This window comes from Stenotrophomonas sp. P5_A9 (assembly GCF_056400525.1).
On the sequence record NZ_JBFULC010000011.1, the window covers coordinates 1 to 57,671 of the forward strand.

General features: G+C 68.5%; 39 protein-coding genes (1 of these 39 running past the window's edge). 11 read left to right on the forward strand and 28 right to left on the reverse strand.

The genetic code is table 11. The annotated features are described in order from the left end of the window. Nucleotides 1–261: 261 nt before the first annotated feature. Complete coding sequence (gene rpmG / locus AC1DR7_RS05195; RefSeq protein WP_172407465.1) at nucleotides 262–429, reverse strand: 50S ribosomal protein L33; 168 nt, start codon at nucleotides 427–429, stop codon at nucleotides 262–264. Between the two features lie 10 nt (nucleotides 430–439). Continuing rightward, nucleotides 440–676 carry a 50S ribosomal protein L28 gene (gene rpmB / locus AC1DR7_RS05200; protein ID WP_005411638.1) on the reverse strand — a complete coding sequence of 79 codons (237 nt, stop codon included), beginning with the start codon at nucleotides 674–676 and terminating at the stop codon, nucleotides 440–442. A gap of 284 nt (nucleotides 677–960) precedes the next feature. Between rpmB and AC1DR7_RS05205 the strand changes: the two genes are divergently transcribed. Further along, nucleotides 961–2,193, forward strand: a complete 1,233-nt coding sequence (locus AC1DR7_RS05205; protein WP_457318188.1) for a glycosyltransferase — start codon at nucleotides 961–963, stop codon at nucleotides 2,191–2,193. Between the two features lie 161 nt (nucleotides 2,194–2,354). Beyond that, nucleotides 2,355–2,507: a PIN domain-containing protein gene (locus tag AC1DR7_RS05210; RefSeq protein ID WP_256776289.1), complete on the forward strand. Its 153-nt coding sequence runs from the start codon at nucleotides 2,355–2,357 to the stop codon at nucleotides 2,505–2,507. Nucleotides 2,508–2,932: 425 nt separating this feature from the next. Here the strand turns inward: AC1DR7_RS05210 and AC1DR7_RS05215 are convergent, their stop codons facing one another. The 14 genes from AC1DR7_RS05215 to AC1DR7_RS05280 form a co-directional block, all read right to left on the reverse strand. Further along, nucleotides 2,933–6,109, reverse strand: coding sequence for an efflux RND transporter permease subunit (locus AC1DR7_RS05215; RefSeq protein ID WP_478051146.1), 3,177 nt, complete (start codon nucleotides 6,107–6,109; stop codon nucleotides 2,933–2,935). Nucleotides 6,110–6,147: 38 nt separating this feature from the next. Continuing rightward, nucleotides 6,148–7,128, reverse strand: coding sequence for an efflux RND transporter periplasmic adaptor subunit (locus tag AC1DR7_RS05220; RefSeq protein WP_457318186.1), 981 nt, complete (start codon nucleotides 7,126–7,128; stop codon nucleotides 6,148–6,150). Continuing rightward, entirely contained in the window at nucleotides 7,125–8,417 is a 1,293-nt protein-coding gene (locus AC1DR7_RS05225; RefSeq protein WP_457318185.1) for a TolC family protein, read from the reverse strand. The genes AC1DR7_RS05220 and AC1DR7_RS05225 overlap by 4 nt, the downstream gene beginning before the upstream one ends. A 57-nt stretch (nucleotides 8,418–8,474) precedes the next feature. Then, on the reverse strand, nucleotides 8,475–8,843 hold the full coding sequence (locus AC1DR7_RS05230) for a DUF2946 family protein (RefSeq protein WP_457318184.1): 369 nt from the start codon (nucleotides 8,841–8,843) through the stop codon (nucleotides 8,475–8,477). Nucleotides 8,844–8,943: 100 nt separating this feature from the next. Continuing rightward, entirely contained in the window at nucleotides 8,944–10,728 is a 1,785-nt protein-coding gene (locus AC1DR7_RS05235) for a DUF885 domain-containing protein (RefSeq protein ID WP_457318183.1), read from the reverse strand. A 132-nt stretch (nucleotides 10,729–10,860) separates the two neighbouring features. Further along, nucleotides 10,861–11,202 (reverse strand): lipid-A-disaccharide synthase N-terminal domain-containing protein, encoded by a 342-nt coding sequence (locus AC1DR7_RS05240; protein ID WP_256776297.1) that lies wholly within the window; start codon nucleotides 11,200–11,202, stop codon nucleotides 10,861–10,863. Next, on the reverse strand, nucleotides 11,202–11,924 hold the full coding sequence (locus AC1DR7_RS05245; protein WP_457318182.1) for a glycosyltransferase family 2 protein: 723 nt from the start codon (nucleotides 11,922–11,924) through the stop codon (nucleotides 11,202–11,204). The genes AC1DR7_RS05240 and AC1DR7_RS05245 overlap by 1 nt, the downstream gene beginning before the upstream one ends. Nucleotides 11,925–12,011: 87 nt before the next feature. Continuing rightward, nucleotides 12,012–12,977, reverse strand: a complete 966-nt coding sequence (locus AC1DR7_RS05250) for an NAD-dependent epimerase/dehydratase family protein (protein WP_478052772.1) — start codon at nucleotides 12,975–12,977, stop codon at nucleotides 12,012–12,014. Between the two features lie 50 nt (nucleotides 12,978–13,027). After that, complete coding sequence (locus tag AC1DR7_RS05255; protein WP_256776300.1) at nucleotides 13,028–13,753, reverse strand: suppressor of fused domain protein; 726 nt, start codon at nucleotides 13,751–13,753, stop codon at nucleotides 13,028–13,030. 41 nt (nucleotides 13,754–13,794) lie between these two features. Next, nucleotides 13,795–14,103, reverse strand: a complete 309-nt coding sequence (locus tag AC1DR7_RS05260; RefSeq protein WP_457320500.1) for a helix-hairpin-helix domain-containing protein — start codon at nucleotides 14,101–14,103, stop codon at nucleotides 13,795–13,797. A 35-nt stretch (nucleotides 14,104–14,138) separates the two neighbouring features. Further along, the gene (locus AC1DR7_RS05265; RefSeq protein WP_256776302.1) at nucleotides 14,139–15,062 is read right to left on the reverse strand and encodes a ParB/RepB/Spo0J family partition protein; all 924 of its coding nucleotides are present in this window, start codon (nucleotides 15,060–15,062) and stop codon (nucleotides 14,139–14,141) included. Beyond that, nucleotides 15,062–15,859: a ParA family protein gene (locus tag AC1DR7_RS05270; RefSeq protein WP_256776303.1), complete on the reverse strand. Its 798-nt coding sequence runs from the start codon at nucleotides 15,857–15,859 to the stop codon at nucleotides 15,062–15,064. The genes AC1DR7_RS05265 and AC1DR7_RS05270 overlap by 1 nt, the downstream gene beginning before the upstream one ends. A 210-nt stretch (nucleotides 15,860–16,069) precedes the next feature. Next, entirely contained in the window at nucleotides 16,070–16,708 is a 639-nt protein-coding gene (rsmG, locus tag AC1DR7_RS05275; protein WP_256776304.1) for a 16S rRNA (guanine(527)-N(7))-methyltransferase RsmG, read from the reverse strand. Nucleotides 16,709–16,976: 268 nt separating this feature from the next. Further along, nucleotides 16,977–17,576 (reverse strand): 4'-phosphopantetheinyl transferase family protein, encoded by a 600-nt coding sequence (locus AC1DR7_RS05280; RefSeq protein ID WP_256776305.1) that lies wholly within the window; start codon nucleotides 17,574–17,576, stop codon nucleotides 16,977–16,979. A gap of 90 nt (nucleotides 17,577–17,666) precedes the next feature. On the opposite strand from AC1DR7_RS05280, the gene AC1DR7_RS05285 reads away from it, so the two are divergent. Continuing rightward, nucleotides 17,667–17,918 (forward strand): GlsB/YeaQ/YmgE family stress response membrane protein, encoded by a 252-nt coding sequence (locus tag AC1DR7_RS05285; RefSeq protein WP_256776306.1) that lies wholly within the window; start codon nucleotides 17,667–17,669, stop codon nucleotides 17,916–17,918. Nucleotides 17,919–17,973: 55 nt separating this feature from the next. Here the strand turns inward: AC1DR7_RS05285 and xth are convergent, their stop codons facing one another. Next, nucleotides 17,974–18,741, reverse strand: a complete 768-nt coding sequence (xth, locus tag AC1DR7_RS05290; protein WP_478076413.1) for an exodeoxyribonuclease III — start codon at nucleotides 18,739–18,741, stop codon at nucleotides 17,974–17,976. A 128-nt stretch (nucleotides 18,742–18,869) separates the two neighbouring features. Between xth and AC1DR7_RS05295 the strand changes: the two genes are divergently transcribed. Then, on the forward strand, nucleotides 18,870–19,205 hold the full coding sequence (locus AC1DR7_RS05295) for a hypothetical protein (RefSeq protein ID WP_457320956.1): 336 nt from the start codon (nucleotides 18,870–18,872) through the stop codon (nucleotides 19,203–19,205). A gap of 192 nt (nucleotides 19,206–19,397) precedes the next feature. Here the strand turns inward: AC1DR7_RS05295 and AC1DR7_RS05300 are convergent, their stop codons facing one another. The 3 genes from AC1DR7_RS05300 to AC1DR7_RS05310 form a co-directional block, all read right to left on the reverse strand. Next, a complete protein-coding gene (locus AC1DR7_RS05300; RefSeq protein WP_457320958.1) occupies nucleotides 19,398–20,813 on the reverse strand; it encodes a coniferyl aldehyde dehydrogenase in 1,416 nt (471 codons plus the stop codon). Between the two features lie 281 nt (nucleotides 20,814–21,094). Then, nucleotides 21,095–22,750: an MFS transporter gene (locus AC1DR7_RS05305; RefSeq protein WP_457317801.1), complete on the reverse strand. Its 1,656-nt coding sequence runs from the start codon at nucleotides 22,748–22,750 to the stop codon at nucleotides 21,095–21,097. A gap of 99 nt (nucleotides 22,751–22,849) precedes the next feature. Then, nucleotides 22,850–24,277, reverse strand: coding sequence for a DcaP family trimeric outer membrane transporter (locus AC1DR7_RS05310; RefSeq protein WP_256776317.1), 1,428 nt, complete (start codon nucleotides 24,275–24,277; stop codon nucleotides 22,850–22,852). A 437-nt stretch (nucleotides 24,278–24,714) separates the two neighbouring features. Here AC1DR7_RS05310 and acs point away from each other — a divergent pair, with 437 nt between their 5' ends. The 3 genes from acs to mntP all read left to right on the forward strand — a co-directional run bounded on the left by acs (nucleotide 24,715) and on the right by mntP (nucleotide 28,562). Beyond that, on the forward strand, nucleotides 24,715–26,658 hold the full coding sequence (gene acs / locus AC1DR7_RS05315; protein ID WP_256776318.1) for an acetate--CoA ligase: 1,944 nt from the start codon (nucleotides 24,715–24,717) through the stop codon (nucleotides 26,656–26,658). A 198-nt stretch (nucleotides 26,659–26,856) separates the two neighbouring features. Then, the gene (locus tag AC1DR7_RS05320; RefSeq protein WP_256776319.1) at nucleotides 26,857–27,522 is read left to right on the forward strand and encodes a response regulator transcription factor; all 666 of its coding nucleotides are present in this window, start codon (nucleotides 26,857–26,859) and stop codon (nucleotides 27,520–27,522) included. Nucleotides 27,523–27,977: 455 nt separating this feature from the next. After that, nucleotides 27,978–28,562 carry a manganese efflux pump MntP gene (gene mntP / locus AC1DR7_RS05325; protein ID WP_256776320.1) on the forward strand — a complete coding sequence of 195 codons (585 nt, stop codon included), beginning with the start codon at nucleotides 27,978–27,980 and terminating at the stop codon, nucleotides 28,560–28,562. A gap of 24 nt (nucleotides 28,563–28,586) precedes the next feature. Here mntP and AC1DR7_RS05330 read toward each other — a convergent pair whose 3' ends face one another. Then, nucleotides 28,587–32,036: a hybrid sensor histidine kinase/response regulator gene (locus tag AC1DR7_RS05330; protein ID WP_457317803.1), complete on the reverse strand. Its 3,450-nt coding sequence runs from the start codon at nucleotides 32,034–32,036 to the stop codon at nucleotides 28,587–28,589. A 68-nt stretch (nucleotides 32,037–32,104) separates the two neighbouring features. Next, nucleotides 32,105–33,439, reverse strand: a complete 1,335-nt coding sequence (locus tag AC1DR7_RS05335) for a sensor histidine kinase (protein WP_457317804.1) — start codon at nucleotides 33,437–33,439, stop codon at nucleotides 32,105–32,107. 180 nt (nucleotides 33,440–33,619) lie between these two features. Here AC1DR7_RS05335 and AC1DR7_RS05340 point away from each other — a divergent pair, with 180 nt between their 5' ends. Next, a complete protein-coding gene (locus AC1DR7_RS05340; RefSeq protein WP_457317805.1) occupies nucleotides 33,620–35,551 on the forward strand; it encodes a GGDEF domain-containing protein in 1,932 nt (643 codons plus the stop codon). A 12-nt stretch (nucleotides 35,552–35,563) separates the two neighbouring features. Here AC1DR7_RS05340 and AC1DR7_RS05345 read toward each other — a convergent pair whose 3' ends face one another. From AC1DR7_RS05345 to AC1DR7_RS05365, 5 genes are all read right to left on the reverse strand, one after another. After that, nucleotides 35,564–36,574, reverse strand: a complete 1,011-nt coding sequence (locus AC1DR7_RS05345; protein WP_457317806.1) for an OmpA family protein — start codon at nucleotides 36,572–36,574, stop codon at nucleotides 35,564–35,566. A gap of 10 nt (nucleotides 36,575–36,584) precedes the next feature. Then, a complete protein-coding gene (locus AC1DR7_RS05350) occupies nucleotides 36,585–39,941 on the reverse strand; it encodes a hypothetical protein (RefSeq protein WP_478050904.1) in 3,357 nt (1,118 codons plus the stop codon). Then, the gene (locus tag AC1DR7_RS05355) at nucleotides 39,938–47,824 is read right to left on the reverse strand and encodes an SdrD B-like domain-containing protein (protein WP_478050905.1); all 7,887 of its coding nucleotides are present in this window, start codon (nucleotides 47,822–47,824) and stop codon (nucleotides 39,938–39,940) included. The genes AC1DR7_RS05350 and AC1DR7_RS05355 overlap by 4 nt, the downstream gene beginning before the upstream one ends. 208 nt (nucleotides 47,825–48,032) lie before the next feature. Next, on the reverse strand, nucleotides 48,033–48,779 hold the full coding sequence (locus AC1DR7_RS05360; RefSeq protein WP_457317809.1) for a response regulator transcription factor: 747 nt from the start codon (nucleotides 48,777–48,779) through the stop codon (nucleotides 48,033–48,035). A gap of 78 nt (nucleotides 48,780–48,857) precedes the next feature. Next, entirely contained in the window at nucleotides 48,858–51,005 is a 2,148-nt protein-coding gene (locus AC1DR7_RS05365) for a S46 family peptidase (protein ID WP_457317810.1), read from the reverse strand. A gap of 126 nt (nucleotides 51,006–51,131) precedes the next feature. On the opposite strand from AC1DR7_RS05365, the gene AC1DR7_RS05370 reads away from it, so the two are divergent. From AC1DR7_RS05370 to AC1DR7_RS05380, 3 genes are all read left to right on the forward strand, one after another. Then, the gene (locus tag AC1DR7_RS05370; protein ID WP_457317811.1) at nucleotides 51,132–52,820 is read left to right on the forward strand and encodes an Hsp70 family protein; all 1,689 of its coding nucleotides are present in this window, start codon (nucleotides 51,132–51,134) and stop codon (nucleotides 52,818–52,820) included. Next, the gene (locus AC1DR7_RS05375) at nucleotides 52,817–54,385 is read left to right on the forward strand and encodes a hypothetical protein (RefSeq protein WP_478050906.1); all 1,569 of its coding nucleotides are present in this window, start codon (nucleotides 52,817–52,819) and stop codon (nucleotides 54,383–54,385) included. Before AC1DR7_RS05370 ends, AC1DR7_RS05375 begins: the two co-directional genes overlap by 4 nt. Nucleotides 54,386–54,455: 70 nt before the next feature. After that, a complete protein-coding gene (locus tag AC1DR7_RS05380) occupies nucleotides 54,456–55,730 on the forward strand; it encodes a hypothetical protein (RefSeq protein WP_457317813.1) in 1,275 nt (424 codons plus the stop codon). A gap of 168 nt (nucleotides 55,731–55,898) precedes the next feature. Here the strand turns inward: AC1DR7_RS05380 and AC1DR7_RS05385 are convergent, their stop codons facing one another. After that, a protein-coding gene (locus AC1DR7_RS05385; protein ID WP_457317814.1) for a translocation/assembly module TamB domain-containing protein crosses the window boundary here: on the reverse strand, nucleotides 55,899–57,671 show its end. Its footprint extends 2,073 nt past the window's final position; 1,773 of the gene's 3,846 nt are visible here — the last part of the coding sequence; its start codon lies off the right edge, out of view; the stop codon is at nucleotides 55,899–55,901.

Genomic DNA, 57,671 nt, shown 5'->3' on the forward strand with positions numbered 1-57,671 from the left:
TGGTCGGTGGGTCGGGCGCTGGTCGGTGGGTCGGGCGCTGGGCCCCCATGCCCTTGGAGGCGAAATAAAGGAGGAGGCCGCATCGCGGCCGGGGGACATTCGCCGGAAAGGGCATGGGGGCCCAGCGCCCGGCCCACCGACGACCGCGCATGAAAAGGTTCGCAGCGCGCTTGGTTTTCACCACGCAGACGAGAGAAGAACCAAAAAAAAACCCGCCACGAGGGCGGGTCTTTTTCGGGGAAGCTCAAGCATCCTTGCGGATTACTTGATCTTGCCTTCCTTGTACAGGACGTGCTTGCGCACGACCGGATCGTACTTCAGGAATTCCATCTTCCCGGGGGTGTTCTTCTTGTTCTTGTCCGTCGTGTAGAAGTGGCCAGTGTTGGCCGTCGAAATCAGACGGATCTTGTCGCGCTTGCCTGCCATGATTATTTACTCCTCAGACCTTTTCGCCGCGCGCACGCAGCTCAGCCAGAACGGAATCGATACCGTTCTTGTCGATGGTGCGCAGGGCATGCGCGGAAACACGAAGCTTGACCCAGCGGTTTTCGCTGGCAACCCAGAAGCGGCGCTCGTGCAGGTTGGGCAGGAAACGACGACGGGTCTTGTTGTTGGCGTGCGAGACGTTGTTACCCGTCTGCACTCGCTTGCCGGAAACTTGGCATACGCGGGACATTGCGCACCTCGATGAAAGTAATTGTCAGCCCATAGCCCGGGCGACGGCGGCCTCGGCGGTTTCCCGCCACACGTCATGAGAATCAAAGGGTTACGCTGTCGAGGGCAGGCCGGATGACGTGTTCCCGGCCACCGATCCAAAGGTTTCTGGACACAGCGAGCCGCGCATTATGCCGCAGCCCAAGGGCCTGCGCAAGTTGTCCACAGGGCGCGCCCGGCCCGCCTGTTCGCGCCGCCGCTGCACCGGGGCGGCAATACTGGCCCTCCCCCACCCGGACCCCACCCATGCGGCTGCTCGCCCTGACCTATGGCACCGAAGGCGACACCCGCCCCCTGGTGATGCTGTGCCATGGCCTGATCGCCGCCGGCCACGAAGTGCTGCTGCTGGCCGAAGGCGACACCCTCGGCAGCGCGCGCGACCTGGGGGTGCCGCACGCGGCGTTGGAAGGGGACATCCATGACGAGGTGGTGGCGCTGGTATCGCGCGGCAACGACACCCTGGCCGCCTCGCGCGGGCTGGCACGGATGGCCCGCCAGCACGTGCCGGCGTGGATGCGCCAGGCCGACGCGGCGGCCGCCGGCTGCGATGCGGTGCTGACCGGCGGGCTCGCCGCGTTCGTGGGCATGTCCGTGGCCGAACGCCACGGCCTGCCGGTGATCGGCACCGGCATGATCCCGCTCACCCCCACGCGCGCGTTCCTGTCCCCGTTCCTGCCACGGCTACGCCTGCCCGGCGCGCTCAACCGGCTCAGCTACACGCTGGTCAACCAGGCGGTCTGGCGGACGTTCCGCGGGCCGATCAACCGCGCCCGACGCGCGCTGGGCATGCCGCCGCGACGCACGCTCTGGCGCGACCTGCCGATGCTGTACGGCATCTCGCCCAGCCTGCTGCCGCCGCCCGCGGACTGGCCCGCCGACCACCGCATCTGCGGGCAATGGCGCGCCCCGGACCTGGCCTGGCAACCGCCGGCGGACCTGCAGGCCTTCCTCGACGCCGGACCGGCGCCGGTGTACCTCGGCTTTGGCAGCATGACCGGCTTCGACCGCGACCATGTGCTGCCCGCCCTGCTGCAGGCGCTGGCACCGCGCCGGGTGCTGCTGTTTCCCGGCTGGGCCGGAGTGCCCAGCGGCACTCTGCCGCCGCAGGTGTTCGTGGTCGGCCCCACCCCGCACGAGGCTCTGTTCCCGCGCTGTGCGCTGGTGATCCACCACGGCGGCAGCGGCACCACGCACTCGGCCTGCCGCGCCGGCGTGCCCTCGCTGGTGATGCCGTTCGCCGCCGACCAGTTCTTCTGGGCGGATCGGTTGCAGCAGTTGGGGGTAGCACCGGCAGCGTTGTCGCCGAAGCGGCTGGATCACGACACCCTGGCAAATGCGATTGGTTTCGTCGAACGCGCCGGGACCCGTGAGCGGGCGGCTGCACTTGGCAGGGGGATGGAAAGCGAAAACGGCGTGGCCAACGCAGTCGATCTGATCGACCGGCAGTTGGTGGGAATACCGACTCGACAACAAGGTTGAACTGCCATGAAAGAGTGTGACCCGGTCATTTGACCTCCCCGGCAGGGGCTGCCGTAATGGATGCACGCCCCCGCCCTCGCCGTCGTCATTCAGTTGGCTAAACGGCTTGGGACGAAAAAACCGCCGCAAGGCGGTTTTTTCATGCCCGAAGGAACGTGTGCATGATCAACGCAACCGCCGTCTACATGGATGGCTACAACTTCTACTACGGCCGTATCCGGGGAACGCGCTATAAGTGGATCGACAGGGTGGCGCTGTTCCACCGCTTGCTCCACGAACAGGATCCTGAGTCCCAGGTGACGTTGGTCAGGTAGTTCAGCGCGTTCTGCCTGGCCCGGTTCTCGACGCATGGCAATGCATCGACCATCGCCCAGGACTGCTTCCTGCGCGGGCACGAGGCCCGACATGGCGCCCGCTTCCAGAAAACGATGGGGGACACACAAGCGATGTGGAACCCATGCTTCGTGCGATCAAAGCAGATTTTCCCCACATCCGGCTTGGAGTGATTACGCCACGACGTCCTCCAGAGGACGGCGCGGTCTCCCACCGGAACATGATGTCATCACTATCGGCGAAGGCGCACTGGGCGCGGAGCCACATTCGCGACGAGGAACTGGCAGCATGCCAGCTGCCAGATCGCATCCAGACCGGGAAAAAGCCCATCGACAAGCCGTCGCATTGGTGACGCCGCCTTTGGCGTCGGCATGGCGGCACGCGGCAAGGCGTGCCGCCGTTCGATTCAGGCCGGTCCAGCCTCTTCCTTCCGATGCAACCACCGGTACAACACCGGCAGCACCAGCAACGTCAGCAACGTGGACGACACGATGCCGCCGATCACCACCGTGGCCAACGGACGCTGCACCTCCGAGCCGGCGCCGACGTTGAAGGCCATCGGCACGAAGCCCAGCGAGGCCACCAGTGCGGTCATCAGCACCGGACGCAGGCGGCCGAGCGCGCCGTCGCGCACTGCGTCGGCCAGCGGCAATCCGCTATCGCGCAGGCTGCGCACGAAGCTGATCATCACCAGGCCGTTGAGCACCGCCACGCCGGAGAGCGCGATGAAACCGACGCCCGCGGAGATCGACAGCGGGATCCCGCGTGCGGCCAGTGCAAGCACGCCGCCGGTCAGTGCCAGCGGTACGCCGCTGAACACGATCGCGGCATCCTTGACCGAACCAAAGGCCCAGAACAGCAGCGCGAAGATGATGATCAGGGTCAGCGGCACCACGATTGCCAGGCGTTGGCTGGCCGAGATCAGCTGCTCGAAACTGCCGCCGTATTCGATCCAGTAGCCGTTGGGCACCTGCACGTCGCGGCCGATGGTCTGCTGCAGCTCGGTGACGAAACCGCCCAGGTCTCGGTCGCGCACGTTGGCGGTGACCACGATGCGACGCTTGCCGTTCTCGCGGTTGATCTGGTTCGGCCCTTCGCTGTTGCCCAGCGTGGCCAGCTCGCGCAACGGGACGGTACGCGCACTGCCGCTGCTCCAGCTGCCGCTGCGGCTGGATTCGTCGGCGTCGCCGGCCAGCGCGGTCTCCAGCGATACCGGCAGGTCGGCCAGCGCGGCCGGGTCCTGGCGTAACGCTTCGGGCAGGCGCACGACGATGTCGAAGCGACGGTCGCCTTCGAACAACTGTCCCGCCACTTGGCCACCGACGGCAGTGGCCACGGTCGACTGCACCTGGCCCGGGTTGAGCCCGTAGCCGGCCAGCGCGGCCCGGTTGGGGGTGACGGTGAGCAGCGGCAGGCCGCTGGTTTCCTCCAGCCGCACATCGGCCGCACCGGGCACCTTGCCCGCCACCGCCGCAATGCGCTGGCCCACCGCCAGCAGCGTGTCCAGGTCATCGCCGAACAGCATCACCGCCACGTCCGCCCGCACACCGGAGATCAGCTCGTTGGTACGCATCTGGATGGGCTGGGTGAACTCGTAGTTGTTGCCCGGCAACTGCTCCACGGCTTCTTCCAGTTCGCCCAGCAATGCCGCGCGCGACTTGCGCGGGTCCGGCCAGTCCTTGCGCGGTTTCATCATGATGAAGGTATCGGCCACCGACGGCGGCATCGGGTCGGAGGCTACCTCGGGCGTGCCGATCTTGGAGAACACCTTGTCCACTTCGGCGAACTGCATCAGCCGGTTTTCGATCTGCTTCTGCATCTGGATCGACTGGGTCAGGCTGGTGCCGGGGATGCGCATGGCGTGCATGGCGACATCGCCCTCATCCAGGTTGGGCACGAATTCGCTGCCCAGCCGGGTGGCCAGCAGGCCGCAGCCCACCACCAGCACCAGTGCACCGGCCACCATCCAGCGGCCGCGACGCAGCGAGAACGCCAGCAGCGGTTCATAGCGCCGGCGCACCCAAGCCATCACGCGGTTTTCCTTCTCCTGCACGTGCCCGCCGAGGAACAGCGCGATCGCCGCCGGGACGAAGGTCAGCGCCAGCACCATCGCACCGGTCAGTGCCAGCACCACGGTGATCGCCATGGGATGGAACATTTTTCCTTCCACGCCGGACAACGCGAAGATCGGCAGGTACACCGCGGTGATGATGCCCAGGCCGAACAGACTGGGACGGATCACCTCGGCAGTGGCGCTGGCGGTTTCGGCGAAACGTTCGGCGCGGGTCATGTCACGGCCGAGGGCGTGCTGGCGTTCGCCGAAGCGACGCAGGCAGTTCTCGATGATGATCACCGCGCCATCGACGATCAGGCCGAAGTCGAGCGCGCCCAGGCTCATCAGGTTGGCCGACACGCCGCCGCGGGCCATGCCGGTCAACGTGAACAGCATCGCCAGCGGAATCACCGCCGCGGTGATCAGCGCGGCGCGGAAATTGCCGAGCAGCAGGAACAGCACCACGATCACCAGCAGCGCACCTTCGACCAGGTTCCTGGCCACGGTCTCGATGGTGCGGTCCACCAGCGCGGTGCGGTCGTAGCTGGCGGTGACGGTGACGCCCGCGGGCAGGCTCGCCTGCGCCTGCTGCAGCCGCGCCGCCGCGGCCTGGGCGACATCGCGGCTGTTGGCGCCGATCAGCATCACCACCGTGCCCATCACCACCTCGTGGCCGTTCTGGGTGGCCGCACCGCTGCGCAGTTCCGGCCCATCCTTGACCTCGGCCACATCATGCACGTGGATCGGCACGCCTTCGCGACGGGCCAGCACGATGTTGCCGATCTCCTCCAGGTTGGCCACCTGGCCGGGAATGCGCACCAGGAACTGCTGGCCGTTGCGCTCGATGTAGCCGGCGCCGACGTTCTGGTTGTTGGCTTCCACCGCCTGCGCGACGTCTTCCAGGGTGAAGCCGAGCGCACGCAGCCGCGCCGGGTCCGGGGTGATATGCACCTGGCGCTGGAAGCCGCCGATCGTGTTGACCTCGGTAACACCGGGCACATTGCGCAGCTGCGGCCGGATCACCCAGTCCTGCAGGGTGCGCAGGTCGGTGGCGGTGTACGGCGTGCCATCGGGCTTGCGTGCCTTTGGATCGGCGTCGATGGTGTACATGAAGATCTCGCCCAGGCCGGTGGAGATCGGGCCCAGCTGCGGGTCCAGGCCGTCGGGAATCTGCGATTTCACCTGCTGCAGGCGTTCGGCCACCTGCTGGCGGGCGAAGTAGATGTCGGTACCGTCCTCGAACACCACGGTGACCTGCGACAGCCCGTAACGCGACAGCGACCGCGCCTGCTCCATGCGCGGCAGCCCGGCCATGACCGTTTCCACCGGGTAGGTGATGCGTTGTTCGGTCTCCAGCGGCGAGTAGCCGGGCGCGGCGGTGTTGATCTGCACCTGGACGTTGGTGATGTCCGGGGTGGCGTCGATGGGCAGCGTGGTGAAGCTCCAGATGCCGACCGCGACCAGCACGGCGGTGAGGGTCATCATCAACCAGCGATGGGCGATGGAGGCGCCGATGATGCGTTCAAGCATGGGAGCGTCCTCCGCGGTGCGACGCGCGCGGCACGCGATCAATGCTCATGCGATGCCCCCGCCTTGCCGATGTCGGCCTTGACCACGTAGCTCTGTTCGACCACGACGTCTTCGCCCGTCTTCAGCCCATCGGTCACTTCGACCTGGCCGGCATCGCGCGCGCCGAGGGTGATCGCACGGGCGGTGTAGGTATCGCCGACGCGCACGAACACCACGTCCTTGCCGTCCATGCTCTGGACCGCAGCCAGCGGCACCACCAGCGCGGCGGGCTTGGTCGCCACCACGATGCGTGCCTTGACCGCCGCACCGGGCCGCCACAGGCCATCGTCGTTGCGCAGCGTGGCGCGGGCGACGGTGCTCTGGCTGGCGGTGGCGGTGCCGGGCAGCACGCGTTCCAGCGTGGTGGTCTGGCTGACACCGTCGGTCATGCGCGACACGGTGACCGGGACGCCGGCGGTGATGTGCTGGGTATCGTTGCCGAAGATATGCAGGTCCACCCACAGCGTGGACAGGTCGCCGATCTCGAACAACGCCGTGCCCTCGCCCGCCACGCCGCCAACCTGCGCTTGCCGCGCCAGCACCACGCCGGCAATCGGCGCGCTGACGGTGTAGGTGGTCAGGCTGAGGTTGCTCTCGATGCTGGCCAGCACCTGGCCGGCGCGGACGCTGTCGCCGACGTTGGCGCGCAGCGAACGGATCGGGCCGGGGAAGCGCGCCATCACCTGCGCCACGCGGCCATCGACGGGCGTCAGCAGACCCTGCACGTCGTGTTCGTCGGCGATGGTGCCGGCGGCGACCGGGGCCACACGGATACCCGCCTGTTCGGCCATGGCTGCGGCGATGGTGGTGCGCTCCGGCGCGTCATGGTCGTCTTCGCCGTCGGTGTGGCCCGCTTCGGCGTGCCCTGGGTCGATGTCGGCGGGGCCGGCTGCAGGGGCGTCCTTGCCGCAGCCGGTCAGGGCCAGTGCAGCGAGCAGGAACGTGGCGGCCAGCGCGATGCGGTGTGCGGAACGGTTCATCGGCGGTCCTCCGTGGACACGTGGGGCGTGGGGGTGTCGCTGGCGGCGACCATGCTTTGGCCGGTCAGGCGCTGGATTTCGATCAACGCGGTCTGTGCGGCGATGGCCGCATCGAGCTGGCGTTGGCGCGCGTCGATGCGCATGGCCTGCAGCTGCGCCCATTCCATGTAGCTGATGGCGCCGGCGCGCCAGGCCTTCTCGGCGGCGTTTTCGGCGCGCTTGAGCTGCGGCAGCACATCGCGCGCCATACGCGTGACTTCCAGCTGCGCGGTCAGGTAGCGCCCGTGCGCCTCGGCCAGCGTGGCGTACAGCTGCAGGGCGCGTGCGTCGCGTTCGACGCTGTTGAGCGCCAGCTCGGCCTCGGCGGCGCGGATCTCCGGCGCGGCACGCGCGACGCTGCCCAGCGGCAGGCTGAAACCGGCCACGAAGGCGCTGTCGCGGCTGTCGCGGTTGTTGCGGACTCCGACCTGCCAGCTGAGATCCGGCCGCGCGGCGGTGCGTGCCAACTGGACCTGCGCCTCGCGGATGCGCCGTTCACCGGCCAGTACCGCCAGTTCCGGGGTGCGCTGCAGTTCCTCGGCCAACACCGCAAAGTCCTGCAGGGCCGGCAGCTGCATGGGGTCGCCGGTGACCACGTTGAAGCCGGGATTGCGTTGCCGCCAGAGCGCGGACAGGGCGGCACGTGCGGACTGGTCGGCCTGGCGGGCCCGATCGCGGTCCAGTTCAGCCTGGGCCAGCATCGCCTGTGCGGTCAGCAGTACCGATTCGGGCGAGGCGCCGGCCTGCAGGCGCAACCGCGCGGCGGCGACCGCGCGCTTGCGCTGCTCGATGTCGGTGGTGGCGATGCCCAGTTGCTGGCGCGCCTCGGTGATGGCGAGGTAGCGGCGGGCGACCTCGGCCAGCAGGTCCAGGCGTGCGGTCTCGCGCTGCGGCGCCAGGCTGTCGATGTTGGCCTGGGCCACTGCACGACGCGCGTCCAGCTTGCCGCCACGTTCCAGCACGCCGGCCAGGGTGACGGTCAGCTCGGCAGTACGGAAGCCGCTGGCATCGCCGGTGCCGAGCGCGTTCTCAAGCTCGACGCCGACGGTGAGCGGCGGCGTCAGCGCCGCCGCATCGCGGCGGGCTTCCCAGATCGGGCGCTGCGCGTCGGCCAGGCGCAGGTCGGGGTGATAGTGGGCGACGCGCGCGATGGCGGCGTCGAGGGTCAACGGGTCAGGCGTATCCGTACCCTGCGCATACACGCACGGCACGAACGCAACGACAGCCAGGGCTGCCATGCGCATCCACATGGGGGACTCTCCAGATAGCGGTTCAGATGGACAACGGCGGCGCGTGGCCGCAAGGCATCAGGACGCTATCGGGGGGCGCAGCAGGCTCTCGGGCGGCTGGGTGCGCAACTGCGCGGTCAACCCGACCGGCACGCTGTGCGCAGGCGCGGTGGGCAGCAGCCACGGCAGCGAGGCCATCGGCAGGACGCCGCCATGACCATGGCAATGCCCGCAATGGACCAACGCGTGCAACAGGTCACCGTCACTCGCATCGGGATCACTGCTGCCCGGAGTGGCCGCATCGGTGGGCGCAGCATCGGTATGCAGGCTGATGTGGATGTCGGCCAGTGCCGAGGCCGTCGCCGTGCCGAACACGCCCAGGCCGACCGCGACCAGCATCAGCAGGCGCAGCAGCAGGGACGAATGCGGGCGGGCAGAACGGAACATGCCGGCAGGGTAGCCGGCGGCTTGCGCGTTACACAATCGCAGCCGCCGGCATGGGTTCACCTTGGCGGGGTCTGCCGTGGCGCGGCCGACCCCGTTGTACTCAGCCAGCGGCCTTGCGCTGGGCGATGTACGCCTGGATCTGCTGCTCCAGCACCGGCAGCGGCACCGAGCCCTGCTGCAGCACGGCATCGTGGAAGCCCTTCACGTCGAAGCGGTCGCCCAGGTCCTTTTCGGCCTGGGCGCGCAGGCGCACGATCGCGATCTCGCCCAGCTTGTAGCTCAGCGCCTGGCCCGGCCAGGAGATGTAGCGGTCCACTTCGGTGGTCACTTCATGCTCGCTCAGCGCGGTGTGGTCGCGCAGGTAGGCGATGGCCTGCTCGCGGGTCCAGCCCTTGTGGTGCACGCCGGTGTCGATCACCAGGCGCGCGGCGCGCCACATTTCGTAGGTCAGGCGGCCGAAATCCTCGTACGGGGTTTCGTAGATGCCCATCTCCACGCCGAGCTTCTCGCAGTACAGGCCCCAGCCCTCGCCGTAGGCGGAAATGTAGGCGGTGCGGCGGAACTCGGGCTGGTCGCCGTGCTCGGCCGCCAGCGCACCCTGCAGCGCATGGCCCGGGTCGGACTCGTGCAGGGTCAGCGCCGGCAGGTTGTACAGCGGTCGCGCCGGCAGGTTGTAGGTGTTGAGCCAGTAGGTGCCCATGCCACCGCGCCCGGCAGTCCAGAACGGGGCGATGTCCGGCGGCACCGGCACGATGGTGAAGCGCGCGCGCGGCAGGGTCATGTACTTGCCGATCACCCCGTCCACGCGCTTGGAGATCCACGCGGCGCGATACAGCAGCTCGTCCGGGGTCTTGGCGTAGAACTGCGGGTCGGTGCGCAGGAAGGTGAGGAACTGCGCGAAGCTGCCCTTGAACTGGACCTGCTTGATGATCGCGTTCATTTCCTCCTGGATGCGCGCCACTTCCTTCAGGCCGATCTCGTGGATCTGCTGCGGGGTCAGGTCCAGCGTGGTGTATTGGTGGATCTGCTGCTTGTAATACGCCTCGCCACCGGGCATCGCCTCGGCCGCCAGCGTGGTGCGCGCCTGCGGCACGTACTCGCTGACGAAGAAGGTGCGCAGCTTGCCGAACGCCGGCACCACGCTGTCGCTGATGGCCTGGCGTGCCTGCGCCTGCAGCTGCGCCTGCTCGGCGGCGGGAATGCTGGCCGGCAGCTTCTTGAACGGTGCATACAGCGGTGAGGCGGTCGGGTCCTTGAGTTCGGACACGGTGGCGATGGAGACCTCGCGGCCGTCCAGCACCGCGCGCGGCACGCTGAAGCCGCGCTTGAGCCCGGCGCGCATGTTCTCGGTCTGCTGGTCGAAGTAACGCGGCACATCGTTGAGGCGCGCGATGTAGTTGCGGTAATCCGTCGCGGTCTTCATCTCGCGGCGGGCCATGAACGACAGGCTCGACCAGAACGAGGAGTCGGCGTTGAACGGCATTTCATAGCCGCCCAGCCGCACCTCGGCAGCCAGGTTGAACACCTGGTCGCGGTAGATGGCGTAGTTGATCTGGTTGTCCGGCGACAGCGCCTTGCGGTCGACCTTGTCCAGCTGGGCCAGCACGTCGTCCCAGACCTTCAGCCGCGCCTGCTGGGCGGCCTCGCCCACGTCGGGCATGCGGGTGGCGTTGGCCGGGCCGTCTTCATCCTCGCTGGCCGCACCACCGCCGTCCTGGCGCCACTTCCATTCCTTTTCGTAGATGGCGCGGAACTGCGCATCGGCGGGGCTTTCAACAGCCAGGCTGGCCGGGGCGGTGGTCGGTGCGGCCGGCGCAGCGGCCAGGGCGCCGCCGGCAGGAAGGGCCAGGGCGAGCAGCAACGCGGTGACGAGCGGTGATTTCACGATCAGGGGTTCCCGGGAGACGGCAAACCCCGATGATGGCACCCGGCGGCGGCCCTGCGCATGGTTCAAAGGTCCTGCCGGGCCCCATGAACCTGGGGGTGGCATTGACGGAACGCGTTCCGTCGCCCCGCCCTAATGCGCCGCCTTGTCCCGCTTCCACCCACGGTGGGCGATATCCAGCTTCAGGCTGTACAGCGCGGTGAACGCCGGGAACAGGTTCTGCAATACACCCACCGAGTCCTGCTTGGCCGAGAACAGGAAGTAGCTCAGGGTCATCAGGCTGCCGACCACGCTCATGTACCAGAACAGGCGCGGGATCACCGGCTTGCCGGCGCGTTTGGAGGCCACGAACTGCACCAGCCAGCGGCCGCCGAACATCAGCGCGCCGGTATAGCCGATCAGCTTCCAGCCGGTTACGTGCAGGCCGGTCCAGTACAGCCAGGTCAACGGTTGGTCGAGCCAGTGCAGCTCCATCAGCGTTCTTCCACGGCGGTGCGCTTGCTGCGCGTGATCAGCCAGGCCACCCCGCGCAGGTCGCGGATGCCGACCAGCGCCCGGCCCAGGTTGTTGTACTTGGACACCCCGGCGGTGCGGTGGCGGTGGTTGACCGGCACGCTGACGGTCTTCCAGCCGGCACGCTGCATCAGCGCGGGCAGGTAGCGGTGCATGTGGTCGAAGTACGGCAGGTCCAGGAACGCGGCGCGTTCGAACAGCTTGATGCCGCAGCCGGTGTCGGGGGTGTCATCGCGCAGCATGCGCGCGCGGATCGCGTTGGCCCACTTGCTGGCCCAGCGCTTGCTGCCCGAGTCCTGGCGGTTGACCCGCCAACCGGCGAACAGCTTGACCTCCGGGGCGGCGGCCGCACGTGCGGCCAGCAGCTTGGGGATGTCGGCCGGATCGTTCTGCCCGTCGCCGTCCAAGGTGGCGATCCACGGCGCGCGTGCATGCTTCACCCCGGTGCGCACGGCGGTGCTCTGCCCGCTCTGGTTGACGTGGTGCAGCACCCGCAATTCCGGGTTGGCGGCCTTGAGCCCCTGCAGCACGGCCAGGGTGTCATCGCGCGAATGGTCGTCGATGTAGACGATCTCGAAGTCGATCCGTCCGCGCAGGGCGGCGGTGATCTCCTCGATCAGGGGGGTGACGTTGTCGCGTTCATTGAAGACCGGGACGACGACCGACAACTGGGGTTGGCTCATGGTCGGGCTCTGCGAAGGGCCGGGATCGAAAAAGAGCGCGCATTTTCCGCTCCCGAGGTTATCCGAAGATGAATTGGGAGATGTGTGTCAGGCGTGATCGCCGAAATAGTCGCGGCACCAGGCCACCACGGGCGGCAGGCCCTGCTCGATCGGCGTGGCCGGTTCATAGCCGAATGCGTCATGGGCGCGACGGGTGTCGGCCATGGTGCGGACCATGTCGCCGGGCTGCATCGACTTGTAGACCTTGTGCGCCGGGCGTCCTGCGGCCGCCTCGATGATCCCGATGAAATGCTCCAGCTCGATCGGCGTGTGGTTGCCGAGGTTGAATACACGGTGCGGCACGTCCTCGCCGGACGGATGCGCCAGCGCGCCGAGGATACCGGCCACGATGTCGGAAACATGTGTGAAATCGCGCTGCATTTTTCCGTCGTTGAACACATCGATGACGCGTCCGGCCAGCACTGCGCGCGAAAACAGCAGCGGCGCCATGTCCGGGCGGCCCCAGGGACCGTACACGGTGAAGAAGCGCAGGCCGGTGGCATGCAGGCCATACAACTGCGCGTAGGTGTAGGCCATCAGTTCGTTGGCTGCCTTGGTGGCGGCATACAGCGAACGCGGCTTGTCGATGCGCTGGTCTTCGGAGAACGGCGGCGTGGCCGAGTCGCCGTAGACCGAGCTGCTGGAGGCATACACCAGGTGCGCCACGCCGCGATGCCGGCACAGCTCGAGCATGTTGACGAAGCCGACCAGGTTGCTGTCGACGTAGGCGTACGGATTTTCCAGCGAATAGCGCACGCCGGCCTGCGCGGCCAGGTGGATCACCCGGGTCGGCTTGACCTCATCGAACAGCGCGGCCAGGCCGTCCCGGTCGGTGAGGTCGAGCACGCGGATATCGGCATCCGGGCACAGCGCGGCCACGCGGTCGCGCTTGATCTGCGGGTCGTAATAGTCGTTGTAGTTGTCCAGCCCGACCACCGTTTCACCGGCATCCAGCAGGGCACGCAGGGTGTTGGCGCCGATGAAGCCGGCGGCGCCGGTGACAAGAACGGTCATGGCAGGGTCCTGGAAATTGCTGTGGACAGGATATCGCCGATGCGCCGGGCTCAGAACAACCCGAAGCGCTTCCTGGCCACGTTGACGCGCGCCGGGTCGATGAGATCCTTGATGCCCTTGGCGTCGAAACGGTCCAGCAGTGCATCGCTGCCCTTCTTCAACTTCAGCGCCATCTCTTCCGGATACAGCGGGACCAGCGTCATGAAGACGATGGTCTTGTGTGCATCGATCACCAGGTGGCCGAAGTCTTCCGGCGCGCTCACCGGCGGCAGCACGATCGCGCCGTCGAAGCCCACGCCCGGCGCATAGGGCTCGGCCGGATGGCCGTTGGGCACGGTGTGGCCAAAGCCCAGCCAGGTATCGAACTTGTGCGGCAGCCGCGCCAGGCCCTTGAGCAGGCGGATCGGCCAGTAGTACCGCTCGTCCTCGAAATCGGCGTGCTGGATCGGCCAGTCGGCCGGCAGGGTGACCATCAGCTCCATGTGCTGCGGTGCCTCCACGCCCTCGGGCAGGGTCATCGGCAGGTCGCTCATGCCCGACGTCACCAGCCGCAGGTGCGGGAACGCGTCGGTGGCCGGGACCACGTGTACGTCGATGTGCACCGCATCGGAAATGATCTCGTGGAAGACGCCCGAGATCGGCCCCAGGTGCTGCTCGATATGCGCGCTGATCTGCTCGATGCATTCCTCGCCGTGGGCCGGCGCGAAGTCTTTCTCCTGCGTGTGCAGCAGGATCGGGCTGCCGCCCGGGCTCAGTTCGTCGTGTTCATTGCTCATCAGTGGCTCCTGGTGATGACCACCGTGGCCCAGGTGCTGGCTCACCACAAGGTGAGCGGGGCATCCCTGGCCAGCGTGGCCTTGCGTTCCTTGCTGAAATCCCACCAGGGGCGCGGCGCCTCGCCCTGCATGAAGCGCAGGATCGACAGGAACACGTCGATCACGCAGGGATCGTGCATCACGCCGGTGCGCAGGCACAGTTGCGCATACATGTCATAGGCATCGCGGCCGCGCAGGTGCGCTGGCACGCGGATGCCGATCAGACGCAGATCTTTCTCACAGGCCGGCCCGACATTCGGCAGGTCGGTCAGACGCAACAGATGGTTGCGGTCGACCTTGGTGGGGTTCATTACGGTGGGGTGATCCTCTTGCGCAGGCGGGGGACTCAGCCCTTCTGTACGCGGAGTCGTTCGAGCACGCCATCCAGCGTGTCCAGGTCGGTGTAATGGATGATCAGCTTGCCCTTGCCGCCGCGGCCGTGGTTGATGGCCACGCGCGCACCCAGCGATTCGGACAGTTCGGTCTCCAGCGAGGCGATGTCGGCCTGYGGGGCGCTGGCGGTCGGCTTCTTGCGCATCGCGCCCGGCACCTTGCCGGCGGCGAACTGCTGCGCGCGGTGTTCCACTTCGCGTACCGACCAGCCCTGGTCGGCCGCTTCCTGGGCCAGCTTGCTGGCCAATTCCGGCGCCAGCGTCAGCAGCGCGCGGGCATGACCCATTTCCAGCCGGCGGGTTTCCAGCAGCAGGCGGATGGCGATCGGCAGCTCGAGCAGGCGCAGCAGGTTGGACACCGCCGCGCGCGAGCGGCCGACGGCTTGGGCGGCCTCGGCGTGGGTGAGCGCGAATTCGCTGATCAGGCGCTGCAGCGCCTCGGCTTCTTCAAGCGGGTTGAGGTCTTCGCGCTGGATGTTCTCGATCAGCGCCATCGCGATGACGGTGCGGTCTTCCAGCTCGCGCACCACCACCGGCACGTCGTCCAGGCCGGCCAGCTGCGAGGCGCGCCAGCGCCGTTCGCCGGCGACGATCTCGAAGCTGTCCGGGCCAAGCTGGCGGACCAGGATCGGCTGGATCACGCCCTGCGCCTTGATCGATTCGGCCAGCTCGGCGAGCTTGGTCTCATCCATGTCGCGGCGCGGCTGGTACTTGCCCGGCTGCAGCTGGCCGACCGGCAGCTTGCGCAGCACTTCACCGGGCAGCGGTTCGATCACCGCCGCGGCCTGCACCTGAGTCACCGCGCCCTTGGGCCCCAGCAGCGCATCGAGGCCGCGGCCGAGGCCGCGTTTCTTGCCGAGGGCGGGCTTGGTGCTCATCAGGCGGTCTCCAGGGCCTTGTCGGCCTTATTGCGTTGTTGGTGGCGGCGGATGATTTCCCCGGCCAGGCCGAGGTAGGCGACGCCACCGCGCGAGGCGCGGTCGTAACCGACGATGCTCTGCCCGTGGCTGGGCGCTTCGGCCAGGCGGACGTTGCGCGGCACGATGGTGCGGAACACGCGGTCGCCGAAGTGGTCGGTCAATTCGGCCGAGACCGCATTGGCCAGGTTGTTGCGCACATCGAACATGGTGCGCAGCACGCCCTCGATCTCCAGGCTGGGATTGAGGTTGGCGCGCAGCGCTTCGATGGTTTCCACCAGCGCGCTCAGGCCTTCCAGCGCGTAGTACTCGCACTGCATCGGCACGATCACCGAATCGGCGGCGGCCAACGCATTGAGGGTCAGCAGCGACAGCGCCGGCGGGCAGTCGATGAGGATGAAGTCGTATTCGTCGCGGATCGGGGCCAGGGCGCGCTTCAGGCGCTGCTCCCGTTCGCCCTGGTCCATCAGCTGGATCTCGGCGGCGGTCAGGTCGATGTTGCCCGGCAGCAGGTCGAAACCCTCCGGGGTGGTGACCCGGACTTCGACCGCGGTGGCTTCGCCGAGCAGCAGGTCGCAGGTGGACGCGGCCACTTCACGCTTGTCCACGCCACTGCCCATGGTCGCGTTGCCCTGCGAATCCAGGTCGACAAGGAGCACGCGCCTGGGTGCAGCAGCCAGGGAGGCGGCCAGATTGACAGCGGTCGTGGTCTTGCCGACGCCACCTTTCTGGTTGGCGATGGCGATGATGCGGGCCATGCGGGTGAGCCTCATCGGCAGGGAGTGGGACTGGTCATTATGCGTATATGGGGCGTGTCATGCACTGTGAGATGCGCGCCGGTGGGCGCCCACGACCTCGCGCGGCGGCCCCGGATGCGCCCGGTGGACACCGCAGCGGCAGCAACGGCGGGCGCTGCGGCGCTTATGAGAACGCGCGCCGGTCACGACGACGGGCGCACGCCGATGTGCTCAGGGACCGGCCACCACGACCAGATGGCGCTCACCGGTGAGGCCGGGGACATGCAGGGGCAGCACTTGTTCGACCTGCCAGCCGGCCGGCAGCTGGGCGATTTCGTCGTGCGGGTAGACGCCCTTCATGGCCAGCAGGCGGCCGCCGGGGCGCAGCAGATGGCCGCCGACGTCGATGATGCCGGCCAAGGTGTCCATGGCGCGCGCGGTGAGGTGGTCGTAGGCGCCCGGCTCGGCGAGTGCCTCTGCGCGCGATTCGGCCACGCGGGCGTTGCCCAGGCCGAGCTGGCGGACGGCTTCGCGCATGAAGCGGGCTTTCTTGCCGTTGCTTTCGACCAGGGTGACCTGCAGCTGCGGGCGGGCGATGGCCAGCGGGATGCCGGGCAGGCCGGGGCCGGTGCCGAGGTCGGCCAGGGTGCCGGCCTCCAGGTAGGGCTGCATGGCCAGCGAGTCGAGCAGGTGGCGGGTGACCATCTCCAGCGGATCGCGGATGGCGGTGAGGTTGTAGGTGCGGTTCCAGCGGTCGAGCAGGGTGAGGTAGGTGAGCAGCGGCGGCGCCAGGGCGGCGTCCAGGTCCATCGCGGCCAGGCCACGCTCGAGCGCTTCGGCCACGCCGGCCGGGAGGGTGTGTTCGGTCATGCGGCGATTATCGCAGGTCGAAAGCGGGGCAAGGGCAAGAGCCGCACACGGATTCCGCCACGGAGGGCGGGTGTGGGTCTGGCCGCGGGTAGCGCAGAGCCCTGCCCGCCAGGCCATACGTAGAGCCGAGCCATGCTCGGCTGGCCATAGGTAGAGCCGAGCCATGCTCGGCTGGCCATAGGTAGAGCCGAGCCATGCTCGGCTGGCCGCGCGCAGCGCGGCAATGATCGGCGCCTTCACCAGCCAACCGCCGCAACCCCGGCTCAGCTCAGACCGCGTGCCAGGCCAACGCGGCGCGGAAGTCGGCGGCGGCCTGCCATTCGTGCAGGTGCCAGCGGCCGGCGTCGCCCAGCTCGGGGTCGCACCAGGCCAGGTGCAGGGCGCCGTCAGGTGTGGGGGCCAGCTGCAGGCGGTGCAGGCCGAAGGAGATGCCCTGCCCCTGCGCCTTGAGGATGGCTTCCTTGGCGCACCACACCCGGAAGAACCACGGGTTGCGGGTGGGTTCGTCCAGGCCGAGCAGCCAGTCGATTTCGGCCGGGTGGAAGAAGCGTTCGATGATCTCGCGCATGCGCGGCCGCGGCCGCAGTGGCTCCAGGTCCACGCCCAGGCGGACGCCCTCGCCCAGCGCAACCAGCAGCAGGCCATGGCTATGGCTCCAGCCGGTGCCCAGGTGCGAGAACGCGTCGTGCAGCTCCGGGCGGCCACGCAGGTCGCGCTGCAGTGGCAGGGTCTGCGGGTCGGCGCCGAGCTGGTCGGCCAGCAACACCCGAGCCTGCGGCTCGCCGCGCGTACCGTTGACGTGCGGCAGGCACCAGACCGTGACCGGACCGAACCGCCACGGGCCGCCAAGGGCGGTAGCCACCCTCATGCCTGCACCCGGTGAGGACGGCTGCACGGTGATTTCACGGCGGCTGACGTCAACTGGCCCGGTCGTTCACACAACCTGGGAGTCAAGACTATGGGCATCATCATCTGGTTGATCGTTGGTGGCATCGTGGGCTGGCTTGCCAGCATCATCATGCGACGCGACGCACAGCAGGGCATCATCCTCAACATCGTGGTCGGCATCGTCGGCGCGCTGATCGCCGGTTTCCTGTTCGGCGGTGGCATCAACGAAGCGATCACGATCCGTACGTTCCTGTTCTCGTTGATTGGTGCGGTGATCCTGCTCGCCCTGGTCAATCTGTTCACGCGCAAAAGCATCCGCTGACCAACGCGCGATGGATCCAGACAAGGCCCGGCATCGCCGGGCCTTGTCGTTTCTGTCAGCCCAGCTGCACCCAGGCCGGGGCGTGGTCGCTGGGACGGTCCCAGGTGCGCGGCTCGCGGTCGATGCCCGAGGCGATGGCGCGCGCCTTGAGCGCGTCGGAGACCAGCGTCAGGTCGATGCGCAGGCCCAGGTTGCGGCGGAAACCGGCCGCGCGGTAATCCCACCAGCTGAACACGCCTTCTTCCTCGCTGTGCAGGCGGAACGCGTCATGCAGGCCGAGCTGCAGCAGCTTGTTGAGTGCGCCGCGCTCGGCGGTGGAGGTGAGGATGTGGTTTTCGTTCCACACCAGCGTGTCGTTCACGTCGCGCGCGTCCGGGGCGATGTTGAAATCGCCCATCACCACCAACYCGGGGTACTGCTGCAGTTCGGCAGCCACCCAGGCGTGCACCGCGTCCAGCCAGCGCAGTTTGTATTCGTACTTGTCGGTGCCCACATCCTGACCGTTGACCACGTACAGATTGATGATGCGCACGCCGTTGACGGTGCCGGCGATGGCGCGCTTCTGCTCGTCCTCAAAGCCGGGAATGYCGATCTGCACATCCTGCGCCGGTTCGCGCGAGAGCAGCGCGACCCCGTTGTAGGTCTTCTGCCCGGCAAACACGCTGCGGTAACCCAGCCCGGCCAGGACCGCGTCGGGGAACTTGTGGTCCTCCATCTTGGTTTCCTGGATGCCGACCACGTCCGGCGCGAACGCGGTGAGCCACTGTTCCAGGTGCGGCAGGCGCACGTTGAGCGAATTGACGTTCCAGGAGGCGATTTTCATGGGCGCCATTCTACCGGGTAGTGCCGGCCGCTGGCCGGCGGCCGTGTGCAGCCCGAGCCCGGGCATCGTGGACAGCTGCATCGCCGTTGCGCACGTTAGGCTGTGGCCCCTGATCGCACGGAAACCCCATGGACGCAGATGCCTTCGTAGCCAAGTGGTACGCAGAGAAAGAACAACTGTTGGCCGCCGCCTGGGCCCCGGGAACGGAATCAGCCGCACGGATCGCCGCCATGGCACTGTCACCTGCGCAGGCACACCAATTGCGGGACATGCTCGATGTGTTCGCCACCGATGCCCTGTACACCCTGCTTCTCGGGCTCGATGGCAGCGCTGCGCTGGGAGGCGACCAGCGCCACTACACCGTGTTGGACGAAGATGGTTCGGTGATCGCATCGGAAGGCGATCTGGAGGCGGCTGCCTATGCGTGGTTCCACGAAGGCCGGCGCTCGCGGCCTGAATGCTGATCGTTCCTTTCACTCGGCCTGATTCGGGCGGATTCGGACGTGGCCGCACGGAAGCTTGAGCCGAACGGGGCGGACCATCGGACCATCGACGCGTTCGACGCGTTCGACGCGTTCGACGCAGTTTGCCGGGTCATGGGCGGTGACAGACGCAGCCGAGCATGGCTCGGCTCTACCGTTGGGATGCGCTGCCCGCTAGCGCAGCAGTGCTTTCAACATCCCGGCGATCTTCGAATACGGCGGCTTGAGCAGGTCGCTGGCGGCCCAGCGCGACTGCCACAGGATCGGCAGCTGCTTGCTGAGCCCGTCGAAGCCGGCGCGACCGTGATACGCGCCCATGCCGCTCGGGCCAACGCCGCCGAACGGCAGGTCGTTGATGGCGAAATGCAGCAGGGTGTCGTTGACGGTGATGCCGCCGGCCACCACCTGGCCGAGCACGCGCTCGACGGTGGCGCGTTGCTGGCTGAAGACGTACAGCGCCAGCGGCCGGTCGCGGCCCTGCACCTCGGCCAGCGCCGCGTCCAGGTCCGGGTAGGCGCACACCGGCAGGATCGGGCCGAAGATCTCCTCCTGCATCAGGTCCAGATCGGCAGGCGGGTCGAGCACGATGGTCGGCACGATCAGGCGTTCGCGCGCGGCGCGTTCGGGATCGACAGCGGCCAGTTCGATCACCGGCACGCCGCGTTCGCGGGCCTGGTCGAGGTAGCCACGCAGCCGCTGGTACTGGCCTTCATGGATGATCCGGGTGTAGTCCGACGCATCACTGAAATCGCCGTAACGCGCACGCACCTGGGTCTGCAGCTGCTGCACCAGCTCGCGCTGGCGGGCGCCATCGATCAGCACGTAATCCGGTGCGATGCAGGTCTGACCCGCGTTGAACCACTTGCCGGTGGCCAGGCGCGCGGCGGCCTTGTCCAGCGGATAGTCGCTGCAGACGATCGCCGGCGATTTGCCGCCCAGCTCCAGGGTCAACGGGGTGAGGTGCGGCGCGGCGGCGGCCATGACCTTGCGCCCGATCGCGGTGGAGCCGGTGAACACCAGATGGTCCAGGGGCGAGCCGGCCAGCGCACCGGCCAGCGCGCCGTCGCCCTGCACCACCGCCACGCGCTGCGCGGGAAACACCTCGGCCAGCAATGCCTGCAGGAACGCGCTGGTGCGCGGGGTGTGTTCGGACGGCTTGAGGATGACGTGGTTGCCGGCGGCGATCGCGGTGGCCAGCGGTATCAGCGCCAGGTTGACCGGGTAGTTCCACGGCGAGATCACCCCGACCACGCCCAACGGCACCGCGCGGGTCTGCGCGCGCGCCGGCCAGAACCGTACCCCCACGGCGACCCGACGCGGGCGCGCCCAGCGCCGCAGGTGCTTGAGCAGGTGATCGATCTCGCCCAGCACGGTCATGCCGTCGGCGATCAGCGATTCGTGGGGGGAGCGGTGGCCGAAGTCGGCCGAAATGGCCTCGGCCATCTGCGGCAACTGCGCCTTCAACGCGGCGCGCAGTCGCTGCAGGTCGTCGCGGCGCTGGTCCAGCGAGGGGCGGTTGGCCTGCCAGGCGCTGCGCAGGGTCTGCAGGATCGCCGGCAGTGCGGTGGGATCGGTGTGGGCATCGCTCATGGGGCGACTATAGCGAGACGCTGCGTGAGCGCGTGTCACGGGGTAGTGCCGGCCGCTGGCCGGCAACCGCACATGCGCCTCCGAAAGCGCAACGGTAGTGCCGGCCGCTGGCCGGCAGCCTCACATGCGCCTCCGAAAGCGCATGGAGAGCCGGCCAGCGGCCGGCAGTACGTCGCCTTCGGAAGGGTATGCGTGGTTGCCGGCCAGCGGCCGGCACTACCGGGAACGAAAAGGGCCGCGATCTGCATCGCGGCCCCGTCTTCATTCTGTGCGGCTCACCGTTATTTGGTGATGTCCACCCCGCGGGTTTCCTTCAGGAACAAGCCACCGACCACGACCGTCATCAACGCGATGATGATCGGGTACCACAGGCCGTAGTAGAGGTTGCCGGTGCCGGCCACCAGCGCGAAGGAGATCGCCGGCAGGAAGCCACCGAACCAGCCGTTGCCGATGTGGTACGGCAGCGACATCGAGGTGTAGCGGATGCGGGTCGGGAACAGCTCGACCAGGTAGGCGGCGATCGGGCCGTAGACCATGGTCACGTACAGCACCAGCAGCCACAGCATGAAGATCGTGCCGGGGATGTTGATGCGCGCGTTGTCGGCCTTGGCCGGATAGCCGGCGGCGGTCAGCGCGGTCTTCAACTCGGCACCGAACGCATCGGCCTTGGCCTTGCCGTCTTCCTTGGTCAGCCCGGCCGACTCGTAGGAGGCGACGCTGGCGCTGCCCACGTTGACGATCGCCAGGGTACCGGCGGCGGCCGGCTTGACCTCATACGGCACGCCGGCCTTGGTCAGTGCCGCGGTGGCCACGTCGCAGGAGCTGGTGAACTTGCGCATGCCGACCGGATCGAACTGGAACGAGCAGGTGTTCGGATCGGCCACGACCAGGGCCGGCGAATTGGTGCGCGCTTCTTCGATGGCCGGGTTGGCGAAGTGGGTCAGGCCCTTGAAGATCGGGATGTAGGTGATGGCGGCCAACAGGCAGCCGGCCAGGATGATCTTCTTGCGGCCGATGCGATCGGACAGCCAGCCGAAGAAGATGAAGAACGGCACGCCCAGCGCGAGCGCACCGGCGATCAGCAGGTAGGAGGTGGTGGCATCGACCTTGAGCATGCTGCTCAGGAAGAACAGCGCGTAGAACTGACCGCCGTACCAGACCACGGCCTGGCCGGCGGCGGCACCCAGCAGCACCAGCAGCATCAGCTTGAGGTTACCGTCCTTGAGGCTGTCACGGAACGGGGTCTTGGAGCCCTTGCCTTCGGCCTTCATCTGCTGGAACAGCGGCGATTCGCTCAGCTGCAGGCGGATCCACACCGACACGCCCAGCAGCACGATGGAGACCAGGAACGGGATGCGCCAGCCCCAGGCTTCGAAGGCCTCGTTGCCGAGGAAGTAGCGGCAGGCCAGGATGATCAGCAGCGACATGAACAGGCCCAGCGTCGCGGTGCACTGGATGAAGCTGGTGTACAGGCCACGCTTGTCGGCCGGCGCATGCTCGGCGACATAGGTGGCCGCGCCACCGTACTCACCGCCCATCGCCAGGCCTTGGGCCAGGCGCAGGATGATCAGGATCACCGGGGCGGCGAAGCCGATCGACGCATAGTTGGGCAGCACGCCGACCAGGAAGGTCGAGATGCCCATGATCAGGATGGTGACCAGGAAGGTGTACTTGCGGCCGATGCGGTCGCCGAGGCTGCCGAAGAACGCCGCGCCGAACGGACGCACGAAGAAGCCGGCGGCAAAGGCCAGCAGGGCGAAGATCATGCCCGTGGTTTCGTTGACGCCACTGAAGAACTGCTTGGCGATGATCGCCGCCAGCGAGCCGTACAGGAAGAAGTCGTACCACTCGAAGACAGTGCCCAGGCTGGACGCGAAGATGACCTTCTTGTGTCCCTGGGTAAGTTGCGGTTTTGCGGGTACGGGTGTGGATGACATGGGATGCTTCCCCTCGGTAGTGCCGACCGTAGGTCGGCAATCGCAGTGTTGGTCAGGTGGTTTCTAGTTTTGGAGTGCCGACCGTGGGTCGGCACGCATTCAAAAACTGTATTTGGTGGTGAACTGCAGGCGGTTGATATCGCCCTTGCGACCGTCCTCGATCTCGCGCACGCCGTACATGTATTCCGCGCCGATATCGACCTTGGGCATCGGCGTGTAGAAGATGTTGCCGCGGATGCTCTGCACGCTCTTGGTGACCAGCGGGCCAAGGCTGCCATCGTTGTCGTAGTCGCTGCGCGCGTAGATCAGGTTGGTACGCAGTTTCGGGGTGAAGGCGTGGCGCCAGCCGACGTAGCCGGCCAGCACGCCGGTCGGGTTGAGTTCGTCGCGGGCGATGTCGTAGGCGGTATCGGCGGTGACGCCAAGGCCGACGTAACGGGCGATGCCCTCGCCGCCACTGATCTGGTAATGCAGGGTGTCGGTGCTGCCCATCACCCACTTGCCGCCCAGGGTCAGGCCGCCGCCGATCTTGTCCGCATCGGCATTGGTGGTCTGGTTGTCCACCTTGAGCTGGCGCACGACCGCGCCCACGCCAAAGGTGCCCCAGTCGCCCTTCCAGCCATAGCGCAGGGTCAGATCCGGCAGGGCGCCGCGATCGGAGTTGCTGGCCACGTTGGTCCACGCGCCGGTAATCGGGTTGCGGGTGCCGGTGAGCACGGTGGTTTCCGGGTTTTCCAGCGCGACGCTGAAGCCGCCCTGGGTGTAGCGGATCTGCGCCTGGCGCACGAACAGCACGCCATCGGTGGGACCGACGAAATCGGCCGCTTCCGGCAGCGAGGCCGCATCCATGAAGTTGGACCAGGTCTGGCCGGCCAGCCAGTTGTTCCAGTACATGTAGGCATGCCGCAGGGTGACGCCATAGGTGTTGGTGGCGGTCTGGTTGCCCAGTGAATTGCCGAAGAAGTCCATTTCGAAGAACGCACCGGCCTTGTTGCCGGCGTCACTGACGTTGTCGATGCCCAGGTTGAAGCGCGAGAACTTGGCGTGGGCGTTGTAGTCCACGTCCGAGCGCTTGCCGCTGCCGCCGGCACCGGCGACCGGGGTCTGACCGGGCAGGTACAGCGCGCGCCCGGTGGCATCGTCGGCAAGCTGGCCGTCGCTGGTCTGGGTGGCCAGGAAGTCGGCCTTGATGAAGCCACCGATCTTGACCGTGGTGCCCGGCGCCGCGCCCGGGGTGATGGTGGTGACCTGGATCGGCTGCTTGCCGGCGGGCACCTGCGCGGCCAGCGGCTGCTGGGCCTGCACGGTCTTCACCGCGGTGACCTCGGTCTGGGTCTGGCTGATCTGGCTCTGTTGCTGCTGGCTGGTGTTGACCAGCATCTGCACCTGGCGCTCCAGTTCGGCGATGCGTGCTTCCAGCGCCTTCTCTTTGGCGGTATCGGCGAATGCGACGCCTGGTGCGATCAATGCGACGAACAGGGCGGCCGCCAACGGCCGGCGTGTCGTCTTCAATAAACGGTGGCTCATGTTGCCCTCTCTCCCGGGTGGCAATGCGAACGCCGCGCTGTGCACGGTCCAGCCGACAGTGGGGCCGCCCCGCCCGCAACGGCTATTGGCCATTAGTCGTACTCGCCCGCCGGGCGGGCACGACCCGGACGCCAACGGCGACCGGCAGGTGCCACAGGCACTTGGGTAGGTACCGACCGTTGGTCGGTACGCTCTTCCTCACAGATAGCGCCACGCCCCCTTGCCACGGGCCCAAACGCACCCGGCACCCACCGACAGCCGCTTGCTGCCCACACCGCACGCTCCAACCTGACCCGTTCCCGGCGTTCCTGCCGCGTTCGACCATGGTCTAACCACCCAGCCACCGCGAAGCAGGGTGGATGCGGCAAACTGAGGGGGAGAGGTCGCACCTTATGTTGCGACCGCACAACCCAAGTCCTGTTGCAAGTGAGGGTGCCATGGCTGATCTTTACCCCGTCAAGGCGGATTTTTCCGCCAAGGCGCGCATTGACAAGAACACTTACGAACAGCTGTATCGGGAGTCGCTGGAAAACCCCGATGCGTTCTGGGGCAAGGCCGCCGAGCGCCTGCAGTGGTTCAAGAAACCGACCACGATCAAGAACGTCAGCTACGATCTCGACGATTTCCGCATCCGGTGGTTCGAAGATGGCGAGCTCAACGCCAGCGTCAACTGCCTGGACCGCCAGCTTGATCAGCGTGGCGACAAAGTCGCCCTGCTGTTCGAACCGGACAGCCCCGATGCACCTGCGCAGGGCGTCACCTATCGCGAGCTGTATGAGCGCGTGTGCCGGCTCGGCAATGCGCTGCGCAACCTGGGCGTCAAGAAGGGCGACCGGGTCACCATCTACCTGCCGATGATCGTCGATGCGGCCGTGGCCATGCTCGCCTGCGCGCGCATCGGTGCGGTGCATTCGGTGGTGTTCGGCGGCTTTGCGCCCAACTCGATCGCCGACCGGGTGATCGACTGCGCCAGCAAGCTGATCATCACCGCCGACGAAGGCCTGCGTGGCGGCCGTCGGATCCCGCTCAAGGCCAACGTCGACGCCGCGCTGAAGTTGCCGGGCACCACCACCGTGGAAACCGTGCTGGTGGTGCGCCACACCGGCGGCGCGGTGGACATGCAGGCCCCGCGCGACCGTTGGTTCCATGACGTGGTCGATCCGCAGCCGGCGCAGTGCGAGCCGGAACGGATGAACGCCGAGGACCCGCTGTTCATCCTCTACACCTCCGGTTCCACCGGCAAGCCCAAGGGCGTGCTGCATACCACCGGCGGCTATCTGCTGTACGCCGCCTACACCCATGAAGCGGTGTTCGACCTGCGTGAGGATGACATCTACTGGTGCACCGCCGACGTCGGCTGGGTCACCGGCCACAGCTACATCGTGTACGGTCCGCTGGCCAACGGCGCAACCTCGCTGATGTTCGAAGGCGTGCCCAACTTCCCGACCACCTCGCGGTTCTGGGAGGTGATCGACAAGCACAAGGTGAGCATCTTCTACACCGCCCCGACCGCCATCCGCGCGTTGATGCGCGAGGGCGATGCACCGGTCAAGCGTACGTCGCGCGCTTCGCTGCGCCTGCTCGGCAGCGTCGGTGAGCCGATCAATCCCGAGGCCTGGCGCTGGTACTACGAGGTCGTCGGCGACAGCCGCTGCCCGATCGTGGATACCTGGTGGCAGACCGAGACCGGCGGCATCCTGATTTCGCCGCTGCCCGGTGCGGTCGACCTCAAGCCGGGCTCGGCCACGCTGCCCTTCTTCGGCGTGCAGCCGGCGCTGGTCAATGCCGAGGGCGAGATCCAGGACGGCCCCACCGAGGGCAACCTGATCATCCGTGATTCGTGGCCGGGCCAGATGCGCAGCGTCTACGGCGACCACCAGCGTTTCATCGACACCTACTTCCGCACCTACCCGGGCAGCTATTTCACCGGCGATGGCTGCCGTCGCGACGAGGACGGCTACTACTGGATCACCGGCCGCGTGGATGATGTGATCAACGTGTCCGGCCACCGTATCGGCACCGCCGAGGTGGAAAGCGCGCTGGTGTCGCATCCGAAGGTGGCCGAAGCGGCCGTGGTCGGCTTCCCGCACGACATCAAGGGCCAGGGCATCTACGCCTATGTGACCCTGATCGCCGACGAGACGCCCAGCGATGAACTGCACAAGGAACTGATCGCCTGGGTACGCAAGGAGATCGGTCCCATCGCCGCGCCCGACCACCTGCAGTGGGCGCCGGGCCTGCCCAAGACGCGTTCGGGCAAGATCATGCGCCGCATTCTGCGCAAGATCGCCGAGAACGCACCGGACCAGCTTGGCGACACCTCGACCCTGGCCGATCCGTCGGTCGTGGCCTCGCTGGTGGAAGAACGCAAGGTGAGGTAGTTCCGCGGCACCAGGCGCAGGATGGGACCGCGGCATCGCGTGTGCGCTGCCGCTCCCACGATCCGCAAACGGATCGTGGGCCTGGTCTCCCCAGCACCCACGCCCCGCCGCTTCGCGGCCGCCCCCTGACTCAGGGGGCTGTCATCTCGATACACTTTTCGTTGCGTCGCTGCACGCCTCCGCAACATGGCCCCCACCATGACAACGCTCCTGATTGCCGATGACCACCCGCTGTTCCGCGAAGCCCTTCGCGGTGCCGTGCAACGCGTCATCCCTGGCGTGCAGCTGTTCGAGGCTGACAGCGTGGAAGCGCTGTACCAGCTGGCCGACCAGCACACCGACGCCGACCTGGTCCTGATGGACCTCAACATGCCCGGTGCGCAGGGATTCAACGCGCTCGTGCACATGCGGGCACTGCACCCGCAGCTGCCGGTGGTGGTGGTGTCGGCACGCGAAGAGCCGACGGTGATGCGCCGCGCGCTTGACCACGGCGCGTTCGGGTTCATCCCCAAATCCGCCGACTCGGACACCATCGGCCACGCGCTGGGGACGATCCTGGACGGGGAAACCTGGGCCCCGCCGGAAGCGCACAACGTGCCGCAGACCGGGCGCGAGGAGCGCGAGATCGGCCAGCGCCTGCGCGAGCTCACCCCGCAGCAGTTCCGCGTGCTGCAGATGCTCGGCGCCGGCCGCCTCAACAAGCAGATCGCCTACGATCTCAACGTGTCCGAGGCGACGATCAAGGCGCATGTCACCGCGATCCTGCGCAAGCTCGGGGTCACCAACCGCACCCAGGCGGTGCTGATGGCCGGCAAGCTGGCCATCGATGAAGAACAGATCGTGTTGCCGCCGGAAGAGGAATAGAGCCACGACGTGCGTGGAGGGCGTGGTGCCGGAACGAAGAGCAGCCGAGCGTGGCTCGGCTCTACCCCGCCCCGGCTATGACATCTGCGGCGTTGGAGCAGCCGAGCATGGCTCGGCTCTACCCCGGCCCGGCTATGACATCTGCGGCTTCGGAGCAGCCGAGCATGGCTCGGCTCTACCCGCCCCGGCTTATAGCCGGGGCTATGAAATCCAGCGTTACCTGCGCAATTGCCGGTGAACGCTCCAATCCGCTGGCCCGGTGCTAAGCTTCGCGTCCCCTTGGGGAGTAGCCGGTTTCCTGCGATGAGGAAACGCCCGTATCAACATACTCGGCCAGTGCGCCGTGGTGCGGGCAACCATGATGGTTGGCGAGACCAGCGGTCCGCGTGCGCAACGTCAGGTTGGGCGCGAGCGCGGTCCGTTGCCTGACATCGCCCAACCTGCTGTGACCCTCAATGTCCCCCCTTTCGATCCTGCTGATCGGCTTTGCCATGTCCACCGATGCCTTCGCTGCGGCGATCGGCAAAGGCGCGGCCATGCGCAAGCCCCGCTTCCCCGATGCGCTGCGCGCCGGCCTCATCTTCGGCGTCATCGAAGGCATCACCCCGGTGATCGGCTGGCTGCTCGGCCGCGCGGCCCTGCAGTACGTGGAAGCCTTCGACCACTGGATCGCCTTCGGCCTGCTGGGCGCGCTGGGCGTGCACATGATCATCAACGGCATCCGCCCCGATGAGGGTGGCGAGGGCGACGACGAGGACACCCGCAAGCACCACGGCTTCTGGCGGCTGGCCGTCACCGGCTTTGCCACCAGCATCGATGCGATGGCCGTCGGCATCGGCCTGGCCTTCATCGACGTCAACATCGGCGTCATGGCACTGGTCATCGGCCTGTGCACCCTGACCATGGTCACCGCCGGCATCATGCTTGGCCGCGTGCTGGGCAACCTGGTCGGCAAGCGCGCGGAAATCGTCGGTGGCGTGATCCTGATCATCATCGGCGCCACCATCCTGTACGAACACCTCAGCGGCGCCATGGCCTGAGGCAGGACGCCACGCACCGCGCCGCTACATATCGCTGCGCGGTGCGTGGAACGCAGCCAGGAACGCCCGCAACGACGCCGGCTTGATCGGCTTGGTCAACAACCGGTAGCCGCGCTCGCGCGCCATCCGCTTCAACTCGTCGCGCCCGTCGGCAGTCAACAGCGCACCGGGAATCGCCCGCCCGGCCTTGTCGCGCAGCGCCACCAGCGTATCCAGTCCATCCAGGCGATCGTGCAGGTGGTAATCCACCAGCATCACGTCCGGCTGCAGGTCCACCTTCTCCAGCGCCTGGTCCACGGTGCTGGCGGTGATCACCTCCACCCCCCAACGTCCCAGCAGCGCGCGCATGCCGTCCAGGATTTCCTGGTCGTTGTCCACGCACAGCACGCGCATGCCCGCCAGCGAATGGGTGCGGGCCGGCGGCGCAGTGGGGGCGCTGGCGGCGGCGAACGGCAGCACCAGGGCCTCCACCCGCGGCAGCATGATCGAAAACATGCTGCCGCTGCCCACCCGGCTGCGCGCGTTGAGGCGGTGGTCGAGCAGGCGCGAGATGCGCTGGCAGATCGACAGGCCCAGCCCCAGCCCCTGCTCGCCCCAGTCGAACGGCTGCTGGTAGCGGTGGAACTCGTCGAAGATCTGCTGCATGTGGTGTTCGGGGATGCCCGGCCCGGTATCCCAGACCTGCAGTTCCACTTCATCGCCACGATGGCGTACCGCCAGCACGATGCGACCTTGCCGGGTATAGCGCAATGCGTTGGCCAGGAAATTCTGCAGCACCCGGCGCAGCAGCCGGCGGTCGCTGCGGATCCACGCCGGCCGCGCGAACAGATCCATGCGCAGCCCGCGTCCGGCCGCGACCGGCGAGTACTGCGCGGCGAGTTCGCGCATGAGCACGCTCACGTCGAAATCGCCGATGACCGGATGCAACCCACCGGCGTCCAGTCGCGATACATCGAGCAGGCCGTCCAGCAGCTCTTCGGCCGCACGCAGCGAGGCATCCACGCGCTCGGCCAGGTGCCGTTGCTCTTCGTTGTGGTGGTGGCTCTCGCGCAGCGCCGAGGCGAACAGCCGCGCCGCGTTCAACGGCTGCAGCACGTCATGGCTGATCGCAGCCAGGAAGCGGGTCTTGGACTGCTGGGCCACCTCGGCCTCGTGCGAGCGCTCGGCCACGCGCTGCTCCAGGGTTTCGTTGGCCTCCAGAAGTGCGCGTTCGGCGTGCTTGTAGTCGGTGATGTCGTTGTAGCTGGTCACGTAGCCGCCGCCGGGCAAGGCCTGGCCGCGCATTTCGATCACTTTGCCGTCGCTGCGGGTGCGCTCGAAGATGTGCGGTGAGCCGGCGCGCATGTAGCCGATGCGCCGGTTGATCTGCACCTCGATGTCACCCTCGCCCAGCTCGCCACGTTCGGCGTTGTAGCGGATCAGATCCGCCACCGGGCGTCCCACGTACAGCATCCCGTCGGGGTAGCCGAACATCTGCTGGTAGCGACGGTTCCAAGCGGTCAGGCGCATGTCCGGGTCGACCACACTCACCCCGGCGCTGATGTTCTCCAGCGTGGTGGACAGGATCTCGCGGTTGAAGCGCAGCTCCTGCCCGGCCTCATCCAGCACCGCCACCACTTCGCCCAGGTCCATGCCCGAGCCCCGCAGCAGGCTGGTCAGCAGCAGGCGCGCCGACGCTGCGCCGATGGAGGCGGCCAGCAGGCGTTCGGTGAACTGCACCCAGGCGCGGTCGGCCGGCGCGGAGGCCTGCAGCTCCCGGCCCATCGACTGGGCCTGCTCGAAGAACGAGCGCCGTGCATGGCGGTCACCGACCACGCGCGAGGCCAGCGCGAGCAGATCGCCGACATGCACGTTGCCGGGCCACGCACCGGCCACCGACGGCCGTTGCGCATACGGGTCCAGGAACGGTGCCGCGCGCAGCCGCTCGTCGACGCCCGGGCGCCAGCGCACCGAGACCAGCACCATCGCCGCCACGTTGACCAGCAACGACCAGAACGTGCCGTGGGTCAGCGGATCCCAGCCGCTCATGCCGAACAGATGCTGCGGCTGCAGCCAGCCCAGGCCGAACGGACCGCGCACCAGCCAGGCCGCTTCCATCCAGCCGGCATGGGTGAGCGCGGGCAGCAGCAGCGTGTAGACCCACGTACCAAAGCCCAGCAGCATGCCCACTTCCACGCCGCGACGGCTGGCCCCGCGCCAGTACAGGCCGCCGATCAGGCCCGGCGCGAACTGCGCCACCGCCGCGAACGCCATCAGCCCGTACGAGGCCAGCGTGCTGTCATTGCTGCTGCCGCGGTAGTAGCTGTAGGCCACCAGCGCCAGCAGCAGGATCGCGGTGCGGCGGATCCACAGCACGCGCGAGGCGACGTCGGCCGCTTCCTGGTGATCGCCGCTGCGACGCAGCAGCACCGGCATCACCAGGTCGTTGCTGACCATCGTGGCCAGCGCGATCGAGGCCACGATGACCATGCCGGTGGCGGCCGAGAAGCCGCCGACATAGGCCACCAGCGCCAGGAACTTGCGTCCTTCGGCCAGCGGCAGGGCCAGCACCATGCTGTCGTCGGCAACGCTGCCGCCGGTGCCGAACAGGGTCACCCCGGCCGTGGCGATGGGGATCACCATCGCCGAAATCACGATCAAATAGGCGCCAAACATCCAGCGCGCGCGGCGGATGTCGCGCACGTCGCCGCACTCGACCACCGCCACGTGGAACTGGCGCGGCAGGCAGATGATCGCCAGGAAGCTGAGCAGCGTCTGCGAGATGAAGCCGACCGGTGGCAGTCCGGCGAACAGCGTATGCGCCGACTGCAGTACCGCATCGGTGCGGTCGTTGAGCCACAGATAGGCAAACAACCCCAGCGCGACCATCGCGATCAGCTTGATCAGCGACTCCAGCGCGATGGCCAGCATCATGCCGTGGTGGTGTTCGGTGGCATCCACCTGGCGGGTGCCGAACAGGGTGGCGAACAGCGCCATCAGCAACGCCACGTACAGCGCCGGATCGGTGAAAAAGCCGGTCGGCCCGACGTTACCGGTCAGCACCTGCAGGCTCATCGCCACCGCTTTGTACTGCAGCGCCAGGTACGGCACGATGCCGATCAGCGCGATCACCGCCACCAGCGCGGCCAGCCGCCGCGACCGGCCGAAGCGGGAAGAGATGAAGTCGGCGATGGACACCACGTTCTGGCTGCGGGCGATCAGCGCCAGCCGCTCGATGATGCGCCAGCCGAACAACCACAGCAGCAGCGGGCCCAGGTAGATCGGCAGGTAGCCGATGCCGTTGCGCACCGCCGTGCCGACCGCCCCGTAGAACGTCCACGACGAGCAGTACACCGCCAGTGCCAGGCTGTAGACCACCGGGCGCAGCCACGGCCGGTCCGGGTACATCGGGCGACGGTCGCCCCACCACGCCACGCCGAACAACAGCGCGGCATAGGCCACCGATACCAACAGCAGGATCCAACTGGAGACCACGGGGTGATTCCGTCAGGGCAGGGGCCAGTGTAGCCGGTGGCGCAGGTGCCGCCGGCTACACGGGTTGCTCACGACCGTTGCACCGTCGGGGCAGCGCGCGCCGGCAGGCGGATGTCCACGCAGGTGCCGTGGCCCAGGCGGCTTTGCACGTGGATGCGGCCACCGGCGGCGGCCACCAGGCTGGCACTGACGGCCAGCCCCAGCCCGGTGCCCTGCCCGACCGGCTTGGTGGTGAAGAACGGTTGCAGGCAACGCGCACGGACCTCATCGCTCATGCCCAGGCCGGTGTCGCTTGCCTGTATCGACACCTCGCCGACGCTGGGCAGCCACGCCAGCACCAACGCGAATCGACCGCCGTCGGGCATGGCCTGCCCGGCGTTGACCGCCAGGCTGAGCAGGATCGATTCCAGCTGCGCTGGATCGAAATGGATGCAGCATTGCCCCTGCCCGGTAACGACGTCGCAGTGGATGCCCGCGCCGAAGACTTGCCGCAGCGTCGGCGCCATCGCCTCCAGGGTCGCAGCAACATCGAGCAGCTGTGGCCGGCTCGCCTCCAGCCGGCTGAAATCCAGCAGCCGCCGGCTGACTGCGCTCGCGCGTCGGGCGGCCGAGTCGATACCCTGCAATGCCTCGGCCACCGCCGCCGGATCCTGCGCGCGGCGGGCCTTGCCTACATAGCCGTGCACCAGCGCCAACAGGTGATTGAAGTCGTGGGCGATGCCGCTGGCCAGTCGGCCCACGTTGTCCATTTTCATGGCATGCACCAGCTGGTCGCGCGAGCGTTCCTTCTCCTGCATTTCCAGCTGCAGCTCATCGCGCTTGCGCGCCAGCGCCACACCGTGCTGCCGCGCCACCTGCAGGCTTTCGCGCAGGCCGGTGACGCTGTGGTGCAGCAGCCAGGCCACCAGCACGCAGCCGAACACGCAGACGCCCAGGTCGGTGACCACGTGGGCGACGCGGTCGGCGCGGAACAGGATGCCCGCCAGGTCGATCCAGGCGCCCAGCAACATCGCCAGGCACGCCCACAGCGTGGCCCAGCGCAACGCCGCTGCGCCCAGCAGCGCCGCTACGAGCAGCACGGGCACCAGTTGCACCAGTTGCACCCGCGACAACGCCGCCAAGCCCCAATACCCTTCGGTGACCGCCAGCAACAGCAACTGGCCCGCCACGAACAGCGTCGCCGCACGTACCCCATGCCCGCGCCGCTGCTCGACCAGGCAGGCCACGCATACCACCAGGTGTGCGCTGGCCAGGGCCAGCACCAGCGTGTCCACCCCGTCGCCCAGGCGCAGCAGCAACCAGCTGGCGATCAGCAGGTGGAAGGCGGCCACGAGCAGCCATAGGCCGCGCAACATGGCATCGGTGCGTGCGCCCAGGCCGGCGGCGACGGCGTCGGGAGCCATGACGGGGCGGTCAGATACGGGGGGAAGCGGCATGTACGACGGGTCCGAACGGGCCAAAGGCGTCAATTTTTGTCGACAACGCCGGTATATTAGCCTTCTACGATCCGGCACCCCGATTCGCTGCAGCATCCTCGCAGCCACGCCCGCCCCCGCCGGATCACCGCCAGGATGTTGTGGACCATGAACTGCTTGTCGCTTGTCCGGCGCAGTCTGCCTGCGCTGCTGTGCGTTGCCGTTGCCCTTTCCACCCCGCCTGCGCAGGCACAGCGCGCCGGCGCTGGCATGCCGTTGGTCGCCCAGGTGGAGCAGTGCAACGCGCTGCTGGCCAGCACCCCGGAGACATCGCTGCAGATCGCCAAGGCGTTGCTGGCACGACCGACACTGCCTACCTCGGTGGAGATCGGCGCGATCGCGTGCCTGGGGATGGGGCTGCGTTCGCAGGGCCGCCTGGAGGAGACCGCGGGCCTGCCCGAGCGCCTGCTGGCCGCCGTAAAACACACCGATGCCACCGCCGAGGACACCCTGCGTGCGCGTTCGATGGCCGCGCACCTGCTGTTGTGGCGCGGCGACCAGGCCCAGGCGCTGGAGCTGACCCGCACCTTCCTTGACGAGTCAGTGCGCACCCGCGATGTGCACGGACAGATCAGTGCGCTGATGCAGATCGCCATGATCCGCGGCGATGCCATGGGCGATGCGCAGGGCGCGTTGACCTACCTGCAGAAGGCCGCCGCGCTGAGCGAGCACCTGCGCCGGCCGCCGAACCCGGGCGACATGCTGATCCACTACAACGTCGGCTATGCGCTGCTGTCGATGCAGCGCTACGAGGAGGCGCAGACGGCCTTCGATCGTGCTGCCGCGATCGGCGCGCGCCTCAGTGGCCAGGACCTGCTGATGCACCGCATCACCAGCCACCGGGCCGAGATCCGGCGCGTGCGCGGTGAGCTGGACCAGGCCCAGAAGGGCCTGGACCAGGCCCTGGCCTGGCAGACCACGCAGGATGCACAGGGTCGGATCATCACCCTGCAGCGCCTGGCCCGGTTGGCGCTCGACCGCGACCAGGCAGCCAAGGGCCTGGCCCTCGCCGAACAGGCGCAGACGCTGGCCGACAGCGGCAACTTCACGGATGAGATCCGCCATGGCCTGGACGTGCTCGGCGATGCCCATACCCTGCTTGGCCAGCGTCAGCAGGCATTGCAGGTGGCCCGCCAGGCGCGCGAACTGGATCAGGCACGCAGCAAGGGCGACACCCTCAACCGCCTGGCCAAGCTGCAGGCCAGCGCGGAGCGCCGCATCGCACCGGCCGAGGTCAATGCCGAACAGGACCTGGGCCGCGTACGGGTGGTCCGCAACAGCGCGGTCGCCGCGCTGCTGGCCGTACTGGCGATCGCCGCGTTCCTGATCCTGCGCCTGCGCCGGCAGCGACGCGAACTGGCGGCGCTGAGCCGGACCGATGCGGTCACCGACCTGCCCAACCGGCACGAAGCCGAACGCCTGCTGGGCGATGCCCGCGCGTCGGGCCAGCGGCGCAGCGCGCTGCTGCTGCTGGAAATCGACGACTTCAAGGCACTCAACGACCGCCACGGCCAGGCCGGTGGCGATGCCCTGCTGCGTGCGGTGGCGCGCTGCCTGCACAGCGCCGTGGACCGCGGCGACCTGGTGGCCCGCTGGGGCGGCGCCCGGTTCCTGGTGGCACGCCACGATACCTCCGACGCCGCCGCGCAGGCGCTGGCCAACCACCTGCGTACCCGCATCGAGCGCCTGCTGGTGGAGATCCGGCCCGGGCAGCCGATCACCCTCAGCGCCAGCCTTGGCGTGGCCCCGCTGCCGCTGTTCGCCGATCAATCCGGGCAACTGGACGACAGCCTGCGCGCGGCCGACCGCGCCCTGCAGACTGCGCACCGCAGCGGCCACAATGCCTGGGCCAGCCTCTGGGGCGCGGCCATCGGCATGGAGGTCGATCTACACAACCTGCTGCACGACCCGACCGAAGCGCAGGTGCTGGGCTGGGTGACGCTGGCAGGCAGCCGGCCGATGCCGTGGATGCCGCCACGACCCGAGCCCGTGCGGCCCAGCGCGGCCGCCACCGAGGCGACGACCGGGCAGCGCGGCTGAGGCCCTGTGACGTCAGCGCGTCACGTCCAGACGCACTTCCACCCGGCGATTGGGCAACAGGCATTCCAGTAGCGCCGCGCGCGGGCGCACGCCATCGCACTGCTGCACCTGCTGGGTATCGCCGCGGTACTCGTAGTGGATCAACGCCGGATCGATGCCGCGGCCAACCAGCAGATCGCGCACGGTGCGGGCCCGCCGCTCGGACAACGCCTGGTTGGCATCGAAGCCACGGCCCTGCAGGCGGTCAGCGTGCCCGACCAGCGCGATGCCGCGCAGCTGCAGCGCTTCACTGCGTACGCTGGCCAGGGCGCGGTCCACGCTTTCCAGCGAGTAGGTGCGGATGTCGCGGTAGCCGTCGCGGTCGAATTCGAACAGCACGTTGGCCACCAGCGGAATCGGCGCCGACGCAGCCGCCGTGCCCGCGTTGCATTGGCGTGCCGCCGCTTCGGCATCGTTGACCAGCTCCTCGGCGATCTGGATGTACGGCTTGGAATGACGCCACTGCTGCTGGTTGAACTCGTTGCCGGCATGCACCAGCTCGACCTCGCCACAGGCCACCTGTTGCTGCGCGCAACTGAACCCCGGCGCGCCATGCAGCACGCGCAGGCGCTGCCACAGGTCATCGCGCAGGTACTTGGCGCCATTGACCAGCGGGGTGTCGGTCGGCAACGGCGCGGCGCCCTGCTCCATGCCCACGATCAGCTTTTCCGACTCGCTCAGCGCCTGCTGCGGGAAATCGCTGCGGTCATTGCGGCTGTACTCGTGGAAGGACACGTCCAACCAGCACTGCGCCTTGGACAGGTGGTAGTCGCGGATTGGGCGGCCGCCGTCGTTGAGCGCCTGGATGCGGCCCTGGGTGGCCTCGTAGGCCTGGTGGTCGGCATGGATGGCCGCGTCGGTGATGCGCTGCTGCTCAGGCAGCAGCCGGGTCTGCTGGGCATTAGCGGTACCGGCCAGCGCGGTGGCGATGGCCGCCACCAGCAGCGCGGGGACAACTCGGGAAATCGGGGAAAGCGTGGTCATCGGGGCATCCTCAGCGTGCCGGGTCGCGGTAGCGGACAGGGTCCGGCCGGAAAAGGTCTTCATCGAACTTGAAGCGAAGGCGCACGAACACGCCCTGCTGGGTGTACTCGTAGCCGTTGAGATCGCGGTCGCCGGTAAAACCGCTCCAGTTGTAACCGGCCGACAGCCACAGGTTCTGGCGCAGCAGGCGCCCCACTTCCATGCCCCAGGCGTACTGATTGGCGCCGGTCTGGCCGCGGAAGGTGGCGCCGAGCACGCCGATGTCCCAGTTCTCGGTGATGTCATACACCACCCGCCCGGACAGCAGCACCGCGTGGAAGCGGCTGTCGACGCGCACGCCATCGCTGTAGGCGAACTGGTCCTGCTGCCACTTGCCGGCGACGCGACCGGTCAGCCACCACGGCCGCGACGGATGCCAGTCGGCGTGGGTGGAGACGATGTGTGCTCGCGTGCGCACGTCCTGGCTGCTGCCATCCACGGCCGCGCCATCGGACAGGGTCAGCCCGCTCTCGTCGCGCTCGAGCTTGTACTCATAGCGGGCCAGCGCGTTGATCCGGTTGCGATCGGTATCGCGGTAGGCCAGGCCGAGCTGGAAGCGGTCCTGCAGCACGTCGCCACGGGCGTCGTAGCGGGTGCTGAGCAGGTAGTTGCGGGCCAACAGCGTCCAGTCGCGGCTGAGCTTGCGGGCCAGCATGGCCTGCAGCAGCGTGGTGTTGAACGCCTCGTTGGTCGCCGTGTCCGGCACGTCTTCGGAGATCCGGTGCTCGGCGCGGATCGCACCGCGCCACAGCGGGTTGGCGCTGTAGTCCAGCGCCAGCGCCAGGCCGGTGGTGTCGCCCGCGCTTCCGTCGATCACCTTGACGTGTTCGGCCGAGCTGCCCAGGCGCAGGCCTTCGGCGATATCCCACGTATTGCGGATGCCCGATGCGGCCTGGACGTCACGGCCACTGATCGAATCCCGCAAGCGGTACTCGCTGAAGGTCTGGGTATCGCGCAGGTAGCTGCTGTCGATGCCGAACACCAGCGCGTCGGCCTCGCGGTCGGTGGTGGTGATGCCATAGGCGCTGGTCAGTCCGGTCTGCTTTTCATATCGCCCGTAGACGCGGCTGCGTTCGAATACCTGGTAATCCAGGCCAGCCGCCAGGCGCTTGCGGTCTTCGCCGCTGACGCTCTGCTCCACCTCGGCGCCGGCGCTGAGGCGATCGCTGATGCGATACCCCAGACCGATGCGGGCACTGTCCGATTCCAGCTCGGTGCCTACTGGCAGATCACTGGTGATCGGGCTGCCGCTGCTGTTGCCGTTGATGACCATCAGCCCGGTGAGCGGATCGAGCGCCTGCTGGCCGTAGCCGAGTGCGCCGCCGCCGCTGCCGGTGGCAAACCCACCGGTGAGCCCGCCCGCATCGCCGAAGGGGACGCCCGACGACCACGGCGAGGTCACGCCGATCGTCTCGCGGATGCTGCGCACGCCCAGGTCCACGGTAAGCCGCTCGCTGGCGCCGATGCGCACGCCGGCACCGCCGGCATCGCGCTTGCCGCCGTCCGGGTTGCGATCTTCGCTGCGCAGGCCTTCGGCGTAGAGTTCCAGCCGCGGACCGACCCGGTAGCCGAGCCTTGCATTGTATTCGCCACGGCCGCCGTACAACGGCGCCGCCGGATTGTTGAAGGCCGGATCGGTGCGGGCGGCGAACAGACGCGCGTCGAAGCGCGCCCCGTCATGCGCGAACTCGACCCGCCACGCATCGCCCTCGACCTCGCCGGTGACGTCCTTGAGCCCCTGCGAGGTGACCTGGTTGATGGTGTTGGTGTTGACCTCGCTGCGGGTCCGCGCGAACTCGGCTACCAGCAGCGTGCTGTCGCCGAAGCGGTAGCTGGCATTGGCGCTGCCCATGCTGAACTCGGCGTACGGGTTGCGATCATCGACCACCGCCGCGCCCACTTCCATGCGCTCGCTTAGTTTCACCTGGGCATCGGCGCCGACTACCCAGAACTTCTCGGTGTCCTGGTCCAGCTCGTAGGTGATGCGGAGCGAGACCGTGTTGAGGTCGCTGTCGAACGCCGGCAGGAACTGGTTGAGCAGGATGCGCCCGGAGAACGGCTCGAAGCTGTAGTCGACCAGCCGCGCCAGCGCACGCACCGAGACGATGCGGGTGGGCTGGTTGCGGTCGCGCACGATCACTTCCACCCGCTCGCTGCCTTCGAGCACGGCGTTGTTGCGCAGCGCGTACGGGCCGCTGCCCTGGCTGCGGAACTCCTCGATCACCTGGCGCAGCGAGTCCTGCATCGCAAATACGTTGCTGCGCACGCGCTCGCTTTCGAAATGCCAACCCAGGCCGGTGGCGGTGCGGTTATAGGTGCCCAGGCTGCGCTGCGGCAGCGCCCCACTGCCGCCGATGCCGGTGGCCGTGGCCAGCCCGTCGCCGGTCTGGAAATCGCCGTACAGCAGGTAGCTGCGGCGGTTGTCCACGCGCACATACAGGCGCTCGGCCGAGCGCGCATCGAAGCCGCGCAGCGATGCGTCGCCGTAGACCGGATAGAACTCCTCCGGCTGGATGTCACGCAGCAGCCGGCCGCGGGTGTCCTTGTCCGAGTCGTAGGCGGCGGTGAGCAGGTACTCGCCCTTGATCCGGCCTTTGACGAAGAACGCGGTGCGCGCGGCGGCATTGGCCTTGCCGTTGTTGAACTGGCGCTCCCAGCGGCGGATATCGCGGTCGAACGCGTCGTCATGGTCCACCGCCGCGACCAGCCCGGCCGTGTTGCGGCGACGGAAGTTGACCACGCCCTCGATCAGGCCGGTGGCCAGCATCTCGCGCATTTCCGGCAGGAAGGCGATGCTGCCCTGCGCGGTCTCGGCGCCGGCGGTGATCCGCAGCAGCACGTCCTGCGGGTCATGCGGGGCCAGCAGGTCGAACTCGGCCAGGCCATCAACCACCTGCAGCTGAACGCCGGGGGTGATCCTGTCGGCATCCAGCGCGCCGGGGCCCAGCTCATCGGTGCGCGAGCCCGGCAGGCGGATGCGACCGCCGCTGTTTTCGATCGTGGCGTAGGTGCTGCCGGTCAGCGCGCGACCCTGTGCATCCAGCAGCTGCACGCGCACGTGCACGGCGCTCTGGCCGTCGGCCGGCACACCGTCGCGGTCCAGCTCGACCACGATGCGGTCCAACGTGCCCGCCGCGGCAACGTCCAGCGCGCGCGGCGCGGCGTCGGTGCTGGTGGCACTGCGCGGATACAGGCTGGAGGCCTCGCCCAGCACCGGGGTGAAGCGGCCCGGCGTGCCCACGCTCTGCGCCATGGCCGGCACGGCAGCCAGCGCACAGGCCAGCAGGCTCAGCCGCGGCAGGCGGGTCAGCGGATGCAGCCGGCTCATGGCGTGGCCTCCGCGGCGGCGCCTGCGGCAGGCGGGGAGGTTCTGGGATGCACGATCGGTCTCTGGTTGGCCGAGTCGGTCGCCTGCTGCGGCGCCCGCGCGGGTTTGCTGTCGAAGCGCAGCGGCGGCTGCCCGGTTTCGGTTTCCGGCGCGCACACCTCGCCCTGGGTGCGGCGCGCCTTGACCTGCTCGAGCACCGGGTTGGCGCAGCTGCCCTCGATGAAATCGGCGCGGTGCAGCTCACCGTTCTTGAGGTCCAGGAACAGGCTGTCGGCATCGCCCAGGTTGCGGTTGCTGCTGGTGGTCAGGCGCGCACCCAGCGGCAGCGTGGCAGCGTCCACTTTGAGGGTGTGGCTCTGCGGCGGCAGGCCGCAGTAGCTGTACTTGCCTTCCGAATCGCTGATCACCCAGGTGCCGTCGGAGAAGTACAGGCGCACCCCCGGGATGCCCAGTTCCTCGCGGTCCTGCACGTGGTTGTTGTTGCAGTCCACGAACACCTTGCCGAGCACGCAGGTCTGGTCGGTGAACACGCCGCCGGTGACCCGCACGCGGTATTCGGCGCGGTTGGAGGGCAGCGCGCCCGGCAGCGGGGTGAGGCTGTCGGTGTTGATGCAGCCGCCGTCGAAGGCGCAGCCGAATGCCTGTGCGCGGTTGATGCCATCGCCTTGCTGTGCACCCACGCCGACCCGCACGCGGTAGGTCAGCACGATCTGGCCACCGACGCTGATCGGCCCCAGGCGGAAGCCCAGCAGCGGGCCCGGCTTGCCGTTCGGGTCGACCACGGCGCGGCCATCGGCACGCGCCGTGCCGTCGATGTAGGTGAAGCCACGCGGCAGCCGGTCGACCACGTTGACGGTGCGCAGCGCGCTGCCGGCGGTCTGGCGCACGGTGATGGTGTACTGCACGGTGTCGCCGATCTCCGCGGTCTGGCGGTCGCCGCTCTTGCTGATCGCCAGCCCGGTGGCCACCGCCGTGTCCAGCGGCAGGTGGTTATGCACGATCGCAGCGGTGGCCGAGCCGCCGAACAGGCCCAGGTAGTACTGGGTAGCCGTGCCTACCGCGCCGGTGGGCGCTGCGGTGTTGGGCTGGACCACGTGGTTGGCGCCGCCGCCGCCCAGCGGCGACAGCGTGCCGTCCTGCGGCGGGATCAGGCTGGATACGAACGCATAGCCGCCCGGCGGGGTCACGCTGAGCTGGAACTCGCAGCGTGCCGGCGCAGCGGGGCCGAACGCGAACTGGTAGAAGCCCTCGCTGCCCACGGTCATCGAGATCGCGTTGCCTTCGATGCGATAGCCACCCTGGGCCGCGTTGAGCACGGCAGTGCGCGGGTCGTAACCGCTGCACAGGCCGACCGGCGACAGGGTCACGATCGAACCCGGGACCGGATCACGCGACACGGCGTCGTAGACCACGCCGGACGGATCCACCGGCAGGCTCTGCTGCGGCAGGTACTGGCCGGGTGCCAACACCACCTCGAGCACGCTGCTGGCGTTGTCGTTGACCTGGCAGGCGCTGGTACCGGCACGCGCGATGGCGCCGGCGGCGTCGCAGGTGGCCTGCACGCCGGCCACGGTCTCGCGGGTGACCGGGTGCGGCCAGACGATGTTCGAGCGCGGGTCGCGGAAGCGGATGTTCCACTTCACCCCCGGCAGCACATCGTTGAACCGATAGCTGCCGTCGGCCGCGGTGACCTGGCTGGCCACCACCTCCCCCGTGGCCGGGTCGACCAGTTCGACGATCCAGGCCGGCAGGCGCTGGTCGCCGCCATCGAGCAGCTGGTCATCGCCGCCCACGTCGTACCACACCGTGCCGCCCACCGAGGCGCTGAGCTGCACCTTGTTGGGCACGCGGCAGACGTTCTGGGTGATCGCCGGATCGCACTCGGGCAACGCGGTGACATCGCCCTCGAACGCGGCGCGCTCGGCCGGGCTGGGGCCATGCGGTGCATCTTCGCCACCGCCCTGGACCAGCACCGCGTTGTGCACGGTGCTGCCATTGGCCGCGTCGGCGCCGACCTTCACCTTGACCGTGATCGCATCGGGCAGGGTCGCACCGGCAGCGATCAGCGTGCTGCTGCGGCACACGAAGCGCTGTGCACCGACCGCGCCCTCGCACAGCCAGCCGTTGCCGGTCGGCGTGTCGAGCAGGGTCAGGCCGACCGGCAGGCGGTCATGCACTTCGTAGCCGGCCAAGGTCTGGCGTGGGCCGATGTTGCGCACCTGGATCTGGTACTCGGCGGCATGGTTGACGGTGAACACCGCCGTGGTGGCGTGCTTGCTGACCACCAGGTCCGGGGTGTCGGCCACTTCGCCGAAGTTGTTCTGCACCGACTGCATGCCCGCGCCCAGCACGACCTGGCTGATCGCCGACGGTACCGTCGTGCGGTCGGTGGCCACGCCGACCACGCTGCCCTGCACGGTGCCCGGGCTGGTGATGCCGTTGGTGGTGTAGGCCGGCTGGTCCGGTTCGGTCAGCACGTAGCTGCCCGGGCGCAGGTTGGGGAAGCTGTAATTGCCCTGCGCATCGGTGCGGGTGGTGAGGTTGACCGGCTGCCCGGCGTCATCGGTGCCGGTCAGCACGATCTGCACGTCGGCGATGCCGGTTTCGTCGGCGTCGATGCTGCCGTTGTCGTTGTTGTCGTAGTACACGCGGCCGGCGATCGAGGCGATCGGAATCTCGCCGAAGTTGTAGGCCGCGGCCGCCTCGTTGCTACCCAGCGCGATCGCGTTGATCGCCGACGGCACGGTGTCCGGCGAGGTCGCGGTGCCGCCCTTGTCGCCGGGCACGGTGATGCCGTTGAGGGTGTTGGTCGGCTGGGTCGGTTCAGTCACCACGTAGGTGCCCGGCAGCAGGCCGACGAAGGCGTAACTGCCATCGGCGGCGGTGGTGGTGGTCAACTGCACAGGCTGGCCGTTGCGGTCGGTGCCGGTGAGCACGATCTCCACGCCCCCCAGGCCGGTTTCGGTCGGGTCGATGACGCCGTCATTGTCCACGTCCAGCCAGACCCGCCCGGCGATCGAGCTGCCGTTGGGGTTCTCGCCGAAGTTGAAATTCTCGCCATCGGCCCCGCGGCCCAGGTCGATCCCGGCGATGCGGTCGGTGTTGGCCGCGTCCGGTCCGCCCGGACTGGCCACGCCGGTGCCCGCCACGCAGGTACCCATGGCGCAGGTCGCGCCACCGATGGTGCCGGCGTTCACGGCGCTAGGACGGTTGGTATAGGGGCCGTTGGGCAACGGCTCGCGCACGCTGTACAGCACGTGCGGGTCCAGGTCGTCGAAACGGTAGTGGCCGTTGGCGTCGGTCTGCACGGTGGCCAGCACCGCGCCGGTGCTGGCGTCCAGCAGCTCCACGCTGGCACCGACGATGGCGCTGTCGGTGCCCACCGTGCGCTGGTTGTTGAAGTCCAGGTCCACATACACGTAGCCGGACAGGCTCGGGCGACGCACTTCGGGGAAGTTGTAGTTCACCGCCACCGCGCCGACGCTGCCGATCGTGCCACCGGGCACGGCCACGTCGGCACCCAGCAGCACCACGTAGCGGCTGTCCGGGCGGCCGGCCTGGTAGCTGTCCGGGTTGAAGGTCGCCGCCTGCGCGCCACTGGTGGGCGGGTCGATGCGGCCATTGGCATAGCCGGTCGGCTGCACTTCCAGCACGGTGTAACCGGCCGCGTCGGACGGGGCCAGGTTGTCGAAGCGGTACTGGCCGTTGGCGTCGGTGGTGACGGTCAGGTTGACCGCCTGGCCGTAGGCATCGGTGCCGCTCAGGCGGATCGACACACCGGCGATGCCGGCTTCACCGGGTTGCACGGTGCCGCCGTTGCCGGCGGCCTGGTCGCTGTCCACGAACACCTTGCCGGCCAGCGACAGGTTGACCACGTCCAGCGGCACATCGACGATGTCGTTGGCCGGGTTCTCGTCGACCTGCTCGGTGCTGATCTGCGCATGGTTGCTGGAACTGCCACGCGGTGCGGTGCTGCCGGCCGGCAGCTGCGGCCACATGGCCGGCACCAGAATGCGGACCTGGCCGGGGTTGCCGGTGGCGAAGGTGGTGTCGCCCACTTCGCAGGTCACCACCCGGTCGAGCACGCTGCACGTGCCGCTGCCATCGGGGGTGGACCCGGCGTAGGCCGGACCCTGCTTCTGCCAGGTGACCGGCCCGGTCACCTGCACACCGGCCGGCAGCGTATCGGTCACCACCGTGCCGGTACCGCGCAGCTGCGCGGTGGCGCTGCGGTCACGCGAGAGGCTCTGGCCTGGGCCATTGTTGACGCCGGTGATGACGTACCAGAACGGCTGGCGCACGGTGACGCCGGCCACGCTGGCCGGCAGTGCCACGCTCGGGGAGGCCCCCGGCGACACGGTCACCATGGTCTTGCGCACGGTCATGTCCGAGCGCATGAACACGCTGGTGGTTTCGGTGGTGCTGTTGTCGGCGCGGTTGGCATCGCCGGCGGTCAGGTCGGCGCCCTGTCGGGTTTCAGCCGAGTGTGTCAGCGCGGTGTTGCTCAAGGTGTCGCCGCCGCCGCCCGGGGCGCTGTCGTAGCGGTAGCGCAGGAACAGCGCGCTCTCCGCGCCGGCGGCCACGGTGCCCTCTTCATTGCTGCCGGCAAAGCCGGCGCCCGGCATCAGGCAGTCCAGCACCATCGCGCTGCTGCCGTTGCCGGTGAACGGGTTGCTGCCTTCCACCACGCTGCAGCCGGCAACGTTGAAGCTGCCACCGGCCGTCGTCGATGCACCGATGAAGGTCACCGTGCGGCCATCCGGCGGCACCAGACTGTCGCGGATGCGGGTATCGCTGGCCAGCGACGGGCCCTGGTTGCCCACCGTCACCCGGTAGGTGAGGTAGTTGTTGGCCGGCACCTGGGGGTCGAAGCCCAGCGGGTCGATGCCACCGGCAAAGCCCTGGTCGTTCTTCTGCACCAGCAGGTCGACCCGGCCTTCGCCGAAGGTCAGCCGCGCTTGCTTGGTGTCATCGGCCGCGGTGCTGACCAGGTTGTAGTTCCAGCTGCCGTTGGCATCGCTGCCGGTGGCGCCATCGGGGAAGCTGAAACCGGCCACGTTGTCGAACACACGCCCGGTGTTGCTGGCGTTGACGTTCGGGCGGATGCCCAGATTGACCGTGTCCACTGCGCCATTGGCCAGCGCCACGGCCGGGCAGGTCAGGGTCAGCGTGCGCGGGCTCGCGGTATCGGTATTGCGGTAGGAAATGCCGCCGGCGGTGTTGCTGGCGGTAATGCCCGTCTCCATCGCGGTGATGGTGCAGGCCTGGTTGTTGGAGGCAAGACGCGCGTTGACCAGCACGAAGCCGCTGTCACCGGCCGGCAGGGTGAAGGTATCGGTGAAGGCGACCCGCGGAATCGCCGACGGGCCCTGGTTGCGGTACTGGATGCGATAGTCGGCGACCACGCCGGCGCGGCCGCTGTTGTCGCCGCTGGTGATCACCTTCTCGACAGTCTGCATGTTGGCCACGCGCTCCACGCGCAGCCAGTCGGTGGCGTAGTTGTCGCTCCAGTCCGATTCGCCCACCGAGCCGGTGATGCGGCCATCCACGCCGACGCCGGCGCGATTGCAATGGAAGTGGCCCGACGCCGGCACCGTGCCGGCCGCCACGCAGGCAGCGTTGGCACCGCTGGCGGCGGTCTTGCCCACGCTGTCGAAGAGGATGCCCGGGGTGTTGCCGGCCGTGCGCAGGCGCAGGCGGATCACCGCGGTGGCGTTGCGTGCCAGCACCGCGTTGCCCGATTCGCAGATCAGGCTGCCGTTGTTGATGCGGCAGTTGGCCGCCGGCCAACCGGCCGGCGCGGTGATGTCCACCACGGTGCGGTTGTTGTCCAGGAAGCCCGGCAGCGGGTCGTTGACCACCACGCCGGCGGTATCGGCACCGCTGTTGCGCACGGTCAGCAGGTACTCGGCCCAGGTTTCGGTGACGCCCACCACCTTGTCGCCGCCGGCTTCGGTGCTGGCGACCTTGGTGATCGACAGGTTGGCCGCATCGTCGGTGGCGCGGATGCCGCTGCCGGCGCAGTCGTTGCTGGTGATCTTGTCCAGGTTGACGCCGCTGTCGGTGGTCGGCTCCAGCGCGGCCGGGCCACCGCCGGGTGCCGAACCGCCGGTGCAGGCATTGTTGGTCAACAGACCGGCCGCGCGCGCACGGGTGGTCATCACCAGCGTGGCAAATGCATTGCCGTTGCCGGTACCGGTAGCGACGGCCACCGGATAGGGGCCGGTGAAATCGCAGGTCACCACCTGACGCGTGCCCGGGGTGTACGCGGCGGGCACCGCCGAACAGGTGAACGGCCCGGTGGTGGCGATGAATTCCTCGCCATCGGCCAGCACGTCCACGATCTGCGCACCGGCGGTGATACGGGCCGGACCGTTGTTCCACAGGCGCAGGGTGGAGGTCATGTTGCTGGCCGAGGTGGTACCGACCGGCACCACTTCGCCGTTTTCGTTGCTGCCCAGCTTGCTCTTGGCCAGGCGCAGGTCGGCGCCATCGGCGAGCACGGTCAGCGCGGTGGTGGCGATGTTGTTGTTGGTGCCGTGGGTGGCATCGTTCGGATCAGGAGTGAGCGCCGACTGGATCTGCACGGTGGCGGTGACATTGCCGGGCGTGGCCGGGGCCGTCGCCTGGATCTGCAGGATGTCCTTGCTGCCGGCCGGCATCGCACCCGTGCGCGTACAGGAGAAGGTGGTCGGGGTCGGGCTGGTGCAGGTCCAGTTGGACGGCAGCGAACCGGTGCCGGTGAAGCTGAAGCCGGCCGGCAGCTGGCCCGTCACGCTCACGCCGCTGGAGGCTTCCGGGCCAAGGTTCTCTGCGGTAACGGTGAACACCACCGGCCCGTCGGTGGCGGCCGGGGCCGGTGAGGCGACCATTGCCACGGTCACGTCGGCACCGGTGGTCACCACGGTGTTGGCAGTGGCCACGTCGTTGTCCGGACGCGGGTCCGGGGTGCCGATGGCGGCCACGCGCGCGGAATTGGTGACCGCACCGCTGGACACGTTGGCCTTGGCGCGGAAGGTGAACGTCCGGGTCATCCCGTTGGCGAGGCTGCCGGCGTGGGTGGCCGTGGTGGTGCCGTAATTGAAGGTCCAGCCGGTGCCGCTGAAGCTGCCCGGGACCACCGCGAAGCCGGCCGGCAGCGTGTCGATCACCTGGAAGTTGGTGGACGGGCTGGGGCCGGCGTTGCGCACGGTGAGGGTGTAGGTCACCTCGCCACCGGCGATCACCGAGGCCGGGCTGCCGCTTTTGGTCAGCGCCAGATCGGCGCCGGCGGTCAGCGTGGTGTTCTGTTCGAGGCGGTTGTTGGCCGGGTTGCTGTCACCGGCGAAGAACGGATCGGCGTTGGTCAGGCTGGCGACCGGCGCGGTCGGGGCCGGCAGGGCGGACGCGTTGCCGATCGCCGCCACCACCTTGGTGGTGCCCGGCTGTGCGTTCTGGGTATCGACCTTGAGCTGGAAACTGATGCCACCGGCGGCCTGGCCGGGGAAACTGGCGTAGCGGCAGACGATGCGGGTATCGGTCTGCGCAGTACAGGCGGCAGGCAACTGGTAGGCGCGGGTATCGGCCGGCAGATCGAAGATCGCCGCCACGCCGCTGGCGGCGGCGGTATCGCTGTTGGACAGGGTGACGTCGTACACCACGATCGCCCCGACCGGGGCCGGATCGCTGCTCGCCGTGCCCGACGCGGTACCGTCGCCGCGCAGCCAGCCGCTGGTCGAGTCCGACAGCTGCGACACGCTGAGGTTGGCCGCCCACGCGGCCGGTACCAGCAGTCCGCCCAGCAGGCATGCGCACAGCAGCTGCCAGCCACGTACGCGCCACGACGAACCCCACGACGATGCGATGCCTGCGACGGCATCCGTCCGAACCTGCTGCTTGTGCACGACTGTTCCCCTGCTGGCGACAAAGCCAGGGCCGCAGCCGCGATTGCAGACCGGCCTCCCTGGCATTCATGGCGCGCCGTCGACGACGGACGCGCGGCCTCGGCCGGTTGGCCGGAGGCGGCAGGGATTCTGGTGAGGACGGCGTGCAAAAGCAGTGCCAGCACCTCACGATTGCTCTCACTTGCTCACACGCACCCATGCGTCGGGCTCAGGACACCTCGTCGGTCCACAGGTAGCCGGCCCCGCGCAACGCGCGCACCGGCAGGGTCAGGCCGATGCCGCCGCGCACCCGCGCACGCAGTCGATGCACCAGCACCTCAAGCCGATGTGGATCGAAGTCCCAAGGCTCATCGGTGACCGCTGCGATCAGGGCTTCGCGTTCGATCGGGCGACCCGGCTCGGCCATCAGTGCGCGCAGGAAGCCACGCTCGGCCCGGGTGATGGCCAATACCGCGCCGTTGGGCGCCCGCAGGTCCCAGCCGTCGGCCTGCATTCGCCAGCTACCGGCGGCAGGTGCGGCATGGGCGATCGGTGCCGCCGTGGGCAAGCGGCGACGCAGGCTGGTGAGTGCGGCGGCCAGCAGGTCGCCATCCAGCGGTTTGACCAGGTAGACATCGGCACCGAGCGAGAGGCCGTGCGCCATCTCATGGGTGCTGCCACGCCCGGTAAGCATCACGATGCCGATATCGGCGATCCGGCGCAGATGCCGGGCCACCGCATAGCCGTCTTCGCCGGGCAGGCCGACGTCGAGCACCACGATGTCGCAGCGGCCCACCGCCAAGGCCCGGTACAGCGCCTCGGCACTGTCCAGTCCCGTCACCTCGGCGCCACGCCAGCGCAGGTCGTCCACGCTGAGCGCCAGCAGCTCCGGATCATCCTCGACCACCCAGACCCGGAGCCCGTGCAGATCCCCCCGTGTCGCCGCCGGCGTCGTGCCGTCGTCCTCGTCCTGCATTGCCACCACGTGTGTGTCCGCTCCCCAGCGCCAGCACCCAGTGTAGGCCACGACCGGCGGTCGTGGCCTACCTGCGGCTCATTCGGCCGGAACGCCCATTTCCTTCAGCAGCTCGGGCGCCGGGTAGACCTTGGCCAGCAGCCAGCGCAGGTAGCGCATGTCCACGTGCACGGCACGCTTGTAGCGCGGGTCGAACCACCAGCTGGCGCTGACCGACTCCCAGTTGCTGTCGAAGTTCAGCCCGATCAGCTCGCCCTTGGCATTGAGCACCGGCGAGCCGGAGTTGCCGCCGGTGGTGTCCAGGTTGGTCAGGAAGTTGACCGTCTGGGTCTTCAGCACCGGGTCGGCGGTGGAGCCGAAATCGCCCTTGGCGATGGCCGCCAGCAGCGGCTTGGGGGCATCGAACGGGTAGGCGTTGGTGTTCTTCTCGACGATCCCGGCCACGGTGGTGACCGGGTCGAAATGCACCGCATCGCGCGGCGACAGCGCCTCGACCTTGCCGTAGCTGATGCGCAGGGTGCGGTTGGCATCGGGGTACACCGCGCGGCCCTGCTTGGCCCGCCACGCGAACAGCGCCTGCATGTAGGCCGGGCGCAGGCGCAGCTGCTCGCCGGCGCGGGTCTTGCTCTCATCGTCCAGGCGCAACTGCGCGGCCACCAGCGGCCCGGCCAAGTCGATCAGCGGATCGCGGGCCAACGGCTTGCCGTCCCGTGCCGCAGCCAGGCGCGACAGACGCTCGGACTCATCGCCCAGGCGGGTGCCGGCGTACAGGCTGTCCAGCGCCTTGGCCAGCGCGGCCGGGGTACGGCCAAAGGCGGCGTCGTACTCGGGCACGCGCTGCGCGTCGGGCAGCTGCTGGTAGCGGGTCAGCAGGGTGGTCAGCAACGCCTTCTCCACTGCCGGCGCGTAGCGGCGCTGCACCTGCTTCAAGGTGCCTTCAATCAACGCCAGATCGCGCTGCTGGTAGCCGCTCTCGCGCTCGGCATCGGGCTTGGCCGACTCGATGCGCAGCCGCTCAAGCATGAGCGCCGAACGCAGCAGCTGGCTCTGCGCCGACAGCAGGTCCAGCAGCAGGTCGCGTTCGCCCACCGATGCGCCCTGCGACAACGACCCGAGCAGGGCCTGGATGTCGCCCTGGTAGCTGGCATCGGTGGCCTTGAGCATCGCCGCTTCGTCGCTGGCGCGCTGGGCCTTGGCATCGCTGCGCACCAGGCCCTCCAGCTCGCCGGCGGCACGCTTGCGGTTGTTCTTCAGTGACTGCAGCTGCGAGGCATAACGCGTGCGCGCCTGTGCATCCTTGGCGCTGGCCGCCTCGATGGTGTCGATCATCTGCTGGAACACCGCCACCCGCCGCGGCAGCACCGCATCGATCTGCCCGGCGAATTCGGCGGCGGTGCGATGGCGGTAGGTGATGCCGGGGTAGCCGGCCAGCATCGCGTAGTCACCGGTCCTGGGCCCATCGATGGCCATCTTCAGGTGTGCCGGCGGCTGGTACGGCACGTTGTCCGGGCTGTACGGCGCCGGCTTGCCGTCCTTGCCGACATACGCGCGCAGCAGGGTGAAATCGCCGGTGTGGCGTGGCCACATGAAGTTGTCGATCTCATCGCCGTAGTTGCCGATCGCGCGCGGCGGCGCGTACACCAGCCGCACATCGCTCAGTTCCAGCTGGCGGATGCGGTAGAAATCGGTGCCGTAGTACATGTCGGCCACGCTGCAGCGCACGTTGCCCTCCTTTTCGCACTCGGCCACCAGCTGCTTGCTGGCGCGGTCGACCGCATCGAAATAGGCACGACCGGTCTGGCCGCGCGCACCGGCCAGCACTTGATCGGTGACCTTGTCAAAGCCGGTGGTGACCAGCACGCGGAAGTCCGGGTTGGCCGCGCGCTCATCGCTGCGGCCCTGGGCGATGAAGCCGTCGTTGATCAGGTCGTGCTCGGGCGAGCTGTTGTACTGGATCACACCCATCGCGACATGGTGGTTGGTCAGCAGCAGCCCGTCGCCGGACACGAACGAGCCGGTGCCGCCACCAGCGCGTACCACCGCGCTCAGCGGCGGCGCGGTGACGTTGGCCAGGTCGGCCGGGTCGCCCTTGAAGCCGGCCGCCTTGAGCGGTTTGGCCAGTTCCGGCAGCTGGGTCGGCATCCACATGCCTTCATCGGCGTGGGCGCCGGCGGCGAGGGTGAGGCCCAGGGCCAAGGCGGTGGGCAGGGCTTTACGTGGCGACATGGGCACATCCGGTACGTCAGAACAGTCGGGAACCTTAGCCTCGGGGACGCTGTGGGGCAACGCCCGATGGTCAGGGGTGCGCGACGCTCCTACAATCGCGTTTTTCTGCACAACGGACGTCCGCAGATGATCGTCGGTATCGACCTGGGCACCACCCATTCCCTCATCGGTGTCCATTCCACAGAAGGCCCCCGGCTGTTCCCCAACGCGCATGGCGAGCTGCTCACCCCTTCGGTGGTCAGCCTGGCCGACGACGCGGTGCTGGTCGGGCAGCCGGCCCGCGACCGCCTGGTCAGCCACCCGCAGCACAGCGTGGCCAACTTCAAGCGCTGGATGGGGAGCGACCGCGAAGTGCGCCTCGGCAGCCGCACGTTCCGTCCCGAAGAACTGTCCGCGCTGGTGCTGCGCTCGCTGCTGGCCGATGCCGAGGCCGCGCTCGGGCACCCGGTGGAAGAGGCGGTGATCAGCGTGCCGGCCTACTTCTCCGATGCCCAGCGCAAGGCCACGCGCGCGGCCGGCGAGCTGGCCGGCATCCGCGTGGAACGGCTGATCAACGAGCCCACTGCCGCAGCGCTGGCCTACGGCCTGCAGCAGCGTGACGAGGAAGGCCGGGTGCTGGTGTTGGACCTGGGCGGCGGCACCTTCGACGTATCGATCCTGGAGCTGTTCGACGGGGTGATCGAGGTCCACGCCAGCGCCGGCGACAACTTCCTCGGCGGCGAGGATTTCCTGCAGGTGCTGGCCCAGGCCTTCCATGCCGAGAACGGCCTGGACCCGGCCAGCCTGTCCAGCGCCGAGCAGGCCCAACTGCTGCGCCGGCTGGAGCTGTTCAAGCGCGAGTTGAGCCAGCAGGGCGACGGTCGCCTGGAGATCGCGCTGGGCAGCCGGCAGCTGTCCTGGCAGCTCGACGAAGCCCGCTACGCCCAACTGTGCGAGCCGCTGCTGCAACGCATGCGTGCGCCGATCGAGCGCGCCATCCGCGACGCCCGGCTCAAGCCCGAAGCGCTGGATGACATCGTGCTGGTCGGTGGCGCGGTGCGCATGCCGATGATCAGCCGCCTGGTCACGCGCATGTTCGGCCGCCTGCCGTTGCGCCACATCCACCCCGACCAGGCCATCGCGCTGGGCGCCACGGTGGCCGCCGGCCTCAAGAGTCGCGACCTGAGCCTGCAGGAGATCGTGCTCACCGATGTGTGCCCGTACACGCTGGGCACCCAGGTCTCGCGACGCGGGCCCGATGGCAGCGAACGCAGCGGCTATTTCCACCCGATCATCCAGCGCAACAGCGTGGTGCCGGTCAGCCGCGAGGACCGCTTCTTCCCGGTCCGCGACGACCAGCGCGAAGTGGTGATCGACATCTACCAGGGCGAGAGCCCCACGGTGGACAAGAACATCAAACTGGGTGAGTTGCGGGTGCCGTTGCCGCGGCTGGGCACGGCCGCCGAAAAAGCCGTCACCACCCGCTTCACCTACGACGTCAACGGCCTGCTGCAGGTGGAAGTCACCCAGGACGCGACCGGCACCCGCCACGAGCTGATCCTGGAACAGAACCCCGGGCTGCTCTCCGCGCAGGACATCCGTGACCGCCTGCTGGCCCTGCAGGGCCTGAAGATCCATCCGCGCGACCAGCAGCAGAACCTGGCCACGGTGGCGCGCGCCGAGCGCCTGTACGAGGAATACCTCGACCAGCGCGACCTGCTGCAGTCGTGGCTGGAGCAGTTCCGGCATGCGCTGGACAGCCAGGACATCAAGCGCATCGACCAGCACCGCGGTGAGCTGTCCGCGGCCATGGACGCACTGGAACGCGACGCATGAGCTGGGGCCACGCGGCCCTCGACCTGGCGGAGGACGCGGACGAGCGCGCGGTGAAACGCGCCTACGCCAAGCGTCTGCGCACCACGCGGCCGGATGACGACCCGGTGGGCTTCCAGCAGTTGCACGAGGCCTACCAGGCCGCGCTGAGCTGGGCGCAGTACCGTGCGCAGTGGCAGGATCAGGAAGACGACGAAGGCCGGCACGACCTGTCGCCGGTGCCGGTCGCCGACATCGCGCAGGGGCTGCAGCGGGACCAGGCAATGGCGAGCGCCGCCGAACCCGGGACCACGCCGGCGCCGGTCGAGGAAGTCATGGCCGCGGCCGACGCACCGGGAGCACACGACCCGGTGCTCACCCTGGACGATGGTGACACCACCTACCCTGCTGCCGCCCATGCGGATCCTTCCGCACCGGATCGGGTACCGGTTCCGCTCCCACAGCCAGCGGCCCCGCCGGTCGATCCCGACGTCGTCGCGCGGCGGATCATCAACGAGGCCCAACAGTCCGAGCCACCCGCGTTCGAGCGCTGGCTGCAGCTGCGTCCGGAACTGTGGTCGCTGCGCGACAAGCCGCTGATCGGCGACGCCGTGCTGGCCGCGCTGCTGTCCAGGGAAGTGCCGATCCACATCGGCAATTTCGAGCTGCTCTCGCAGTGTTTCTGCTGGAACGAGGTGGGCAGCGGACTGGACCCCTACGATGCCGACGCGTGTCGGCTGCGCCTGCATCGTCTGTGGGTATTGCAGCCGCGCAACCACGCTGCGCTGGGGCGGTTCCTGCATCGCGATGGCGTACCGCTGGACCCGGAAAAAGCCCGCATCCGCCTGGATCGCCTGACGCGTCCGTGGGCGCGGTGGCAGTCGCTGTGGAGCGCCTGCTGGCCGGAACGGGTGAGCGCAATGCGTGACACCCTCGCCCGCCTGGACATCCACGATGCCAGCGACGCGCCGCCGCCGCTACGGCGCGAGCAGGTCGCCTTCTGGCTGGCCCTTGCCGATCGCAGCACGCTGGGGTGGGTCCGCATGCAGGTCGCACTCCTGCGCAGTGCCCTGTTGGCCGTGATCGTCATGGCCGTCGTGCCGCTGCTGGGCATGCTCGTCAACCTGACCCCTACCCGTCGCAGCGGCGGCTTCATCCCGCCGTTGGGCATGGCCGAGTTCGTGCAGATCGGCCTGGTCGCCGCGGCCGCGGTGCTGGCGTTGGGTGCGGTGTTGCCGGCGCTGCGCGCCATCGCGCAGTGGCAGATTGCCGACGAGGACCCCGCCGTGCGCTGGCCGCACCTGAAGCTGTGGCTGATCCCGCTGCTGGCGATTACGGCGCTGCTGGTGATCCACGTCGCCGACGCCCGCGTTGCCGGCAGTGCGCTGGCGTGGCTGACGCTGGGCCTGTCGATCCGGCGCTGGTGGCATCGCGCCGGCTACGTTTTCCAGTTCAACGGCTGGCTGCTGCTCGGGATCTGGCCGTTCCTGAAACTGGGTGGGCTGGCGCTGATGTTCGGCGAGATCGCCGTGGCCGGCGCACTGCTGGCCTGGACGGTGGATGCGATGACCAAGGTCGTGCATCGATGAGGCGCCGCGCAGCTCGCCCCGGGCCGGCGCGTCCGGGCGCCGCGCGCGCGCTGCGCCTTGAACAGCGCGCATGAGCTGGGATCTGACCTGGCTGGGCTTGGATGACGGCACACCGGTCGACGTGCGCGCGGTCAAGCGCGCGTACGCGCAACGGCTGCGGGTTAGCCGGCCGGACGACGATCCGGAGGCGTTCCAGCACCTGCACGCGGCCTACCAGGATGCGCTGGCGTGGGTGCAGGCGCAGGACGATGGCCCTCCCCCTTCCGGCGGGCGCGCCCATGCCCGTGCCCGTGCCGACGCGCCTGCAGCGGCCCCGGCCCGGCCATCGGCACCGGCAGTGTATGTCGACGCGGTAGGCAGCCGCATCGCCGCCTTCGCCAGGGAGCACGACGCAGCCACGCTCGAGGCCTGGCTGCAGCAGCAACCGGAACTGTGGTCGCTCGGCGACAAGCCGGCCATCGGCGAGGCCGTGTTGCAGGCCCTCCAGGCCGGCGACCCACCGCTGCCGCCGCCGGTGGTCGCCTGCCTCACCGCATGCTTCGCCTGGGACGACCTGGGCGGGGACATCGATCGCTGGGACCTGGAGGCCGCCGTGCGCCGTTGGCACCAGGCCTGGCTGCTGTCGCCGCAGGGCGCCGCCAGCCTGGCCCAGCGCTACCTGGACGTCACCGACAGCCTGCTGCTGCCCGACAGCAGCGTGCTGCGCAGCCTGCGCCAGGACCGCCCGTTGTGGCGCAACCTGCTGACCACGCTGGTGCCCCCGCGCGTCAACGAAGCCATCGGCGTGCTGAGCGCCCTGGACTTCTGGACGACCCGGGAGACACCGCCTGGCCTGGCCCCCGCCCAGGTCGCGTTCTGGGCGCGCTTCGGCAACGAGGGCGATCGCATCCACCTGCTCAGCGGCGCGCTGCGCGCCGGCACGCTTGCCGCCTTCTGCGGGCTGGTCTGCCTGTGGGGCGTGCTGGGCAGCTGGCCGTTGCCGCCGTCCGGCGATGGCCAGTTCAGCGGCACCCAGCGCGCCATCCTGATCATGCTGATCGGAACGCTGTTCGTGCCGACGCTGTGGTTGTCCGGCGTGGCCCTGCGCGCACTGGTGCGTTGGCAGCGCGCGCCGGAACAGATACCCACCGCCCTGCCCGGGTTGCGCATCCTGACCATTCCGCTGCTGGTCGCCAGCGCCATGGGCAGCCTGTGGCTGGCCCTGAGCCTGACCCCCGGCATCCCGGTGGCCGCGCTGGCGGGGCTGCTGGTGGCCAACGCGATCATCCTGCACGTAGCGTGGCAGCGGCTGCTGGCCCGCTGCGGCCCCTTCACTCCCAACGCCGATGATTTCCGGGGACTCTAGCGCGTATTGGCGCTGCTGACCATCGTGCCCGCCTGGGGGATGGCGCTGGTGTGGTGGGCGCAGGACCTGCACCAGCACCGCGACCGGCTGCGCTGGTCCAATCGCACGGCTCACGACCCCCGGTCATGAGCTGCCGATGACGCGCCGACGCAGGTGCGCCGTCGCCCGTTACTTCTCCCGCCGCCAGTTCAACGACCCACGGTTTTCCACCGTGCTCGATTCCACTTCCAGATCGAAGCCGCGACGCAGCAGGTACTTCAGCGTCAGCACCGAGCCGCTGCCCACCAGCGACACGCCGTAGCCGACGTACAGCTTGGGCGAGATGTACTTGCCCACGCCGATCACCGACCCGCCCAGCGCGCGCGACTGGCTCACCCCTGCATCGTCCAGGCCAAGCTTGGCGCCCAGCTGCGCGGCCAGCAGGCCGCTGCCGGCCGACAGCGCCGCCGAGGCGGCGTTGACCTGCTGGGCCTGGTCGCTGCTGGCACCGGTCAGGCTGCGTCCCAGCACGAGGAAGGCCAGCGCTTCGGACTGCGACATCGCCGGGTCCGACCACACATCCACGCGCGGCGACTGCGCGCGGCCGGTGACGTCGATACCGGCGGTGACATCGCCGATCTTGCGCTCGGCGCGGATGTTGATGCGCGGGTCGGAGACCGCGTTGTAGTTCCAGTTGAGGTTGCCGCGGGTGATGGTCAGGTCCTGCCCGTAGGCCTTGTAGCGGCCACTGACTTCCAGCCCGCCATTGGCGGTCATCTCGCGGCCCGGCCGCGCCCACACCTGCATCTTGCCGCCGAGCGCGCCCTTCAGGCCGAAGCCGCTCATCTTGACCTTGTCGCCCAGGCTCACGGTCAGGTCCATGTCCAGCGGCGAGGTCGGGGTTTCTTCCGGATCGACCGGATCGAGCACCACCACGTCCTCGGACACCGACGTGCCGCGATCCAGGCGCTCCAGGTCGAGGTCGGCCTCGGGCACGTGCACGGTGCCGCGCAGCTCCATGGTCTTGCCGGCCAGGCCGAAGTCCAGGTCCGGATTGGCGATCACACGCAGTTCGCTGGTGTTGGCCAGCAGCACGTTTTCGCCATGGATGTGCAGCTTGAGCGGCTGCGCATCGCCAAACCACGACAGCCCGCCATCCACATACAGCGTGCCCTTGCCCGAATTGGCCTGCGCGCTGATCTTGGCCGAGCCGTCGGGCTGTGCGGTGAAGCTGCCCTTGCCTTCATCGAAGGTCAGGCCCAGCGCCGGGAACTCACCCTTGAACCTGCTCAACGTGGCCTCGCCGCCCAGCGACGGCGTGCCCCGCGTGCCGCGCAGGCTCACGTGGCCTTCGATCAGCCCGGTGGGGCGCACGATGTCCGGCGAGAACAGTTCCAGCCAGTACAGCCGCGCGATGTTCATGTACAGCTCGCCATTGAGCGGCGCGCTGGCATCCCAACCGGTCTGCACCTTGGCATCGACGAAGCCATCGCCCTGGAAACCGACGCCGAGCTTGCCGTTGATCTGCGCCTGGGTCATTTCCACGTCCACCGAGAAGTGGTCGTAACGCACCAGTTCGCCGCGTGCGTTGTCGCCCAGGCGGATGCCGCCTTCCGCCGAGGCGATCTTGGCGCTGCCTTCCCACGCATTGCCGCGCGGACGGATGCGACCATCCAGGGTCAGCTCGCCACGCAGGTACATGCGGCGACCGGATTGCGGCGGCAGCCACGGCTGCACCAGTGCCAGCGGCAACGCATCGCCGCGCACCACCAGGCCGTCGCGCGGCCAGTTCGCACTGGCGCACAGCGCACCGCCGGTGGCCGCGCCCAGGCAGGCATCGCTGAGGGTGAAGGTGCTGCCCTGCACGCTGAAGGTGGCCGGCGTGCGCAGGCTCCACGCATCGCCCTTGACCGGTGCGATGCGCAGCGCGCCCAGCTCGCCACGCCATGCCTGGCCCTGCTG

What these genes read in the sequence shown, in the direction of transcription:
- AC1DR7_RS05305 (WP_457317801.1), bottom strand. Translation starts at nt 22,750, where the DNA reads ATGTCATCCACACCCGTACCCGCAAAACCGCAACTTACCCAGGGACAC.
- AC1DR7_RS05340 (WP_457317805.1), top strand. Translation starts at nt 33,620, where the DNA reads ATGAACTGCTTGTCGCTTGTCCGGCGCAGTCTGCCTGCGCTGCTGTGC.
- AC1DR7_RS05245 (WP_457318182.1), bottom strand. Translation starts at nt 11,924, where the DNA reads ATGAGCCAACCCCAGTTGTCGGTCGTCGTCCCGGTCTTCAATGAACGC.
- rpmB (WP_005411638.1), bottom strand. Translation starts at nt 676, where the DNA reads ATGTCCCGCGTATGCCAAGTTTCCGGCAAGCGAGTGCAGACGGGTAAC.
- AC1DR7_RS05210 (WP_256776289.1), top strand. Translation starts at nt 2,355, where the DNA reads ATGATCAACGCAACCGCCGTCTACATGGATGGCTACAACTTCTACTAC.
- AC1DR7_RS05360 (WP_457317809.1), bottom strand. Translation starts at nt 48,779, where the DNA reads ATGCAGGACGAGGACGACGGCACGACGCCGGCGGCGACACGGGGGGAT.
- AC1DR7_RS05320 (WP_256776319.1), top strand. Translation starts at nt 26,857, where the DNA reads ATGACAACGCTCCTGATTGCCGATGACCACCCGCTGTTCCGCGAAGCC.
- AC1DR7_RS05205 (WP_457318188.1), top strand. Translation starts at nt 961, where the DNA reads ATGCGGCTGCTCGCCCTGACCTATGGCACCGAAGGCGACACCCGCCCC.
- AC1DR7_RS05270 (WP_256776303.1), bottom strand. Translation starts at nt 15,859, where the DNA reads ATGGCCCGCATCATCGCCATCGCCAACCAGAAAGGTGGCGTCGGCAAG.
- AC1DR7_RS05230 (WP_457318184.1), bottom strand. Translation starts at nt 8,843, where the DNA reads ATGTTCCGTTCTGCCCGCCCGCATTCGTCCCTGCTGCTGCGCCTGCTG.
- AC1DR7_RS05350 (WP_478050904.1), bottom strand. Translation starts at nt 39,941, where the DNA reads ATGAGCCGGCTGCATCCGCTGACCCGCCTGCCGCGGCTGAGCCTGCTG.
- AC1DR7_RS05365 (WP_457317810.1), bottom strand. Translation starts at nt 51,005, where the DNA reads ATGTCGCCACGTAAAGCCCTGCCCACCGCCTTGGCCCTGGGCCTCACC.
- AC1DR7_RS05345 (WP_457317806.1), bottom strand. Translation starts at nt 36,574, where the DNA reads ATGACCACGCTTTCCCCGATTTCCCGAGTTGTCCCCGCGCTGCTGGTG.
- AC1DR7_RS05285 (WP_256776306.1), top strand. Translation starts at nt 17,667, where the DNA reads ATGGGCATCATCATCTGGTTGATCGTTGGTGGCATCGTGGGCTGGCTT.
- mntP (WP_256776320.1), top strand. Translation starts at nt 27,978, where the DNA reads ATGTCCCCCCTTTCGATCCTGCTGATCGGCTTTGCCATGTCCACCGAT.
- AC1DR7_RS05370 (WP_457317811.1), top strand. Translation starts at nt 51,132, where the DNA reads ATGATCGTCGGTATCGACCTGGGCACCACCCATTCCCTCATCGGTGTC.
- AC1DR7_RS05220 (WP_457318186.1), bottom strand. Translation starts at nt 7,128, where the DNA reads ATGAACCGTTCCGCACACCGCATCGCGCTGGCCGCCACGTTCCTGCTC.
- rsmG (WP_256776304.1), bottom strand. Translation starts at nt 16,708, where the DNA reads ATGACCGAACACACCCTCCCGGCCGGCGTGGCCGAAGCGCTCGAGCGT.
- AC1DR7_RS05225 (WP_457318185.1), bottom strand. Translation starts at nt 8,417, where the DNA reads ATGTGGATGCGCATGGCAGCCCTGGCTGTCGTTGCGTTCGTGCCGTGC.
- AC1DR7_RS05250 (WP_478052772.1), bottom strand. Translation starts at nt 12,977, where the DNA reads ATGACCGTTCTTGTCACCGGCGCCGCCGGCTTCATCGGCGCCAACACC.
- AC1DR7_RS05335 (WP_457317804.1), bottom strand. Translation starts at nt 33,439, where the DNA reads ATGGCTCCCGACGCCGTCGCCGCCGGCCTGGGCGCACGCACCGATGCC.
- acs (WP_256776318.1), top strand. Translation starts at nt 24,715, where the DNA reads ATGGCTGATCTTTACCCCGTCAAGGCGGATTTTTCCGCCAAGGCGCGC.
- AC1DR7_RS05380 (WP_457317813.1), top strand. Translation starts at nt 54,456, where the DNA reads ATGAGCTGGGATCTGACCTGGCTGGGCTTGGATGACGGCACACCGGTC.
- AC1DR7_RS05300 (WP_457320958.1), bottom strand. Translation starts at nt 20,813, where the DNA reads ATGAGCGATGCCCACACCGATCCCACCGCACTGCCGGCGATCCTGCAG.
- AC1DR7_RS05255 (WP_256776300.1), bottom strand. Translation starts at nt 13,753, where the DNA reads ATGAGCAATGAACACGACGAACTGAGCCCGGGCGGCAGCCCGATCCTG.
- AC1DR7_RS05260 (WP_457320500.1), bottom strand. Translation starts at nt 14,103, where the DNA reads ATGAACCCCACCAAGGTCGACCGCAACCATCTGTTGCGTCTGACCGAC.
- AC1DR7_RS05310 (WP_256776317.1), bottom strand. Translation starts at nt 24,277, where the DNA reads ATGAGCCACCGTTTATTGAAGACGACACGCCGGCCGTTGGCGGCCGCC.
- AC1DR7_RS05240 (WP_256776297.1), bottom strand. Translation starts at nt 11,202, where the DNA reads ATGGAGCTGCACTGGCTCGACCAACCGTTGACCTGGCTGTACTGGACC.
- AC1DR7_RS05295 (WP_457320956.1), top strand. Translation starts at nt 18,870, where the DNA reads ATGGACGCAGATGCCTTCGTAGCCAAGTGGTACGCAGAGAAAGAACAA.
- AC1DR7_RS05280 (WP_256776305.1), bottom strand. Translation starts at nt 17,576, where the DNA reads ATGAGGGTGGCTACCGCCCTTGGCGGCCCGTGGCGGTTCGGTCCGGTC.
- AC1DR7_RS05215 (WP_478051146.1), bottom strand. Translation starts at nt 6,109, where the DNA reads ATGCTTGAACGCATCATCGGCGCCTCCATCGCCCATCGCTGGTTGATG.
- AC1DR7_RS05375 (WP_478050906.1), top strand. Translation starts at nt 52,817, where the DNA reads ATGAGCTGGGGCCACGCGGCCCTCGACCTGGCGGAGGACGCGGACGAG.